Raw genomic sequence first — 56,747 nt, 5'->3', positions numbered from 1 at the left:
CACAGATTGATCGGCACGCTTTCCGGATGGCTGGGCAGATTGGCGAGCAGCATCAGCATGCCGAGCCGGTCTTCAACCTGCTCGCCCATGCCGATAATGCCGCCGCAGCAGACCTTGATGCCTGCGTCGCGCACATGCGCCAGCGTATCGATGCGGTCCTGCAAGGTGCGGGTGGTGATGATCTTGTCGTAGAACTCCGGCGAGGTATCGACATTGTGGTTGTAGAAATCGAGCCCGGCCTCGGAGAGGCGTTCGGCCTGACCAGGCGTCAGCATGCCGAGCGTGACGCAGGTCTCCATGCCCAGCCCCTTCACCGCGCTGACCATGTCGCAGACCTGATCGAGATCGCGGTCCTTGGGACTGCGCCAGGCGGCGGCCATGCAGAAGCGGCTTGCGCCGGCATCCTTGGCGCGCTGCGCGACGGCGACCACCTCATCCCGCGGCATCAGGCGGGTCGCCTTCAGGCCGGTGTCGTAATGCGCGCTCTGCGAGCAGTAGCCGCAATCTTCCGGACAGCCGCCGGTCTTGATGCTGAGCAGGCTCGCGGTTTCGACGTGGTTCGGATTGAAGTTGGCGCGGTGGACGCTTTGCGCTTGAAACATCAGGTCGGCGAACGGCAAATTGTAGAGCGCTTCGGCCTCGACGCGCTCCCAGGTCTTGCGCAGCGGGGCGCTGCTGCTTCTGTCGGTCCGTTCGATTTCCACCACATCAACCATCGGGCTTGCCTTCTCGTTTGCTATGGATCATAGATAATATGATCTGTTATCTATGATCATTGACTTAGAATGATGCTAGCCGAGGTCGAGCGGATGCGCATCCGTTTTTGTGATAGATAATCTATGGTCAGCGAAGCAGAGAACACGACCACCGCCGGGCGCATCGCCGGCGCGATCGGCGAGCGCATCATCAGCGGCGGATTGCTGCCCGACGCCCCGCTCCGGCAGGATCATGTCGCGCGGGAATTCCACTCCAGCCACGTGCCGGTGCGCGAGGCCTTCAGGCAATTGGAGGCGCAGCACCTTGTCGTTGCCGTGCCGCGTCGCGGCGTGCGGGTTGCTCCACTCGACACCAAATCGGTGAAGGAGATCGCCGAGATGCGCGCCGCGCTCGAGGTGGTCGCGTTCCGCAATGCCGCCCCGAGGTTCACGTCGGCGCATCTGGCGCGGATCGAGCTCGCCTTGATCGAAGGCGACAATGCCGAGACGGTTCAGGATTTCGAGATGGCCAATCGCGCCTTTCATCACGCGCTGGTGGCGCCGTGCGCGATGCCGCGGCTGCTCGCCAGCCTCGACGGATTGCAGCTGGCCAATTCGCGGCTCGTGTTCGCGATGGCGCGCAACGCCGGCTGGCGGCCGCGGCCCAGCCAGGATCATCGCATGATCCTGCAGGCCGTACGTGCGCGCAACATCGAGCAGGCCTGCAGCCTGCTCGCACGCCATATCCAGACGATCGAGCGTCTTGCGTTGCCGGCGGCGTGATCTGGGATTTGCAATCGCTTGCGGGTCGCAGGCGGCTAGGAGATCGCCACGATCTCCAGCTCCTGATCGCCCGACCCGACGATATCGCCCACGGCTTTGCCCATCAGCGATCTCGCCACCGGCGCGACAAAGGAAATCGAGCCGGCCTTCGGATCGGCTTCGTCCTCCCCGACAATGCGATAGGTCTGCACCCGCCCATCGGCGCGGCTGAACGTCACGGTGCTTCCGAACGCGACGGTTTCGGTCGAGCCAGGCTCAGGGACCACCTGCGCCGTGCGGAGCCGTTCCGTGAGATAGCGCGTGTCGCGCAACGGAACGGCCGACTGCCGTCGCCGTTCGTTGACGTCGTCCAGCTGCTGCGCGATCTCCAAGGCCTCGCGTGCCTCCTGGAGCTGGCGCTCCAGCGCCTTGCGTCCTGCCTCGGTCACCAGATTGGGATGCGGCGAAATCGGACGGTCCGGCAGCAGCGTCTCGGACGCGGTCTCGGCACTTTCTTCCTTGGTGAAGGCAACGCTCAATCCAGAACTCCGTCAATGAGGCAGGCAGTATAGCCCCGCCTTATCAGCCCCGCTAATGCGCGATGGGATTAGGTTGGATCTAATGCGCCGCGGGTTGCTCCGTCTTGCCCCTACGCCCGAAGCGGTTCTTGGCAGCCTCGCGCCAGCGCTGGATGGTGACGTAAAGCATCGGCACCAGGAAGATGCCGATCGAGCTCGCGGCGAGCATGCCGCCGAACACCGCCGTGCCGACTGCACGGCGGCTGATTTCCGCGGCGCCGGTCGCGACCACCAGCGGCACCAGGCCCAGGATGAAGGCGATCGAGGTCATCATGACCGCACGGAAGCGCATCTGCGCGCCCATCATCGCGGCCTCCGTGATCGGCCTGCCGGCCTCGCGCTGCTCCTTGGCGAATTCGACGATCAGAATGCCGTTCTTGGCGGCGAGCGCGATCAGCACCACGAGGCCGATCTGGCCATAGAGATCGAGGTTCAGGCCCGCAAGCTTGATGCCGAGATAGGAGCCCAGCACGCCGACCGTGACCGACAGCAGCACGGGGATCGGAATCGTCCAGCTCTCATACAGCGCCACCAGGAACAGATAGGCAAACAGCACCGCGAGCGCGAGGATGATGCCGGTCTGGCCGGAGGCCGCCTGCTCCTGATAGGCAGTGCCGGTCCATTCGTAGGAATAGCCCGCCGGCAGCGTCGTCTTCGAGAGTTCAGCCATCGCGGCGATCGCGGTGCCAGACGATACGCCGGCCGCCGGACCGCCATTCACCGTGACCGAACGATAATTGTTGTAGCGCGTGATCACCTGAGGGCCGGTGACGATCCGCAAGGATGCGATCGAGCGGATCGGCACCATCTCGCCGCCGCTGTTGCGCACATAGATCTGCCAGATGTCGGGGATGTCGGCGCGGTTGGCCGCGTCGCCCTGCACATTGACCTGCCAGGTGCGCCCAAACAGGTTGAAATTGTTGACGTAGATGCCGCCGAGCGTGGCCTGCAGCGCGGTGAACACGTCGGCCATGTTGAGGCCGAGCGCCTGCGCCTTGGCACGATCGATATCGAGGAAAATCGATGGGTTGGTCGCGGTGAAGGTCGAGAACACGCGGGTCAGCCGCGGATCGCGGTTCGCCGCGGCGATGAGCCCGCCCATCACGCTGCCGAGCGCGGCCGGGTCCTGCCCCTCGAGCGCCTCGAGCTGATATTCGAAGCCGCCGGAGGTCGAGAGCCCGATGATCGGCGGCAGGTTGAACGGCAGCACCGAGGCCGAACGGATCTGCGATCCCGCGATGAAGGTCTGCCGGATCGCGGCCTGCACGGAATCGGTGACCGCCTTGCGGTCCTCGAACGGTTTCATGCGCGCCACCATGAAGGCGGAATTGGGCTCGTTGCCGCCATCGAGCAGCGAGAAGCCTATGATCGACAGCACGTGGTCGATCGCCGGGTTCTTCTTCAACAGCGCCTCGACCTGCTTGGTGACCTCGCTGGTGCGCGCCACCGAGGCGCCGTCAGGCAGCTGCACCGCGATGAAGAACGCGCCCTGGTCTTCCTCGGGCAGGAATCCGGTCGGCGTGATCTTCGATACGCCGAACACCGCGCCGGCAAACACCAGCACCGCGACCAGCGACAACACCGCCACGCGGACCAGCCGTTGCACCACGCCGGCATAGCGGTCGCGCACCCAGTCGATGCCGCCGAGCACCCGTCCCATGATGCCGCGGCGCGGCCCGCCATGGCGCAGGAACACGGCGCACAATGCCGGCGACAATGTCAACGCGTTGAGCGCCGAGATCACCATCGCCGCACTGATCGTCACCGCGAACTGGCGGAACAGCGTGCCGGATATGCCGGGGATGAACGCAATCGGCACGAACACCGAGAGCAGCACCAGCGAGATCGCGATGATCGGCGCCGTGATCTGCGCCATCGCCTTCTTGGTGGCGTCGGCCGGCGACAGCTCCGGCTCCTCTTCCATGACGCGCTCGACGTTCTCGACCACGACGATGGCGTCGTCGACCACAATGCCGATCGCAAGCACCATCGCCAGCAGCGAGACCGTGTTGGCGGAATAGCCGAGCGCCAGCAGCACCGCGAAGGCGCCGATCAGGCTGACCGGAACCGCGACCGCCGGGATCACCGTGGCGCGCAGATTGCCGAGGAACAGGAACACCACGATCACGACGAGCACAAAGGCCTCGCCGAGCGTCTTGATCACCTCCTTGATCGTATCGGAGACGAAGGTCGTGGAGTCGTACTGCACGAGATAGCTCAGCCCTGGCGGAAACCGCTCCGACAGCCGCGCAAGCGTGGCCTGCACGGCCTTGGCGGTGGTCACGGCGTTGGCGCCGGGCGCGAGATAGATGCCCATCGGCACGCCGGGATTGCCGTCGATCCGCGATTCCGAGTCCATGTTCTGCGCGCCGATCTCGACGCGGGCGACGTCCTTGATCCGCAGCACCGATCCGTCCGGATTGGCCCGCAGCACGATGTTGCCGAACTGCGTCGAGGTGGTCAGGCGGCCCTGGGTCTGCACGTTGAACTGGAACTGCTGGTCGTTCGAGATCGGACGCGCGCCGATGCGGCCGACCGGCGCCTGCACGCTCTGGGCGCGGATCGCGGCGATCACGTCCGACGGCGCCAGATTGAGGCTGGTCAGGCGCTGGGTGTCGAACCAGATCCGCATCGAATAGTTCAGCTTGGCGAACAGCGACGCCTGGCCGACGCCGGGCGTGCGCGAGATCGCGTCCAGCACATTGATGATGGCGTAGTTGGTGATGAACAGCGGGTCCTGCTCGCCGCTCTTGCTGTACAGCACGATGAACTGCAGCACCGCCGAGGATTTCTTCTGCACAGTCAGGCCTTGCGCCTGCACCTCGGTCGGCAATTGCGCGAGGGCGCTCTGCACCCGGTTGTTGACGTTGACGGTGTTGATGTCGGGATCGGTGCCGAGCGCGAGCGAGACCGTCAGCGTATAGCTGCCGTCATTGCCGCTGGTCGACTTCATGTAGAGCATCTTGTCGACGCCGACGACCTGCGCCTCCAGCGGCTGGGCGACGCTGGATTCGACCACCTCGGCCGAAGCGCCGGGGAACACGGCCGAGACCGTGACCTGCGGCGGCACGATGTCCGGGAACTGGGCAACCGGGATCTGCATCATCGCCAGCACGCCGGCGATCGTGATCACGAAAGCGATGACGATCGCAAGCCGCGGACGATCGACGAAGACAGCGGAGATCATGGATTGTTGCCCGTCGATTTCGGCGTGCTGCTTGCGCCGCCGTCCGCCGAGACCTTCATGCTTGACTGGATCAGCGCGCTGGCGGGCCCCGGCGCGACCACCTCGCCCGGCCTGACCTTCTGCAATCCCTCGACGACGACCTTGTCGCCGAGCGCGATGCCGCTCGTCACCGCCGCAATCGTCGAGGTCGATTGGCCAAGCTGGATCCGCTTTTGCTCGGCCTTGTTGTCGGCGCCGACGACGTAGACATATTCACCCTGCTGATCCGACAGCACCGCCGAGCGCGGGATCGCCAGCACCTCGACCGGCTGCACGCCTTCCAGCAGCACGGTCACGAACTCGTTGTCGGTGAGCTCACGGACCGCACCGCCGGCAGCGACGGACGTGTACGTCGACGGGTTGGGAATGGTGCCGCGCAACGAGATGGTGTCGGTGTTCTGGGTGATTGTGTTGTTGACGAAATTCAGCTCACCAACCTGATTGTAGAGCCGGCCGTTTGTCAAACGCACGCGGATGACGACGGCCTTGAAGCCGCCGCGGGTCGCGTAGCGGTCGCGCAGATCGAGCGCCTCGCGCACCGGCACAGGGAAGGTGACATACATCGGGTCCTGGCTGACGATGGTCGTCAGGGTTCCCGAACTCGGCGTCACGACGTTGCCCTCGGTGACCGCGGTGCGCCCGATCCTGCCGTCGATCGGCGAGTGGATCTCGGTGTAGTCGAGATTGATCTGGGACAGGTCGACCTGGGCCTGCGCGGCCTGCACCTGCGCCTCGAGGCTCTGCTGGTTGGCGACCGCCGCATCGACGCTCGATTGCTGGCCGGCCGGTCCGCCGAGCAGGGACTTGGCGCGATCGGTAGTCAGCTTGGCGTTGACCAGGGTCGCCTGCAGTTGGGCGACCTGCGCCTTCTTCGATGCAAGGTCGGCCTCGAACGGGCCACGCTCGAGTTGATACAGCAGGTCGCCGGCCTTGACTTCGGAGCCTTCGACGAAGTTCCGCTTCTCCAGGAAGGCGGTCACACGTGCCACCACGTTGACGCGGTTGGGGGCCTCGATGCGTCCCAGAAATTCATTGGTTTCGGTGATCGGCCGCTTCACCGCCTCGAACACGCCGACGGCAGGAGGCCCGGGTGGGCCCGCCTGAGCATGCGCCGCCGAAATCCCGATAGCCGCCAATCCCGCCGATACCAGAAGCCCTGCCAATCCCCCAAGCATTCGTTCCGGACCACTCATGCTGTCCAACCTTTCGGCTACCAACAAGCTCTACCAGACGTCGAGTTCCCTCAGACCGGGAAGGTCAGGATGGGCAAGGTGCATTGCAGGAGATCATAACGCGCCCAATCCGACAATCCTGGAACCGGATCGCCCCGTTGCGGTGATCCCGACGACACGCCACTGTGAGAAAGCGCCGCGACGCTGCAATGACACGGCGATCACGGCCACACCGACAGGCCCGGTGCACCGTACGCTCCCGTCAACGTGATGAGGCGTTGCTACCTGGGTACGGCCAGGTGGCGCACTGGTGCCGGCAGACGATTGCTGCGGACAGTTGCCCAATGCTTGCGCATGTTCGACGGCGAATGGAAGGGCGTGGCGTCGCCCATTCCGCTCACAACGCGATGGCGTTCTTCAAACGGGAAATCTCTTGATAAGCGGGCGACTCCAGATGTTGGTACAGCCATGGCCGCGCGCGCTCGCCGCTGGCCTCGTGCACGCCGTCGAAGATGCCCATGTCGATCGCATGCGGGTGATCAGATGATGCGTAGACCGACTGCATTTCCGCGAACTTCTCGTCCCGCCCCAGTTCCACCGTGTTGCCGCCGTCGCGGCTGCCAATCTCGACGAACAGCGGACACGGGCATATCAGATAAGCCAGCTCTGCGCCTGTGTACCTGGCGCGGCTGCTGCTGAAATGGATGTAGGTCGCAAGTTCGACGCCGAGATTCTTGCTGATGACGGACGACATCAGAAGCTTCTTCTCGTCGCGCATATATCCGGAGACGACGGTCGGCCGCATCCGTCCGGTGGCGGCCTCCAGATGGAGCACGAGAAACGCGCCCCACGACACCCCATACACGCCGACGTTCAGGCCGGATGCTCCTGTCAGCTTCCGGCAGACGATTTCGCCGGCGTCGATCGATGCGCACGACACGTTGTGCGCGGAGACGCCATGGGATGCCAGCATCGCGGCGATGTTGTTCTGACTTGCCTGATCGCCGATCTGGACGATGTAAGGACACCAGACGACATAGCCGTCCCGGCACAGGCTCTTGCCGAGCGCGTTCATGTAGTCGTTGTCGGCATCATCGAAGCAGCGCTCCGGCGTGCTCGCCATGCCGTGGCCGAGCAGGATCAATCCCTTGAACTCTCCGTCGGGAATGCCAAGGCATCCGCGCACCGGTACGCCGCACTCCAGATCGAACTCGACCTTCACGACCGAGAATCCGTCCGCCGGCGCGCGCCAGAGAATCCGGATCTCGTCGCGCGACGGCCGATAGAGCCGCGGTCCCTGGAAAAGAGACCGCATCTCGCGTCGGATTTCCGGGCCGGTTGCGACCGCGCGCAGCTTGCCGCTTGTCGCGATATCGAAGAACGACCGGCAGAACTTGTCGTAGCCAAGCGTCGGCAAATCGATATTCGCGCATGATCCCCTGCAATGACTCAGCGCCAGCGTGTTGTTGCCGGCAACCGACGAGGGGCCGACCAGCGTCATCAACAATCCGGAAAGAGCCCTGCGGCTGATCATCGGCCCTCCCCGAGCCCGCTTGCGGTTCGATTGAATGAGACAAGGTGGCCCTAGCTGGCGCCACAGACCGCGCGGACACAAATTAAAGGATGTTCATCGTCGAATGATCGCGCGCGGCGTTGCAATCCCGCCACGCTGGAAGGCCGAACGCATCGACGATACACGCCGAATGCGTTTCGAGACGCTTCAGGATATTTCTGACTGTCACGCGGCTTCAATTCCGCCATACAAGGCGGAGGCTCCATCGCCGGACTTCGATTGTCGGGTCTTGATCGTCAGGTCTTGCTTGTCGGGTTTTGGGATTGACCTCAGCGACTTTCGGCCGGCCGCGGAGCGAGCCGCAGCCAAACGAGCAACGCCCGGCACATCTGCGCGAGGGTCGCAAACAAGACCGGCGAAACGCGGGGATTCACCATGATACCCTTCGACGCACCGGAATAGCCCGGACTCGTGGGCTCGGCCGAATTGCTCTACGCAATATTTCCGAGGCCGAAGGGTTTATCTATTGGTTAACAAGTTTTCCGGGATGGCCGATGACGAACGATCTGCACGAGCGTCTGATTGAACTGGCCTACGAGGCCGCCGTCCTCCCCGAGTTGTGGCCGAACGTCCTGCATCAGGTCGGCGAGATCGCGCGTGCGCGCGGTACCGTGCTGCTGACGGCGGCTCCGCATGACGTCCGATGGATCGCATCCCCCGACATGCACGACGACACGGCGGCCTATGTCGAAGGCGGCTGGCACCAGCGCAATGGGCGGTTGCCGCGCCTGCTCGCGGCCAACCATGCCGGCTTCCTGCGCGACATCGACGTGTTCGATACGCCCGAGGAGGTGCAGCAGGATTTCCAGATCCGCGAATTCTTCCGGCCGCGTGGGCTCGGCTGGGGTGCCGGCACCGCAATCCCGGTGCCGAGCGGCGACATGCTGATCTACAGCGTCGAGCGCGAATACCAGCACGGGCCGATCGAGCGCGAAGCGATCGAGCAGCTCGATGCGCTGCGCCCGCATCTGGCGCGTGCCGCATTGCTGTCAGCCCGGCTCGGGATGGAGCGCGCCAGGGCGGCAACCGAGTCGCTGGCGATGCTCGGACTGCCCGCGGCCGTGCTGCGGCGCGGCGGCCGCCTGATGGCGGCCAACACGCTGTTCGACCGCCTGGTGCTCGACGTGATGCAGGATCGCGCCGAGCGCCTGGCGCTGGCGGCGCCCACCGCCGACGCGCTGTTCGCCCAGGCGCTTGCAGCGCTGGATCACGGGCTGATCAGCGTCGAGGTCCGCTCGGTGCCGATCGCGGCACAGGACGATCGCCCACCGCTGATCGTGCATCTGATCCCGATTCACGGTTCGGCGCGTGACCTGTTCGATCGCGCGCTGGCGATCGTGATCGTGACGCCGGTGGTACCGGCCGAGGTGCCGACTGCGGAGGTGTTGCAGGGCCTGTTCGACCTGACGCCGGCGGAAGCGCGGGTCGCGCGCGGCATCGGCGAGGGACGAACCGTCGAGGCGATCGCCATCGCCTTCGGCATCTCCCGCGAAACCGTGCGCAACCAGCTCAAGGCCGTGCTGGCGAAGACCGGGCTCGGCCGGCAGGTGGAGCTGGCCGGACTGCTCGCCGGCGCCAAGGTGCCGCCGGGTCCGTCCGCGGACTAGCTCGGCCATCAGGCCTCAGGCCACGTTCAGGCGCGCCTGGAAGAAGCCGGCAACACGGTTCACTGCGTCGGCGGTCATTGGATCATTGTCCGCAAAGTCGAAACCGTGCGCCTTGCCCGGGTATCGGACGATCTCCGCCGCGGCACCGACCGACTTGCCGAGACCGACAAGCTCCTCGCCCTTGGCGAGCGGCACGTTGCGGTCGGCCTCGCCGTGCAACTCGATCATCGGCGGCAGATGCTTGACCTCTGGCACAACCTTGTCGGGCATGCCGCCATACAGCACGGCCAGCGCAGCCACCCGCTCGTCGCGGGCCGCCGCTGCCGCGGCAACGTAGCCGCCGAGCGAGAAGCCGAGCAGCCCGATCCGGCCGGAACTGTCCGCGCCCGCCAGCACCGCGGTCACTACGGACGAGACCCGCGCGGCCCAGGCGTCGAAACGCCCGGTCTCATAGGCCTCGCGGATCACGTGCGTGTGCATCGTCTCGAACGCTTGCTCGTCGGCCGGCGTGTAATAGCGAACGAAATAGGCGTCGATGCCGTCCGCGGTCAGCGCATTGGCATAGCGTTCATAGGCCCGCGGCCTGAGATCGAAGCCGCGCGAGCCGTGCAGGACAAGCACGGCCGGCCGCTTGCCGGTGCGCCCGGAAGCAAAATGGTTAAGCGCGACGCGGCCCTCACTGGCATCGACGCTCAGCGTCTCGGCCGGCACCGCCGCAAGCGAGGGCGATGCGGCCAGCAGGGCAAGGCCGCCAAGCAGGCTCCTTCGGCTGATTGCGTGCATCGAAACCTCGATTGGACTGCGCCGCCCCTCGTCAGGCCGCGCCGCTATATCATGCCGAACGGCGCGCCCGATAGCCTTGCCGGTGATGCCGGCATGGTCGCAGCAGACGGTGGCGGCATCCGCCGGCGATCGATAAAGGACCAGATGTTCAAACGGCGCCGGTTGCGCTAGTGATAGTTCCCCTCCCTCCGTGCGCCCGCCCGGCGCCTGTCCAGTCAATGAGTGCATCTGAATGGCCGAAGCCGACCTCGACGCCGTGATCCGGCAAACCGCAAGAGCGCAGACCAAAGCCGTGATGGCGGCCGCGAAGAAGCGCCAGGCCGTCTGGGTCGCGCGCGCGGCCAAGGCCAAGGACAAGGAGACCAAGGCGCGCTTCCGCCACCTCGCCAAGAGCACGATCCTGAACGCCACCGCGACCGCCAAGCGGTTGCAGAATTCGGCGGAGAATGCGGCCGACGCCTATGCCCGCGCCATGAAGAAGGCGATGGAAGAGCCGGCGCCGGCCAAGAAGCCCGAGAAGAAGCCTGAGAACAAATCTGAGGCGAAATCGGAGAAGAAGCCCGCGAAGAAGAAAGCGGCCGCCTGATAAGGAGCACGCATGCTCACCGTCCACCATCTCGGCAAGTCGCAATCGGAACGGATCGTCTGGCTGTGCGAAGAGCTGGAGATCCCCTATGAGCTGAAGTGCTACGCGCGCGATCCCGTCACGATGCTGGCGCCGGCCGACTACAAGGCGCTGCACCCGATCGGCACCGCGCCCGTCATCACCGACGGCCAGCTGGTGCTGGCCGAGTCCGGCGCGGTGGTCGAATACATCCTCGCCAAATATGGCAACGGGCGGCTGACGCTGAAGCCCAGCGATCCCGATTTCGCCCAATTCCTGTACTGGTTTCACTTCGCCAATGGCACGCTGCAGGCGCAGATGGGCCGCAGCATGATCCTGAACCGCCTCAACCTCGCGGCCGACAATCCGATGCTGGTGGCGACCAAGGCGCGGGTCGACCGCTCGTTCGATCTGATCGAGGCGCGGGTCGGCGGCGCGCGCTATCTCGCGGGCGACGAATTCACGACGGCCGACATCATGATCGGCTTCTCGCTCACGACCATGCGCTATTTCCTGCCCTACGACCTCGGCCGCCGCCCCAACATCAGGGACTATCTCGGCCGCATTGCCGCGCGCCCGGCCTATCAGCGCGCGATGCAGAAGGGCGATCCCGGCATGGCGCTGCTTTTGACGTGAGGCCGTGATGCCGCGTTACGTCGCGCTGTTGCGCGCAGTCAATGTCGGCGGCACCGGCAAGCTGCCGATGACCGAACTGAAGGCGATGTGCGTCGACGCGGGATTTGCCGACGTGCAGACCTACATCGCCAGCGGCAATGTCGTGTTCTCCTCGAAGCTCGCAGCTGCAAAGGTCAAGGCCGCGCTGGAGAAGCGGCTGCACGCCTACGCCGGCAAGCCGGTCGGCGTCGTGGTCAGGAGCGCCGACGAGATCGCCGCGGTGCTGCAGGCCAATCCGTTTCCGAACGAGCCGCCGAACCATACGGTGGCGATCTTCCTCGACGAGCCGCCGGCCAGGAACGCCCTGAAGGACGTCAAAGGCCAGCAGGACGAACAGATACGGCTCGGCAAGCGCGAGATCTACGTCACCTATGGCAGCGGCATGGGCCGCTCGAAGCTGAAGATCCCCGCAGCCGTCCAGGGCACCGCGCGGAATATCAACACGATCGCGAAGCTCGCCGAGTTGACGGCGGGGGATTAGAGAGTTTCTCGGACTATCTGTGAACCGTCATCCTGAGGAGCGCGCAGCGCGTCTCGAAGGATGCACGGCCCGGCTGGTGGCCGATTCATCCTTCGAGACGCCGCTTCGCGGCTCCTCAGGATGACGGATCAAACGCGGGTTACGTCGCTAGCTCTCCCGCACCACGAATCCTTCGGCGTTGAGCCTCGTCAGCACCTCTTCCAGATGGGCGCGGTCGCGGGTTTCGATCACGAGCTCAAGCAGCGTCGCCTTGGCCGGCAGATCGGAGAAGGTGCGCTGGTGCGAGACCTCGATGATGTTGGCGCCGGCGTCCGCCAGCAGGATCGACACCGCCGCCAGCTGACCTGGCCGATCGACGATGTCGAGCGCCAGTTGGGTCAGCCGTCCCTCGCGCGCGAGCTCGCGGGTCAAGACCGAGGCGATCAGCCTGGTGTCGATATTGCCGCCGGTCAGCACCAGGCCGACTGACTTGCCTGCGAAGCGCTTGGGCGCAGACAGCACCGCGGCGAGGCCGGCGGCGCCGGCGCCCTCGACCACCGTCTTCTCGATCGAGATCAGGGTCGCGACTGCGCGTTCGATCTGGTCCTCGCTGACCAGGATGATGTCGTCGACGAGCTCGCGGACGATTTTGGTGGTGATCTGCCCGGGCGACTTGACCGCGATGCCCTCGGCGAGCGTGTCGCCGCGCATCGGCAACTGCTCGCCTTTGACGGCATTGTACATCGATGGATAGAGCTGCGCCTGCACACCGACGATCTGCACCGACGGCTTCAGCGCCTTGGCGGCCGTCGCGATGCCCGAGATCAGCCCGCCGCCGCCGATCGGCACCACCAGGATGTCGAGCTCCGGCACCGCCGCGAGCATTTCGAGCCCGATCGTGCCCTGGCCGGCAATGATCAGGGGATCGTCATAGGGGTGGACCAGAATGAGGCCGTGCTGCGCGGCATGCGCGCTGACGAACGCAAAGCATTCTTCCAGCGTCTGTCCAGTGATGATGACCTCGGCGCCGTGCCGCCTGGTGTTCTCGATCTTCACCATCGGCGTGCCGATCGGCATCACGATGGTGGCGGGAATGCCGAGCCGTTTCGCGTGATAGGCCACGCCCTGGGCATGATTGCCGGCCGACATCGCGATCACACCGCGCTTGCGCTCCTCGGGCGATAGCGCCTGCAGGCGATTGAGCGCGCCGCGCTCCTTGAAGGTCGCGGTGAACTGCAAATTCTCGAATTTGAGGAACAGGCGGCAGCCGCAGATCTCACCCAGCGTGCGGCTCTCGTTGCACGCCGTGACCATGACCGCGCCCTTGATGATTTCGGCGGCGCGGCGCACGTCGGCAAGAGTTACGCTAGCGCCGGTCACGGCGGTGGTATCGGAAGGATGCGGCATCGGGTTTCGCTTTGGTCCGTTTCGTCAGACGGAACCTAGCGGGTTTCGGCGCCGAAAACGACCGCGCTATCGTGCGGTTAACACCTGTTCCTGCGGCTCTTGCTCCGGCCTAGCCGGCCCGGCCAGCTCGATCTCGTCGCATTTCGGGCATACCAGCGCGGTGCGGAAATGCCTGTCGAGCACGATGGTGCGCGTCCTGCCGCACCGGCAGCGCATCGGCTTGTCCATGGGAGATCGGCCCGGGTTCGAGATGCAAGGAAAGCGTGCGCTTAGCTATCTCGATCCGGTTAACCCAATATGACGTTGCCGCCGGAAAAATTCTTCGCGTTGCCTTTTTGAGCATGATCTCTTCGGAAAACCGCTTCACACTTTTCCGGATCATGCTTCAGAAAAACCCCGCGCTGAGATCGAGGCCATAGCTTGCCCTCAACGCCGCGACGAACAACACCGCAAGGACGAACAGCAGAACATGCCGGGCGATGCCGCTCCGAAGTGGATTGGCCGCAAACGCGCGAGCAATCGATTGAGCCAAAGCAGTCATTTGCGACCTCCAGAGCCACGCCCCAAGATTAGGTCGCGCGCAACGCGGCGAGGTTCAATGCGGCTCCCGGAACGGCCGGCGGCGTGGCGATACGCCCTGCTCGGGATCGCGCTGCGTTCGCATTCGATTCTTGAAGCGATGACCGACCACAATCAGCGTGCCCTCTGCACGGATTGCGCTGTCGTCCGTCGGCGCGGGCGACAGATTGTCTTGCGTCACGGCCTCCAGCGCCTGCAGGAACTCGCGTCCGGCCGATGTGATCTGCCAGCCTTCGACGTCACGCAGCACATAGAAGCTGCTGAAGATATCGAGCTCGGGAACCCGCGACGCCAGCCGCTTGATCCGCGCATGCCAATCCTCGCCGCTTGACGAGAGAATGGCGAGGTCGTGCTTGAGTGAATCGAGTGTGGCCCTGCCGCTGACGTGACTGGCCAATATTTTCAGAATCGCAACCTGGATGCTCAACTCGACGCCTCGACCGCCACGGTTCTTTTTGTTCTGCGCAGCCGATCCGGAAATTATCGCGCTGATGACTCCAAGATCCAGTCATCAGCGCCAGTTATCCAGACCCGGAGCAACGGTATCGACTTACGCTGCGCGCGATGTCGCGACGCGGCGCTCGGGCCGCTGCGACGACATCGATTCCTCTTCCATATCCTGTGGCGCGCCCCAAAATTCCCGCACCGTCGGCCCGCTCTTCAGCCTTTTGTCGCGCAGGAAGCCGAGAATTTCGTGCGGCCAGACCCGGCGTCCCATCTGCGTGTACCAGCGCATCGCATGGCGAAGTCCGGCGTCGCGGTGAAACAGCACGCGGAGCAGGGCCTTCGGGCGGCTTTGCAGCACCATCTCCGTGAACTTGAACCAGAGCAGCACGCGCCACGGCGGCATGTGCCGTGTCGCAAGCACCTGATGCTTGTAATCCCAGAGCCGGCGATCGGCCTGAATCACACGCCGCTCGGCCGCAAGACGGAAGTACGGCGTCCAGCGATGCGGCGTGACGTAGAGCATCTGGATCTGATCGGGGTCGTAGGACAGAAGCTGCCGCAGCCCGCGCCAGTGATCGCGATCGGTTTCCTCCTCGAAGCCGACCACCCAGGTTGCCATCGACAGGATGCCGTGCTGGCGCATCAGGCGGATCGCCTCGCGATCGATCGTCGTGGTCGCGCCCTTGCGGATCAGCTCCAGCGTCTTCTCGTCGGTGTTCTCCATGCCGAGCAGGAAGCGCTGCCAGCCCGCCTTCTTGTAGAGATGCAGGATGTCGGCATCGCGCACGATGTCGTCCGCGCGGGTCGAGCCGACCAGGATCAGGTCGACATTCTCCGCGATCAGGGCTTCGAGAAACGTCCGCCAGGCCTTCTTCGAGACGGTCGGATTCTCGTCGGCGAAGTTGATTACCTTGACGCCGTACTCGCGATAGAGCCGCGCCAGCTCCTTGGCGAAACGCACGGGATCGCGATGCCGCCATCGCGTCCAGAAACCGCGCTGACCGCAATAATTGCAGAGATGCGGACAGCCGCGCGAGAACTGCACGACGACGGCGCGCAGGCCGCCCCAATAGCTGTAGCTGTTATGATCGATCAATTCCCAGCCGACGCGATAGGCGTCGAGATCGCGGATCACAGGCGCAGGCGGTGTCACGCGCGGCCCATAGTCATCGCGGAATGCGATGCCGTTGATGATGCGCAGATCGCCGCCGGTCTCCAGCGCCCGCATCAGACGCCGCGCGGTCTCTTCGCCCTCGCCGCGCACGATCGCAGTGACGTAGCGCTCCTCGCGCAGGATCTCGCGCCCATGATAGGTTGGAAACACCCCGCCATAGACGATCCACACATTGGGCACGGCCTTGACGACGGCCTGCGCGACCTCGGCGATGACAGGATGGCCCGACGTCGAGCCGGAATGACCGAACAGGACGGCATCCGGCGAAAACCGCGATGCCTCCGCCACGAGGGCTTCGACCGGCATCGGCCCGAACTCGGCATCGAGAAGACGGACGTCGTGTCCGTCGTCGATCAGCGGCCCGCCGATCGATAGCAGGCCGAGCGGCGGCAGATGGTCGTCGGGAATCCGGCTGCCGATCGCAGGGTGAGGCACGTTGACAAGAAGAATGCGCATGGATGATCGCTCCCGCTTTGGTTGGCGTGATCGTTCGTCCCCGCATCTTGTGGTAGGAGAGCCCAACCCCCCGGCCGGGCTTGAGAAGAGATCAGCAGGCGCGGCTTGACGCGCTAGAGGTTCGGCACCTCCGCCGGCGCGATCGCGGTCAACCCGCCGAAGCGGCGCTCGCGGCGATGGAAGGAGGCGAGCGCGTCAGCGAGATCGTCGGCGTCGAATTCGGGCCACATCCGCTCGGTGAAATGCAGTTCGGCATAGGCACCTTCCCAAAGCAGGAAATCCGACAGCCGCTTCTCGCCCGAGGTGCGGATGATCAGGTCGACGTCGCGCAGGCCGGCCTCGCCGGTGATCAGATCGGCGAAGGTTTCGCGGCTCAACTGACCGACGTCGGCGGCGCGCGCGGCCGCGTTCAGGATCGCATCGCGCGCCGAATAGTCGATGGCGATGCGCAGATGCAGCGTGGTGCCGTCGGAGGTTGCGGCCTCGGCGCGCGTGATCGCGGTCGCGATGCCGTCGGGCAGCCGGTCACGGCGGCCGATCACGGTGAGGCGGACGCCGTTGCGCACCAGGGCCGCGATCTCGTTGGCGAGGTAGAACCGCAGCAGCCCCATCAGCGCCGTGACTTCAGCCTTCGGACGGCGCCAATTGTCGCTCGAGAATGCATAGAGCGTCAGCGTGCCGACGCCCTGGTCCGGCGCGGCCTCGACGATGCGGCGGATCGCCTCGACGCCTGCCTCATGGCCGCGCAGCCGCGACAGGCCGCGCCGCGTCGCCCAGCGGCCGTTGCCGTCCATGATGATGCCGACGTGGAGCCGCATGGCGACCTCCGGCTTGAGCGCAACGTTGCTTTGCATCACAAAGTCTCCGGACAAAAAATGGGATGATCAAACTGGCTGGATACCAAGGCGGGCAGACGCGCCTTCGTCCTTGCCGGCTGCTTTTTCAGGCTTGCCGGCGGACTTTTCAGCCGTGCCGGCGGCCTTGGCCGCATCGCGCACCAACTGCTCGAGCACGGCGAGATAATCGAGGAAGCGGCGGCGGCCGCTCTTGGTCAGGCGGCAGGTGGTGTGCGGGCGATTGCCTTCATAGCCCTTGATGACGTCGACGAGGCCGGCCTCCTGCAGCACCTGCAGATGCCGGCTGAGATTGCCGTCGGTCAGGCCGCAGAGTTGTTTCAGATCGGCAAAGGCGAGCCCTTTCGGATGCGCCATCAGCGAGGTCAACAATCCGAGCCGCGCCTTCTCGTGGATGACGCGGTCGAGGCCATCATAGGCGAATGGCGCGCTGGTCACGTCAGTCTTCGGCATCATGGCCTCCGGAAGCGAAATACAACAGTGCTGCGATCAGCAACTGGCCGATCGCGAAGGGCAGTCCCATGGTCCAGGGCGATAGCGCGTGGCTCTGGCTTGCGATCAGCAGCACCGTGAAGCCGGACAGGAAATACCAGGCGCCTCCGAACGCGATGCTGCGCGGCAGCAGGCGGACCGAGGCGAACACGCCGAGGCTGACCAGCACCTGCCACAGGCCGGGCAGCATCCACAGCGTCTCAGGCGCGAATTTCCATTGCAGGATCGCGAGCAGCACGCCGGCAATCGCTGCCGGAACGAACTGCTCGATCGCCTGCTGCACCATCGCGTCGGCGAGGCCGGAATGATGCCGCCGCGAGCGCGCCTGCATCTCGGTCCAGATCAACCCCGCGGACAGCAGCGCGGCCGCCGCCCAGCCCGCGAGGAACGCGATCGGATGCCCGGTCGGATCGTCGAGCCAGAGATATTGCGCAAGCGCCGTGACGAGCGCGATGCCGCTGGTGGCCGCAACCGTCGCCGGCCCGTAGCCGCGGAATGCGGTTCCGGCCGCAATCTGGTTGCGGATCGCGAGAATGTCGGCCAACGCCTTGTCGAGATCACGCATGATTCGCCCGGACTTTGTATTGCAAAGTATACGGGATCACCAAGTAAACGCAAGCGGCATCGCGCCGCCTGCCGATCGGCATGTTTAACGGCCGGTTACCGCACCGATTGCGGCGAATGTGCGCCGCCTCACACCTTCACGAGGTTCGCAAAGCCGCCATAGATCATCCGGTTGGCATCGAACGGCACATCGCCCTTGCCCATCGACGCCAGGCGCGGATCGGCCATCACCTTGGCGTTGATCCTGTCGCGCTGGGCGCGCGACTTGTAGGTGATCCAGGCGAACACGACAGTTTCGCCGGCCTTCAGTTTCACGCTTGCGGAAACGACGTCCATTTTCCGGGCTTGACGTCGTCGGCAACCCATTCGCGATAATCCAGCGCGCCATGTTCGCGCCAGACCTTGCCGGCCTTCTTCGAGAGCTGCGCATAGGCTTTGAGTTTCTTCTTCGGCACAGCGACGACGAAACCATCGACATAGGGCATTGGCACTTCCTGCTGTTGTTGGTGTCATTGCGAGGAGCGAAGCGACGAAGCAATCTATTTCGACGCTTGCGGCGCGATGGATTGCTTCGCTTCGCTCGCAATGACAATCAGCTATGACAGCAGGATGCCTGAACGGGCGCCGGTTGGTACTGGTCACGTAGCCGCACCCAATCCATCGGATACGGCAAGCCCTCCTCATGACGGCCGAGCGGCGTGAGGTCGAGATAGTGATAGGCCGCATTCATCATGTCGAGGCCGCGCGCGAAGGTCGAGTAGGTGTGGAACACGCTGCCGGTCTCGTCGCGGAAGAAGACGCTGATTCCCGGCAGCTCGGGTCCGTAGGGCGGGGTCGTGCCATAATTGTATTGCGCGTTCCCTGCGTCGATCTGCTGACGCGTGAACGAGACGCCATAGTCATAGTTGAAATCATTGTCGCCGGCTGAGATCCAGTCGAAGGTCCAGCCCATCCGCTCCTTGAATGCCTCGAGCTTGGCGAGCGGCGCCAGCGAGATCGCGATCATCGTGGTGTCTCGCGCGGCAAGATGCGGAACCATGCGCTCGAAGCCATCGACCCAGAACGAGCAGCTCTTGCACGCTTCGTCCCAGTCCGGCGCGAACATCACGTGCTGCACCACAAGCTGCGGCCTGCCCTTGAAGAGATCGCCGAGCGTCACCCTGCCATCGGGTCCGTCGAACACATAATCCTTGTCGACCTTGACCCAAGGCAGTTCGCGGCGCTGCCGGCTCAGCGCTTCGCGGGCTTGCGTCAGCTCCTTCTCGCGCGCCATCAGCGCCTTGCGGGCGGCAATCCATTCCTCGCGCGACACGATGTTGTGCTGTTGCATGGGGTTCTCCTTGGGATGCTCCCTGTTCAGGCGTCGACGAAGTGTTCGAGATTGCCGAGGAATTCGGTCCAGCCGCGTTGGTGGTTGTCGCGGGCGGTCTCATCGACGAACTGCGCGTGATGGAAAGTGAGCAACGTGCCGCCGGCATCCGGCCTGATCGACACCGTCACCTCGGACTCGCGCTCCGGGGTCGAATGCCAGGCCCAGCTGAACACCAGCCTTTCGTTCGGCACCACCTCGCGATAGACGCCGCCGACCTCGTGATATTCCCCGTTGGTGCCGGTGAACTTGATCCGGTAGCGCCCGCCGACGCGGACATCGAGCTCGGCCTGGGTCGTGCCGGGCTTGACCTGCCCCGGACCGAACCACCGCGCTAGGTTTTCCGGCTCGGTCCACGCGGCGTAGACTTTCTCCGGCCGCGCGCGGAGCCGCCGGGTGAGGGTGAGGCTTGGACGCGCGGCGAGGCCGGCGTCGGCGGCGAATGCGGATTTGTTGGCCGATTGATTGACCATGGGTCTTCCTCCACAAAAGCGGCAAGGCGATCGAGATTGTCGGACCAGAATTGCGCATAGCGATTGAGCCAGTTCATCGCCTGCTCCATCGGCCTGGCGGTGAGCCGGCAGGCCACCGTGCGGCCGGTCTTTTCGCGCGCGACCAAGCCTGCATCCGTGAGCACGTCGAGATGCTTCATGATCGCCGGCAATGACATCGCGAATGGCTGCGCCAGTTCGCTCACCGACAGGCTGTCCTGCTCGCCGAGCCGGGCCAGCAGCGCCCGGCGGGTGGGATCGGAAAGCGCCGCGAAGGTGCGGTCCAGCGTTTCGTCCTGATCCTTAACCATAAGGTTTAGTATAGACGCAAACGGCGCGGCGTCAAGCGGGCGTTTTCACGATCGCGTCAAGGCCGCGGCAGCATCGGGCGAGGTGGTTGGAACGATTGCAGGCTGAGAGCGGAAATTGCTCAGGCGGCTACTGCCGGTGGTGCCGATGCCGGTGCCAGCGACGGTGCGGCCGCGGTTCCGCTTGCAATTGGGGGCGAAACAGGAAGCGCGGATTTTCTCCGCAGGCGAGATAGCGTCCCGACACGCTCGCGAGGCACTGATCATAGGTCTGATAGGCGCATTCGCCGGGATAGCCGAGGCTCGGGCCCTGCGCGCACCACGGATAGTCATAGGGATCGGCGGAGGCAGGCGTGACGCTCGCCGCACCGGCAAGCGTCATCGTTGCAAGGACAAGCACTGCCAATTGCGATCTGCGCATGATCCGAATCACTCCGACTTCCCGAGATGCCGCAGTTAGTGAAGTGCGGCGTCTCGGGCAAGCGTCTGAAGGGCATCCGTTTCGCGTCAGCGCCGCAGAAGGTGCGAGGCCTACTCGACCTTGAGGCCGGCGAACTCGACCACCTTCTTCCATTTGTCGGTCTCGGCCTTGATGTCGTTGCCGAAGGCGTCCGGTGCCTGGATCAGCGAGTCGCCGCCGAGCTCGACCAGACGCTTCCGCATGTCGGGTTCGGCGAGAACGGCGTTGATCTCGCTGTTGAGCCTGGCGATCAGTTCCTTCGGCGTGTTCTTCGGCGCACCCATGCCGAACAGCGCGCTCGCCTCATAGCCCTTCACGGTGTCGGCGATCGCCGGCACGTCGGGCAGTTGCGAGGAGCGCTCGGTCGTCGTCACGCCAAGCGCGCGCAGCGAACCGGAACGGATGTGCTGGATGATCGAGGGCATGTTGTCGAAGATCACCTGCACCTGACCGCCGAGCATGTCGGTGATCGCAGGCGCGGCGCCTCGGTACGGCACGTGCTGCATCTTGCAGCCGGTCATCGACATGAACATCTCGCCGGAGAGATGCACCGAGGTGCCGTTGCCAGACGAGGCCATGTTGACCTTGCCGGGATTGGCCTTCACGTACTCGATGAACTCGGCGACGTTCTTCGCCGGCACGTCCTTGTTGACGGTCATCACGTTCGGCACGCGATTAAAGGAAGCGACCGGCGCGACGTCGCGCACGAAGTTGAACTTCAGATTGGCGTAGAGCGAGGCGTTGATGTAGTTCGCCGGATTGACCAGCAGCACGGTGTAGCCGTCTGGCTCGGCGTTGATCGCAGCCTCGGTGCCGATATTGTTGCCGGCGCCCGGCTTGTTCTCGATCACGAATTGCTGGCCGAGCTTCTCCGACAGCCGTTGCCCGACCAGCCGCGCGATGATGTCGGTGGCGCCGCCGGGCGGATAGCCCACGATCCAGCGCACCGGCCGCGCCGGATAGTCGGCGGCGGACGCGCGGCCGATCGCGAATGTCGAAATCCCCGACCCGATCAGGCCCAGCGCGGTACGGCGTGAAATCATGAAGTTTCTCCCGATCCAGCAGGGTTTGGCGCCCTGCCCGTTTCTGTTGCGTTGCGTGCGGCGCGGTTTTAACAAACAATGTCTGAAGCGGCCAGTGCGACACGTGCGCCACCGACCGCGACGAAAGGCTAAGCTTCGGCTCCGATTGCATCAGAACCGAAGCGCTGAATTCTTGTATTGAGACTCTGGACCGAAAAGGATCGCGCATGTCCGTCAAGGTGAATGGGCTCGACCATCTCGTGATCAACGTCACCGATGTCGTGCGCTCGGTTGCCTGGTACAGCAGGATCCTTGGCATGGAGGTGAAGGTGTTCGACCCCGGCAACGGCAAGACACCGCGCACCTCGCTGGTGTTCGGCAACCAGAAGATCAATGTGCGGCCGCGCGATGCCGACAAGGTGGACTGGTTCACCGCCGATCACGAAGCGGCGGGCAGCGACGATCTCTGCTTCCTGACCTCGAGCACACCGGAGGAAGTGGTCGCGCATCTGAAGGCCAATGGCGTCAAGATCGAGGAAGGCCCGGTGGCCAAGCAGGGTGCGCGCGGCACGCTGCGTTCGGTCTATTGCCGCGACCCCGACGGCAGCCTGATCGAGATCTCGTCGTATCAGGACTGACGCTTAAGGCCGTTATCCGGGGCGATGTGAAGCATCGAACCATGACGCGCAATTGCGCGCCTGAGGTTCGCGCTGTTGCGCCTCGCGGAAATATATCAGAATTTGCCCGCGGCCGCGCACGGTGGCACAAGGGCTGCCGACAAGAACAAGCAAGCAGCCGCTGAAGCGGCGCGCGGGAGGACATATGACCAATGCAAAGCCAGTGCCGGGCGTCGTGGGACCGTTTGCGGGGCTCGACGTGCCATGGCTGCTCAGGATGCGCGCCGAGGTGCGCCGCGATCATCCGTTCCTGATCTGGGCCCCGTTCGATGCGCCGGCGCGGCGCTGGAGCTACGGCGAATTCCGCGAGCGTGTTGGCGCGCTGGCCGCGGGCCTCGCCAGGCGCGGCATCAGGCAGGGCGACTATGTCCTGATCCATCTCGATAATTGCATCGAGGCGATCATGTCGTGGTTCGCCTGCGTCGAGCTCGGCGCCATTGCCGTCACCACCAACACCCGCTCGGCTGCGGCCGAGATCGAGTACTTTGCCGGCCATTGCGGCGCTGTCGCCGCGATCACCCAGCCGGCCTATGCCGAACTGATTGCCACGAACTGCAAGGGCCTGCGCTGGATCGCGGTGACCTCGCATGATGCGGGGCAAGCGCCGGCACAGGCGCCCGCGCGCGGCGACAGTTTTGAGGCGCTGTTTGCCGACAGCGCCGACCGGCCGCAGCGCCCGACCGATCCGCTCGCTCCCTGCAGCGTGCAATACACCTCCGGCACCACATCGCGGCCGAAGGCGGTGCTGTGGACCCATGCCAACGCATTGTGGGGCGCCAAGATCAATGCGGCGCATCAGGACCTGCACGCCTTTGATGTGCACCAGACCTACCTGCCGCTGTTTCACACCAACGCGCTGGCCTATTCGATGCTGGCGAGCCTGTGGGTCGGCTCGACCTGCGTGATCCAGCCGCGCTTCTCGGCGAGCCGGTTCTGGCCGGTGGCGCTCGAGCACGGCGCGACCTGGACCTCGACGATCCCGTTCTGCATGAAGGCGCTGCTCGAGCAGGAGGTCCCCAAGAATCACAAGTTCAGGCTCTGGGGCACCGCGGTGAACGAGCCGCCCGCATTCGCGGTGTTCGGCGTCAAGATCATCGGCTGGTGGGGCATGACCGAGACTATCACCCACGGCATCATCGGCGAGGTCGACCAGCCGAACACGCCGATGTCGATCGGCCGCGCTGCACCCGAATACGAAATCCGCATCACCAATGATGACGGCACGCCGACCGGCGTCGGCGAGACCGGCAATCTGCTGATCAAGGGCATTCCCGGCCTGTCGCTGTTCGCCGAATATCTGCACAGCGAGAAGGCCACACGCGAGAGCTTTGACGAGCACGGCTATTTCGTCACCGGCGACCGCGTCACGCTGCTCGAGCGCGGCTATATCAGGTTCGGCGATCGGTCCAAGGACATGCTGAAGGTCGGCGGCGAGAATGTCGCGGCCTCCGAGATCGAACAGGTGATCGCGGTGGTGCCGGGGGTGCGCGAAGCCGCCGTCGTGGCGAAGAAGCACCCGATGCTGGACGAGGTGCCGGTCGTCTTCATCATCCCGCAGGCCGGCGTCGCGGCGTCGCCCGCCGATCTGCACGATAAGGTCATGACCGCCTGCCGCGCGGCGCTTGCCGACTTCAAGGTGCCGCGGGAAATCCGCTTCGTCGACGAGATGCCGCGCTCGACGCTGGAGAAGGTCGCGAAGGCGGAGCTGAGGAAGATGCTGGAGTGACGGCGACGTCGTTCCGGGGCGATGCAAGGCATCGAACCCGGAACCTCGAGATTCCGGGTCTGGTCCTTCGGACCATCCCGGAATGACGGTGGAAGATCTCAATTCACCTCGAACCGGATCGGCAGCTTCTTCGGGCCGTTGACAAAATAGGCCTGCGTCATCTTCACCTCGCCGTCGAGCGACAGCGATTTCAGATGCGGCAGCAACTCCTCGAACAGGATACGCATCTCGAGCTTGGCGAGATACTGGCCGAGACAGAGATGCGCGCCGTAGCCGAACGCGACATGGCGGTTGGGCTTGCGGTCGCTGCGGAAGCGATAGGGTTCCTCGAACACCTCCTCGTCGCGATTGCCCGAGGCGTAGCACAGCATCAGCCAGTCGCCTTTTGCGATCTCGCGGCCGCCGAGCTCGGTGTCGGCGGTGGCCGAGCGCATGAAGTGCTTGACTGGGGTCATCCAGCGGATCGCCTCGTCGACCAGGCCCGGGATCAGTTCCGGATTGGCCTTCACCCTGGCGAATTCCGCGGGGTCGTTCGCCAGCGCCCAGATCGCGCCCGCGGTCGAGGATGAGGTGGTGTCGTGGCCCGCGGTTGCGACGATCATGTAATAGCTGGTCTGATCGTGCTCGGGCATATAGTCGCCGCCGATCTTCGCGTTGGCGATGACGGTGGCGAGATCCTCGCGCGGGTTCTGGCGGCGATTTTCGGTGATCGTGCGGAAGTAAGCGGAAAAGTCGGCGATGATCGCCTGCAACATCACGGAGACTTGTTCCGCGCTCAGCGCGTCGCGGACGCGCGCGGTGTCGGGATCCTGTGGACCGAACAGCTCCTGCGTCAGCTTGAGCATGCGCGGCTCGTCCGCCTCCGGCACGCCGAGGATCTCCATGATGACGTGCAGCGGATAGCCGAGCGCGACGTCCTCGACGAAATCGCAGGCGCCGCCGCGGTCGAGCATGCGCTGCACCGTGGCCCGCGCGATCTCGCGGACGCGGCCTTCGAACTTGCCGAGATTGGCCGGCATGAACCAGCCCTGCGTCAGCGCGCGGTATTTCGGATGGTCGGGCGCATCCATCTGCACCAGCGAACGCACCAGATTGGGCCCGCCGGTGATCTTGCGAACGCGTTCCTCGAGCGCCTGGTTGGTCAGCGTGGTCGGCCGGTCGGCGTTGTGGAACAGGTCGTTCTGGCGGCTGATCGCCTGGATATGCGCGTGCTTGGTCACCACCCAGAACGGATCAAATTTCTCCGGCCGGGCGATGCCGAGCGGGTTGTTGGCGCGCAGCCAGCGATAGGCGTCGTGGATGCGATCGTCGGCATAGGCGACCGGATCAACGAGGGTTGCCGCGATGTCTGCGGGGATGTCGAGATCCCCGGTCGTTGCCGTGTCCATGATCGTCCTCAACCGCCAAAGCATCGGTCGCGCCGATGATCACCGGAATCTAGGCGGAGGTAAGGACGCGGACTTGCGTTGATTGGCTAAACACTTCACCTCCGCGTCATTGCGAGGAGCGAAGCGACGAAGCAATGACGCGGAGGCCGTTGCGGCTCAATAATGCCCGAACGCCACCGGGCGGAATGCCTGCAGCAATTGCTGGTCGAGCTTGCCGCCCATCTCCTCCATCATGGAGAACGCCTTGGCGTGGGTGAACTGCAGCCGGTAGGCGCGCTTCTCGACCAGGGCGGCATAGACATCGACGATCGTGGTGACGCGGACGATGTCGCTGATCTGGTTGCCGCTGAGGCCGTTGGGATAGCCGGTGCCGTCGAGGAACTCGTGATGGTGCAGGATCACGTCGAGCATTTCCGGCGGGAAGCCGCCCTGCGCGGACAGCGCCTCATAGCCGCGGCGCGGATGCTCGCGCATCTCGGCCATTTCCTCGACCGTCAGCGCGCTGGGCTTGTCGAGCAGCGCAACCGGAACGAAGGCCTTGCCAACATCGTGCAGCAGCGCGGCCCGGGCGAGCCGGCGCTGGTCGTCCTCGCGCATGCCGAGATGCTGCGAGAACGCCACCGCGAAGCCGGTCACGAACAGGCAATGGCGATAGGTCTCCTGGTGATGGCAGCCGACCGTGGTCAGCCATTCGCGCAGTGAATTGTGCTTGATCGCCTTGAGGATCTTGTTCTCGGCGGCGACGATGTCCTCGAACTTGAGCGGCTCGCCGGCGCGCATCCGCTCGAACATCTTGACCATCACGCCGTGCGCGGCCTCGACGCCGCGGTTGAGCGCCTTGCCGCGGTCGGTCTCGTCATAGCCGCTGTTGTCGGGGAATGCGGCGCGGATGCGCTGCAGGATGCCGCGCGCATCGAACGGCCGCGAGATCGTGTCGGTGGCGCCGAGCGCCCAGGCCTGCATCGAGGCGTGATGCAGCGCATCCGCCAGCACGAACAGCCGCGGCATCTCGCGATAGGCGTCGGCCTGCAGCTTGGCGCGAACCAGCTGCACGGCTTCGGGCGAGCGCAGGTTGATGTCGACGACGATGCCGGAGAGATCGCGGGCCGGCTGCTCGGGAATATCCGAGGTCGGAATGGTATCGACCTCGCCCACCGAGCGCAGGATGCTGGCGAGTTCGTTGCTTTGATCGCTTCGATCTGACGCCAGCAGGAGACGGCGCTTCGAAGTCTGGTTATTGGCCAAGGCAGTCATGACATCCCCGTCGCGGTAACGACCGACGCCGGACGCTACCTGACGATGCGTTCCCTCCGACTTAATGGGGATGCTGAACGGCGGTTAAGCGCAATGGATACAATTTGAGCGACCGCAAAATCCGCCAGCAGAATCAGGTCCGCCGAAACTGCAGCGAGCCGGCGGCAGCAGCGGCGGATCATGAATTTTGCGGCGCCGGTCAAGAAAAAACGCCGGAGAGCTGTCGCGCTCTCCGGCGTCTTCATTCGTTCAGGCCATCAAGCCTTCTTCATCGCAGACTTCACGGCCTCCGCGGTGATCGGCAGACCGCGGACGCGGGCGCCGACCGCGTTGAAGACGGCGTTGCCGATCGCCGGCGCCACCACCGTCACCGCAGGCTCGCCGACGCCGGTCGCCTTCTCGCCATTGGCGATGACGTTGACCGCGACTTCCGGCAGCTGGCTCATCCGCAGCGGCGTGTACGTGTCGAAGTTGGTCTGCTCGATGCCGCCGTCCTTCAACGTCGCCTTCTCGAACAGCGCAAGCGACATGCCCCACAGCGCCGCGCCCTCGACCTGGGCCCGGATGCCATCGGGATTCACCTGCGTACCGACGTCGGTCGCCACCGTCAGCTTCTTCACCGTCACCTCGCCCGATGGCGCAACCGCAACATGGGCGACGCAGGCGGTCCAGCTCGCCGTGGCGCGCTCCTGCGACGACACGCAGGCCACGCCCATGCCTTCGCCCTTGGGCAGTTGCTTGGTGCCATAGCCGGCGAGGCCCATCGCAGCGAGCAGAGTGTTGCGGAGACGCTGCGCGCCGCCGTCATTCTTGCCCTTGCCGTCGAGCAACGAGATGCGCAGCTGCGCCGGGTCCTTGCCGGTCGCATGCGCGATCTCGTCGATCATGCTTTCGACCGCCCAGAACGTCCAGCCCGGCGCCACCGAACGGAGCTGACCCGACGGGGTGGCGTTGTGCGCCATCTCGTTCTTGATCGCCCGCACGTAGTGGTTGGGCACGGTGTAGAAGAAGTCCGCCCCGTTCACGGTGAACGAGTCGAGCGGGCCCTTCTTGTCGACCGATGGCGTGAGGAAATCAGGGATTCCCCAACGCTGGGTCGGCCAGGCCGAGACCACGTCATGGCTCAGCGCGACGATCTTGCCGTCGCCGTCCATGCCGGCTTTCACCTTCTGCAAGGTCAACGGACGCGAGAAGTCCATCGTCATGTCGTTCTCGCGCGAGTAGATGACCTTGACCGGCTTGCCGACGGCTTTGGCCGCCTGCACCGCCGGCACCATCATGTCGGCGTCGAGACGCCGGCCGAAGCCGCCGCCCAGCCACATCTGGTGCATCACCACGAACTTCGGATCGATCCCGGCGGCGCCGGCTGCGATCGCACCGGAGCGCGTCGCGAACTGGTTGCCGGAATAGATATGCAGGATGTCGCCCTTGAACTCCGCGGTGGCGTTCATCGGCTCCATCGGCGCGTGGATATTGATGTTGGTGGTGTATTCCGCCTCCAGCACCTTGGCCGCCGTGCCGAACGCCGCGTTCGGATCGCCGTCCTTGACGAAGAACTCGCCGGAATCGCTCAGCCCCTGCAGCCGCTTGGCCTCGGTGAACAGCGATTCGCTCGACAGTTTTGCGTTCGGGCCGCTGTCATAGCTGATCTTCAGCGCCTCGGCCGCCTTCTTCGCCTGCGCGAAGGTATTGGCGACCGCGACGACCCAACCGGTCGTGGTTGCGGTCTTGTCGTCGAGGGTGACGGCCTTGATGAAGCCCGGCAGCTTCTTGGCCGCGCTATCGTCGACCGACTTCACGGTGGCGCCGTAACGCACCGGCGGAGTGACCAGCGCGCCGTAGACCATGCCCGGCACCATCACGTCGATGCCGTATTTGGCCGTGCCGTTGACCTTCAACGGAATGTCGATCTGCGGCACTGAGACGCCGATCATGGTGTACTGATCGGGCGTCTTCAGCTTCAGCGCCTTCAGGTCATCCGCCGTGAAGGTCTTGGTCGCCTTGCCGCTCTTCACCACGTCGGCAAACGACATCGACTTCTTCGACTTCGGATGGCTGATCGTCGATGCGCGTACCACCAGCTCACCGGCCGGCACGCCCATCGCGGCCGCCGCCGCCTCGGTCAATGCGATCCGGCCGGCAGCGCCGGCGCGGCTCATGGCGTCGAAGTTCATCATCGTCGACCAGCTGCCGCCGGTGATCTGCGCGCCCAGCACGGGATCGTTGAACTTCGGATCGTTGGAGGCGAGCTGGACCCGCATGTCCTTCCAGTTCGCGCCGAGCTCTTCGGCCACGATCTGCGCCATGGTCGAGGCGACGTGCTGACCCATATCGGCCTTGCCGCAGGTCACGGTGACGAGACCGTCGGGCGCGATCGAGTACCAGACGCTCGGCTCGAAAGTGGCGGGTGCGGGCGCCGCGAGCGCCTGGTCGATGCCGGGCACGGCGGCGTAGCCGAGCACGAGGCCGGTTGCAGCGGTGCCGACCAGGAAGGAGCGGCGGCTGAGATCGGTCGTCTCGGGAGCGAGGCTTTTCACGTGCTTGTTCATGTGGCCCTCCGCTCGGATCCGGTGGCCGATGCAGTGCGCATGTCGGACGCAGCACGCATGATCGCCTTCTGGATTCGTGAATAGGTCATGCAACGGCAGAGATTGCCGTCCATATGCGCGACCACTTCCTCTTTCGTCGGGTTGGTGTTCTTCGACAGCAGCGCCGCCGCTTGCATGATCTGCCCGGACTGGCAGTAGCCGCATTGCGGCACCTGCTCGGCGACCCAGGCCTTCTGCAAGGGATGATCGCCCTTGGCGGAGAGTCCTTCGATGGTGGTGATCTTCTTGCCGACGGCGTCGGCGACGGAGGTCTGGCAGGACCGCACCGCTTCGCCGTTGACGTGAACCGTGCAGGCGCCACAGAGACCGGCGCCGCAACCGAATTTGGTGCCCGTCATCTGCAATTGCTCGCGGATGACCCAAAGCAGCGGCGTGTCATTGGCCGCTTCGACGGACATATTCCGTCCGTTGATATTGAGATTTGGCATCTCTCTCCCCTTCCGGTGTCGGAAGCCGCTTACGGCGGCTACTCACTGTTGGGTCACGCCTGGCGCCCACCGGGTAAGCGACAGTTGCCGAAACAATGATCCGGTTCCCGGCTGGAGGCAATCCAATTTGGAATTGATCGAAAAGAATAAATATCGAAAACTGCCTGTTGTGCGATGCGGCAACGGCATGAAGCTTTTGAAATGCCAGTATTGATGCCGTATCGATGCCCTACCAAGGTCGGTAGCGCTGCCGGACCTGAGATCGACAACAGAAGGAGCCCGTCAATGGCCAAACTCAACCGCAGCGGCGTCGATATCTATTACGAGATCCACGGTAGCGGCCCGCCCCTGATCCTCACCCACGGCCATTCGTCGACCTCGGCAATGTGGCAGGGCCAGATCGAGGCGCTGTCGAAACGGCACAAGCTCATATTGTGGGACATGCGCGGGCACGGGCTATCAGACTATCCCGACAATCCGGATGCCTACAGCGAAGCGGCGACGGTCGGCGATATCGCCGCCCTGCTCGACGCCGCCGGCGCCGACAAGGCAATCGTCGGCGGCCTGTCGCTCGGCGGCTACATGTCGCTGGCCTTTCATCGCGCCCATCCGGAGCGGGTGCGCGCGCTATTGATCATCGACACCGGCCCGGGCTTCAAGAAGGACGACGCCCGCGAGGTCTGGAACCAGCGCGCCCGCGACACCGGCGACCGGTTCGATCGCGAAGGGCTCGAGGTGCTGAAATCGCTGAGCGCCGAGCGCGCCTCGGTCACGCATCGCAACGCCCGGGGCCTCGCGCTCGCCGCGCGCGGCATGCTGGCGCAGCGCGACGCGCGGGTGATCGAATCATTGCCCGAGATCAAGGTGCCTTCGCTGGTCGTGGTTGGCGCCGACGACACGCCGTTCCTGGCCGCCTCCGACTACATGGCGGCGAAAATCCCGGGCGCGCAGAAGGCCGTGATTCCGAATGCCGGCCACGCGGTCAACATCGACCAGCCGCAGGCCTTCATCGCCGCGGTGCTGCCGTTCCTCGATGGCCTTGAGGCCGGCGTGCCAGGAAAGGCCAAGTGAAGAACCCGTGAAGGACAAGCCATGAAATCGATCGCCATCGCCCTGCTGCTCGTGGCGGCCGCAACAGACGCGAGCGCCGAGAAGCTGCCGCCGTTCGGCGGCCCGGCCACGCCGACCTTCACCGCGACGCTGTCGAACACCACACCGCTGGTGTTCGGGATGGGCGTCGCGGACGCGCAACGCGCGCTCGGCACCCCCTTCACCTATGTCCGCGGACGGCCCGGCAACGAGATTTTCCTGACGTTCCGCGATATCGGCGGCAGCGGACTGTTTCCACACCGCGACCGTCTCTATCTGCAATTCCGCAAGGGCCGGCTCGCCGGCTGGAAAGGCGACTGGGGCGAGAACTGGATGTGGCGATAGAGCTTCGAACGCGTCACCAAGACCTTCATGCAACCCCCAACATGACAAGGATGGACCATGGGACAAGATATCAAACTGAAAGCATCCGACGGATTTGAACTCGGCGCCTATCGCGCCGATCCGGCCGGCGCGCCGAAGGGCGCGATCGTCGTGATCCAGGAGATTTTTGGCGTCAATCACCACATCCGCTCGGTCTGCGACCGGCTGGCGAAGGAAGGCTATGTCGCGGTTGCGCCGTCGATCTTCGACCGCATCACGCCGAACTTCCAGAGCGGCTATTCCCCCGATGAGGTCGCCGAAGCGCGCAAATTCGTCGCCAACCCGGACTTTGCCGCGATGCTGCGCGACAGCCAGGCGGCGATCGATGCGGTGAAACCGGTCGGGCCGGTCGGCATCATCGGCTTCTGTCTCGGCGGCAGCATCGCCTATGCCGCCGCCACCAAGCTGACCGGCCTCTCGGCCGCGATCGGCTATTACGGCGGCGCGGTCGTGCGCTTCGCCGACGACAAGCCGACGGTGCCGACGCAGCTGCATTTCGGCGAGAAGGATGCCGGCATTCCCTTGAGCGATGTCGAGACCATCAAGTCGAAGCGCCCCGAGGTCGAAATCTTCATCTATCCGGGCGCGCAGCACGGCTTCCATTGCGACGAACGCGCGAGCTACGACAAGGCGAGCGCCGACATCGCCTGGCCGCGCAGCATGGAATTTTTCGCGAAGCATCTGAAGAAGTAGCGTCAGTCATTGCCGGGCGTAGCCGTCCAAAGGACGGCGTCGCTTCCGCTCGCCTATGACCCGGCAATCCATCGTCTTCGAAAAACTTTTCCGAGATGGATGCGCGGGTCAAGCCCGCGCATGACGAGCGGTGATCAGAACCAGCGTTCGCCGACGAACACCGTGTCGCCCGGGCCCATCGGCGTGCCCAGCGGCACCACGAAGCGGCCGGAGCCGGACGCATCCGTATGCGTCAGCGTCACGCTGTCGCGGCGGGCGCGCGGCGAGAAGCCGCCGGCAATCGCGACCGCGCTTTCGACGGTCATGTTCGGCACATAGGGATACTGGCCGGGCGCTGCGACTTCGCCGAGGATGAAGAACGGCCGATAGGACTCGATCTCGACCGCCACCGACGGCTCGCGGATGAAGCCGTTGCGCAACCGCGCCGAGATCTCACCGGCGAGACCGGCGGGCGTGCGGCCGCGCGCCGGCACCGAGCCGATCAGCGGCATGGTGATCGCGCCCGCGGCGCCGATCGCATAGGAGTTGGTCAGGCCTTCCTGGCCATAGACCACGACGCGGAGCTTGTCGCCCGGGCCGAGATGATAGCCATTGTCGTAACCGGCGGGCTCACCCGGTGCGGCGGCCAAGACGATCGGGGCGGCGACCGGCGCGGCATATCCATAAGCAGGGGGAGCGCTGGCGAAGGCCGAGCGCAATGCGCTGATCGCCCCGCCGCCGCCTGCATCGGCAACCGGAGCGGGTGCGTAGGCCGGGCCATAGCTGACGGCATCGACACCTTGCGGGCCGACCGCCGGTCCGGACGTGCTCATGCAGCCAGACAACGCGAGCGCAGCCATAACGGCAGTGATCGGCAATCGTAACGCGCGTGCAACCGGCACCGGACTTATCCCTCAACGGCGAGACAAGCCTAGTCTTGCACCACTTATGGTTAATAAAGGGTTTTCGAGGATCGAGCGGGAAGCCGGAAAACCCGGCCTCCCATCGATTTGCAGCATCAGGACCGCGTTCAGGCGGCGCTGACGCCGACGCCGATCGGGCAGGACACGCCGGTGCCGCCGAGCCCGCAATAGCCCGCCGGATTCTTGGCGAGATACTGCTGGTGATAGTCCTCGGCGAAGTAGAATTCGCCGGCCGGCGCGATTTCGGTGGTGATCGCGCCGAGGCCCTTGGCGGCAAGCGCCTTCTGATACATAGCCTGCGACTCGTCAGCCGCTTTGCGCTGCGCGTCGCTGAACGTGTAGATCGCGGAGCGATACTGCGTGCCGATGTCGTTGCCCTGGCGCATGCCCTGCGTCGGGTTGTGGTTCTCCCAGAACGTCTTCAACAGCTTCGCGTAGGAGATCTTGTTCGGGTCGAACACCACCAGCACCCCTTCGGTGTGGCCGGTGCGCCCCGAGCACACCTCCTCATAGGTCGGGTTCGGCGTGTGACCGCCGGCATAGCCGACCGCGGTGGTGTAGATGCCGTCGCCGAGTTCCCAGAACTTGCGCTCCGCGCCCCAGAAGCAGCCGAGCCCGAACACCGCCTGTTCGAGGCCTTGCGGATAGGGCGGCGTCAACTTGCTGCCATTGACGAAATGGGTGGTCGCAGTCGGGATCGGCGTCGCGCGGCCCGGCAGCGCCTCGGTGGCGCTCGGCAACGCGGTGGTCTTGCGCATGAACAACATGGATACCTCCGGGCGGGACATCGGCCGACGCGGCAACGGCCTGCGGGCCGGCTGTCACCTATATATGTCCTTACGCAGATGATGGCAGCCCCGTTACTGAGGGCTGCGGCCAAGAGGGGCTGCAGCCAGGTCAGTCCCGGGCGTAGCCGATCAGGGGCTTGCGCGGCCGGAACAGGATCATCAGCAGGATGCCGGCAATGCCGAGCACCGCGAACACCGGCTGCTCCAGAAGCAGGCGGATGACGTCGTTCCAGATCCAGGGTCCGAAGCGATCCACCCAGGCATGAAACGCCTGCTGGCTCGACTGATGGATATCGTTCCAGAACTGGCCGAACTGGGTGAACCGCAGGCTCTGGTCGGCGACGTAGCGCGCCCCGTCATAGACCATGAAGATGAAGCTGCCAGCCAGCAGCAATAGGCCGATCAGACGGAAAAAACCGCGGATCATGCGTCACCCTAACTCCCTGTCGCGCCCGGCGCGCCGTCAGGCCTTACCGGGCGCTCCCCGGAAATTCAACCTCTTCAGCGGCTTATCCGCCCCCCGCAGGCCCGATTTCCGGCCCTTTTTGGGCTCCGAAAGCGTTGACGCTTGAGCCTGCGCCATCTATAAGACCGGCCGATGGCGGCGGGCGCAATCCTGCCGCCGCTGTTCTTTGGACAGTGCCGCATGCGGGGGCAGCATTATGCGCCTTGGCATGGCCGCCTCAAGGACACCTTGGACAAATACATCAGAGTTGAGATTTGAACCGGCCGGTGCGCGCAAGCCCGACCACGAGCGATCACCGCCGAAGGACAGTTAGAGAACCATGGCCAACACCACTTCCGCCAAGAAGGCGACCCGCAAGATTGCCCGCCGCACCATCGTCAACAAGTCGCGTCGCACGCAGATGCGTGGCGCGGTGCGCACCGTCGAGGAAGCGATCAAGAGCGGCGACCGCGAAGCGGCACTGAAGGCGATGAGCAAGGCCGAGCCCGAACTGATGAAGGCAGCGCAGCGCAACATCATTCACAAGAACCTCGCGAGCCGTAAGGTGTCGCGTCTCACGCAGAGCATCGCCAAGCTCGCCAAGTGAGCTGACGAGTGAGACGACCAGCGAGCTGACGAAGCAAGCTGACTGAAGAACACATTTGTCACGAAGCCCGGCTCACGCCGGGCTTTTTGTTTTTGTCTCGACTTTTGTCGTGGAAGTTTCATAGCGCGAGAACAATGCGCATTGCTGCGCAACGAACTGCGTGTCATGTTTCGTCGTGTCCGTAGTTCTACCGGCTCGGTATGCTTAACGCATCGCACTCGCGCAGATTGTTCGACGCTAAGCGCGATAAATGGAATAGCGCGCCGCATCGCGCGTTGAAAATGCGAGCGGGGTTACCCTGCAAAAGTAATCGAGAAAAATGACGTCTCGCGAGTTACTTATGCACATAGCGCTGAGCAGCGATTGGAAAAATGACCGGCGCGAGACCAAATGTAAATTTTCTATGAAAAATTTTTGGTATTGCACCGTCATTTGTGACGCGCGCGATTCTGTACGCTGATTCAAAACCTTGCTTTCGCAACTCTGCATCCGCAACGCCTCAACAGTCGCGAAGAGTCACGATCCCCGTCGAATCCACGGATTGTCAGAAAATGCGCTTGGTGTATTTATTTGTTGTTCGCGACGCCCACGGCTCTCCAGATCAGCGCGGTTTGAGACCCAAGGGCGGACGTGCAAATCGGCGGCGGTGTGCGCGTTAGCGACGCTTTCCAAGCGAAGCTAGATTGACAACTCATAGCGATATGAGGACGGTTGGCCTGTGTCAAAATTTCTCCCGCGATGTCCCCGGCAATTTGGGGGATCGAACAAGAGAGACCAGGACAGTCGTCGGAATCCGGCAGCGGGAACGCGGAGCAAGTGAACGGATTGACGGCGACACGCGGCGGCGAAGCGCCGGGCATTTTTAGTGTTCGGTAGCGGCAGTTCGAAACTAAGACACTAGCAAGCTGACAACTTGCCGCGATACGTCGCGGCAGGAGGGGGAGGACTTATGCCTTACGGTATCATCACTGCAGTCGAACCAACGACAGCCGAAGCGCAGATCTCCAGTGGTGCCGTAATCAACCCCTCGGACGCCAGCTCTCACCCCAAGAGACCGTCGAGTACGCGCTGACCTCGCGGGACGCATCTTCTCCAAACAGCTGATCTGTCCGGTGGCGCATGGTCGCCACACGGGAGAGCTTTGTCCGGAGCAGACCGCGCCCGCTGGAGGTCGCGTCGTGGCAGGAAACCTGCACGGCGTTTTCGCAACAATTTTCTCTCAGACTTGGAAGCACGAAGGCTATGACGAATACGGAACAGGATCGCTGGTCGCGGGTGAAGGGACGTCTGCGGACGAGCGTTGGCGAGGACGTGTACACGAGCTGGTTCGCACGGATGGATCTGGAGAGCGTGCACGACGAGAGCGTGCACCTGTCGGTTCCGACCCGGTTCCTCAAGAGCTGGATCCAGGCGCATTACGCCGATCGCGTGCTCTCGTGCTGGCAGGCAGAGATGCCGGAAGTGCACAAGATCGACCTCACCGTGCGCTCCGCTATCCGTGCGATGGCCCCGGCGAAGGAGCCGGTTGCGCCCGTCGAAGCGCGCCGTGTCGAACGAACCGACGGCCGTCCGGCGCCTGAACTGCGCTCGTTCGCGACCGCGCCGGTGTCCGCAAGCCATGACGCGCTCGGCGGCTCGCCGCTCGATCCGCGCCTGACCTTTGCAAGCTTCGTCGTCGGCCGGTCCAACACGCTGGCCCACGCGGCTGCGCGCCAGGTGGCGGAAGGACGCCGCGGCGATCCGGTGATGTTCAACCCGCTCTACATTCATGCCGGCGTCGGCCTCGGCAAGACGCATCTGCTGCAGGCAGTGACCTGGGCCGGTAATTCCGGCGGCGAGCGCAAGGTGCTGTATCTTACCGCCGAGAAGTTCATGTACGGCTTCGTCGCGGCGCTGAAGACGCAGACGGCGCTGGCGTTCAAGGAAGCGCTGCGCGGCATCGACGTGCTGGTGATCGACGATCTGCAGTTCCTGCAGGGCAAGTCGACGCAGGCCGAGTTCTGCCACACGCTGAACGCGCTGATCGACGCCGGCCGCCAGGTCGTGATCGCGGCCGACCGTCCGCCGTCGGATCTGGAAAGCCTCGACGACCGCGTGCGCTCGCGGCTCGCCGGCGGTCTGGTGGTCGAGATGGCTTCGCTCGGCGAGGAACTGCGGCTCGGCATCCTCAAGTCGCGCGTCGCCGCGGCCCGCGTCCACCACGCAAGCTTCGAGGTGCCGGAGGAAGTGCTGGACTATCTGGCGCGCACCATCACCCACAACGGCCGCGACCTCGAAGGCGCGATCAATCGCCTGCTGGCGCACTCCAAGCTCAACAACCAGCCGGTGACGCTGGAGATGGCCGAGCGCGAGGTGCGCGACCTGATCCGCCCGCAGGAGCCGAAGCGGATCAAGATCGAGGACATCCAGCGCGTGGTCGCCCGGCAGTACAATGTCAGCCGCTCCGACCTCTTGTCGTCCCGCCGTACCGCCAATGTGGTGCGCCCGCGCCAGGTTGCGATGTATCTGGCGAAGACGCTGACGTTGCGCTCGCTGCCGGAGATCGGCCGGCGCTTCGGCGGCCGCGACCACACCACGGTGCTGCACGCCGTGCGCAAGATTGAGGCACTGGTCGCCAAGGACACGACGCTGTCGGAGGAAGTCGAATCGCTGAAGCGTCAGCTGCAGGAATAAGGCCGTCGCGTCAGGCTGAAGCCTTTTCGAGCGAAGTGGGTGCCGGCTCGCGTCAAGAAGACGCGTTAAAACCAGAATCAAGAGCCCCGTTCCGATTCAATCGGAACGGAGAAGGCTTTAGATCGTTCCATGGCCCTCCCCTTTTCAAGGGGGAGGGCTAAACTTTTTTCCGGCCCAAAACGTGGGGAACGGGGACCGTTTTGCGCCCGTTTCCCTTGCACCGGCCGCCCATCCGCGCCACCTTGCGGTCCCCCCGTGGGTTTGATCAAATCCGGTATTGATCCGGCTTTTCGGGTTTCCAATGCCGCGGTGCTGCCCTGAACGGCCGCCCGGCTTTTCCATCTGAGGGATCTGGCGGGTATTGCAATGAAGGTCACCGTCGAGCGCGCGCAACTGCTGAAGTCGCTGGGTCACGTTCACCGCGTGGTCGAGCGTCGCAACACCATCCCGATCCTCGGCAACGTGTTGATCCGCGCCGAGGGCGCCAAATTGTCGCTGAAGGCGACCGACCTCGACCTCGAGGTAACGGAGACGCTGGCCGCCGAGACCGGAACCGCCGGCTCGACCACGGTGCCGGCGCACATGTTCTACGACATCGTGCGCAAGCTGCCCGACGGCTCGCAGATCGTGCTGGAAGCCGACGGCGACCGCTCGGTGCTCGCGGTGAAGGCCGGGCGCTCGCGCTTCACGCTGCAGACGCTGCCCGAGAGCGACTTCCCCGGCCTTGCCGCCGGCGACATGACGCACTCGTTCTCGCTGCCGGCCTCCGACATCAAGCGCCTGATCGACCGCACGCAGTTTGCGATCTCGACCGAGGAGACCCGCTACTACCTCAACGGCATCTATCTGCATGCCGCCGGCAGCGCCAAGGCGGCAACCCTGCGCGGGGTTGCGACCGACGGCCATCGCCTGGCCCAGATCGACCTCGCGCTGCCCAAGGGCGCGACCGGCATGCCGGGCGTGATCGTCCCGCGCAAGACGGTCGGCGAGGTGCAGCGGCTGATCGAGGGCGACGACGCCGAGATCTCGATCGAGCTGTCGGACGGTAAGATCCGCTTCACGCTCGGCAATGTGGTGCTGACCTCGAAGCTGATCGACGGCACCTTCCCGGACTATGGCCGCGTCATTCCGCAGAACAACGACAAGGAACTGGTCGTCGACAAGAAGGATTTCGAGGCCGCAGTCGACCGCGTCTCGACCATCTCCAGCGAACGCGGCCGCGCCGTGAAGCTCGCTTTGTCCGCCGGCAAGCTGGTGCTCTCGGTGACCAATCCGGATTCCGGAAGCGCGACCGAAGAGCTCGAGGTCGAATACGCCTCCGACGCGCTCGATATCGGCTTCAACTCGCGCTACCTGCTCGACATCGCGGCCCAGATCGAGGGCGAAGTCGCGGTGCTCAAGCTCGCCGATCCCGGCTCGCCGACCCTGGTGCAGGACAAGGACAGCAAGGGCGCACTCTACGTGCTGATGCCGATGCGGGTGTGAAATTCACTCTCGTCATGGCCGGGCTTGACCCGGCCATCCATCAAACAAAATGATTTATTGGGTGTACATCCTCGCCAGCAAGCCCGGCGGAACCCTGTACGTCGGCGTGACCAACGATCTGGTCCGGCGCGTCTACGAGCATCGCGAGGGGCTGGCAGAGAGCTTTACGAAACGGTACGGGATCAAGACGCTGGTCTACTTTGAGGCGCATGAGACCATCGCAGCGGCGCTCCAGCGCGAGAAAAACATCAAGCACTGGTCGCGCGAGTGGAAAATTGATCTGATCGTCGCCGGCAATCCCGATTGGCGAGATTTATATGATGAAATTGTCCGCTGACGCGGACGATGGATTGCCGGGTCAAGCCCGGCAATGACAAGGTAACATGACCCCGTCCCGCATTCATCGCCTGTCGCTGACGCATTTCCGCAATTACCGGACGGCGACGCTGCAGGTCGCGGGCGACATGGTGGTGCTGGTCGGGCCGAACGGCGCCGGCAAGACCAATTGCATGGAAGCGATCTCGTTCCTGTCGCCGGGCCGCGGCCTGCGCCGCGCGACGCTGGAGGACATCGCCGACAATCAGGGCGACGGCTCCTGGGCAGTCTCGGCCGAGGTCGAGGGCGCGCTCGGGCTCGCCACGCTCGGCACCGGCATCGATCCGCCGACCGCCGAGGCGGGCAACACACGGCGCTGCCGGATCGATCGCGAACCGGTGGGTTCCGCAACCGCGTTCGGCGACCATCTGCGCATGGTGTGGCTGACGCCCGCGATGGACGGCCTGTTCATGGGCGCCGCCTCGGAACGGCGGCGCTTCTTCGACCGCCTGGTGCTGGCGATCGATTCCGAGCATTCCAGCCGCGTCTCGGCGCTGGAGCGTTCGCTGCGCTCGCGCAACCGCCTGCTCGAGGTGCGCAACTACGACGACCATTGGTGTGACGCGATCGAGCGCGAGACCGCGGAGCTTGCGGTTGCGGTCGCCGCATCGCGCGGCCAGACCGCCGCCAAGCTCGCCGTGATGCTGCGCGAGCGCGGCGCGGCCTCGGCATTCCCGTCCGCCGAGATCATGCTCGACGGCTGGATGGAGAATGCGCTGCTTCAGGAGCCTGCGACCGCAGTGGAGGACCGCTACCGCGAGATCCTGCGCGCCAGCCGGTCGCGCGACGCCGCCGCCGGACGCACGCTCGACGGCCCGCATCTGACCGATCTGCAGGTGGTCTACGCGCCGAAGAACATGCCGGCCCGCGACGCCTCGACTGGCGAGCAGAAGGCGCTGCTGATCGGGCTGGTGCTGGCGCATGCCACGATGGTCGCGGAGATGACCGGCATCGTGCCGCTGCTCTTGCTCGACGAGGTCGTCGCCCATCTCGATCCCAACAGGCGCAAGGCATTGTTCGACGAACTCGCCAAGCTCGGTGCGCAGGTCTGGATGACCGGCGCGGATCCCGCTGCCTTCGCCGACATCGGCCCGCGAGGTGAGATTTTCGACGTCGAATCCGGTCGCGCCACACGGCGCGGCTGAGGCGCCGACTCAGCCTCCGCGAGGGGCTCGAATCCACCTCCGAATCGGGCTTTTCAGAGCCTCCGGAATCGGCCTTTGAAGACCTTGAAAAAGGCCTAAAAAATCCCATCTATTCAATAGTTTGTGGACAGAGACTTTGCGCTAGGCGCAACTCCTCTTTCATGGCACAAATAGCATGATCAGCGCCCCATATTGCGCCGCTGATTCGGGACATCCTCGAAGGCCTCACATGACAGAACCTGCCCGGCAGACCCCTGCCGAATCTGAGCATCCCATTCCGGCCGAATACGGCGCGGAATCGATCCGGGTGCTGAAGGGCCTCGACGCCGTCCGCAAGCGGCCCGGCATGTATATCGGCGATACCGACGACGGGTCCGGCCTGCACCACATGGTCTACGAGGTCGTCGACAACGCGATCGACGAAGCACTCGCGGGCCATGCCAGCCGCGTCCTGGTCACTCTCAACGCCGACAATTCCGTCACCGTATTCGACGACGGCCGCGGCATTCCGGTCGACATCCACAAGGGCGAGGGCGTCTCGGCGGCCGAGGTCATCATGACCCAGCTCCACGCCGGCGGCAAATTCGACCAGAATTCCTACAAGGTGTCCGGCGGACTGCACGGCGTCGGCGTCTCCGTCGTCAACGCGCTCTCCAGCAAGCTCGGCTTGCGGATCTGGCGCGACGACAAGGAGCACTACATCGAATTCGCGCACGGTGATGCCGTGGCGCCGCTCAAGGTGGTCGGCGATGCCCCGGGCAAACGCGGCACCGAGGTCACCTTCCTCGCCTCGCCCGAGACCTTCAAGAACATCGAATATGATTTCGCGACGCTCGAGCACCGGCTGCGCGAGCTCGCCTTCCTCAATTCCGGCGTCAACATCGTGCTCTCCGACATGCGCCATGCGGTCGAGAAGCGCGAGGAGATGCACTATTCCGGCGGCGTCGAGGAATTCGTCAAATATCTCGACCGCAACAAGAAGGCGATCGTGCCGGCGCCGATCATGGTGCGCGCAGAAGCCAACGGCATCGGCGTCGAAGCCGCGCTGTGGTGGAACGACAGCTACCACGAGAACGTGCTGTGCTTCACCAACAACATCCCGCAGCGTGACGGCGGCACCCATCTGGCCGGCTTCCGCGGCGCGCTGACGCGCCAGGTCAACGGCTATGCCGAGGCCAATGCAAAGAAGGAAAAGATCGCGCTGACCGGCGATGATTGCCGCGAAGGCCTCACCGCGGTGCTGTCGGTGAAGGTGCCCGATCCGAAATTCTCGTCGCAGACCAAGGACAAGCTGGTGTCCTCGGAGGTTCGACCGGTGGTCGAGAACGTCCTGAACGAGGCGCTCGCGGCCTGGTTCGAGGAGAATCCGAAGGAAGCCAAGGAAATCGTCGGCAAGGTGATCCAGGCCGCCGCGGCACGCGAAGCTGCGCGAAAAGCCCGCGAGCTGACGCGCAAGAGCCCGCTCAGCGTCTCCTCGCTGCCCGGCAAGCTCGCCGACTGCCAGGAGAAGGATCCGGCCAAATCCGAGTTGTTCATCGTCGAGGGTGACTCGGCAGGCGGCAGCGCCAAGCAGGGCCGCAACCGCGAATTCCAGGCGGTGCTGCCACTGCGCGGCAAGATCCTCAATGTCGAGCGCGTGCGTCCCGACAAGATGCTGTCGTCCGAGCAGATCGGCACGCTGATCACCGCGCTCGGCACCGGCATCAGCGACGATTTCTCGGTCGAGAAGCTGCGCTATCACAAGATCATCGTGATGACCGACGCCGACGTCGACGGCGCCCATATCCGCACGCTGCTCTTGACCTTCTTCTATCGCCAGATGCGCTCGATCATCGATGGCGGCTATCTCTATATCGCCCAGCCGCCGCTCTATAAGGTCTCGCGCGGCAAGTCCGAGCAATATCTGAAGGATGAGCGCGCGCTGGAGGATTATCTGATCGCGACCGGGCTCGACGAATGCGTGTTCAAGCCGGCCTCCGGCGACGACCGCTCGGGCCGCGATTTGCGGTCGCTGGTCGAGGACGCAAGGGTGATCCGCTCGGTGCTGCGCAACCTGCACAGCCGCTACAATCGCGCGGTGATCGAGCAGGCCGCGATCGCGGGCGTGCTGACCCCGAGGATCACCGGCGATATCGAGACCGCCAACTCCGCGGCTGATTACATCGCCAAGCGGCTGGACGCGGTGGCCGACGAAGTGGAGCGCGGCTGGGTCGGCACCTTCACCGAAGGCCAGGGCTTCCAGTTCGAGCGCACCGTGCGCGGCGTCAAGGAAGTGGCAGTGATCGACGACGCCTTTCTCGGCTCGGCGGATGCACGCAAGCTCGACGAATATGCGACCAGGCTGCAAGAGATTTACGTGCGGGCGGGCAAGCTCCGGCGCAAGGATATCGAGCAAATCATCCACGGCCCGATCGACCTGTTCGAGGCCGTGACCGATGCCGCCCGCAAGGGTGTCTCGCTGCAGCGCTACAAAGGTCTCGGCGAGATGAACCCGGACCAGCTTTGGGAGACCACGCTGGACAAAGATGCGCGCTCGCTGCTGCAGGTGAAGATCAAGGAGGTCGACGAGGCCGACGACATCTTCACCAAGCTGATGGGCGACGTGGTCGAACCGCGCCGCGAGTTCATCCAGGACAATTCGCTCAGCGCCACCATCGACATCTAACGGCCTGCGCCCCGGCCAAATGACGCATCCGTGACGGCGCGATCGGCGCTGTCGCACTGCTACCTTTCGGGTGGATGCTGCATCGGAAACTGTGTTACGGTGCCGAACTGCCATTGATTCCGTTGTAGAATTTTGAATGGCCGAGTCCGAATTCAAGTCTGCATGATGCGTTAGGGGACATTCCGCGTGCCGCCGATCCAATACATCGTCGAAGGCGGCCGCCGCCTTTCGGGCACCATTGAGCCGTCGGGCAACAAGAATTCCGCGCTGCCGATCATCGCCGCGGCGCTGTTGACCGAGCACCCGGTCACGCTGACCAACGTGCCGCGCATTCGCGATACCGAAACGCTGGTCGAGCTGTGCCGTTCGGTCGGCGCCGCCGCCGAATGGACCGAGCGCAACACGCTGCAGATCCACGCCAAGGAGATCCGCGCCGCCGATCTCGACCCGGCGCTGTGCGCGCGCATCCGCGCCTCGATCCTGCTCGCGGGTCCGCTGCTCGCCCGTTGCGGCGAGGTCGCGCTGCCGCCGCCCGGCGGCGACGTGATCGGCCGCCGCCGGCTCGACACGCACTTTTTGGCCTTCGAGCAGCTCGGTGCCACCGTGACCGCGACGCACCGACTCGAATTCCGCGCCTCGCGACTGAAGGGCGCCGACGTGTTCCTCGACGAGCCCAGCGTCACCGCGACGGAGAACGCGCTGGTCGCCGCCGTTGCCGCCCGCGGCACCACCTATCTGCGCAACGCGGCCTCCGAGCCGCATGTGCAGGACCTCGCGAATTTCCTGGTCGCGCTCGGCGCCAAGATCGAAGGCATCGGCACCAACACCATCACCGTGCACGGGTCGGCGACGCTCGGCGGCGCGACCTACGCGATCCAGCCCGACCATATCGAGGTCGGCTCGCTGATCGGGCTTGCCGCGGTGACCCGCTCGCCGCTGCGCATCGCGCGCGCCGGCGTCGAGCATCTGCGCTCGATCCGGATGGGCTTTGAGCGGCTCGGCATCGTCTGCGGCGTCGAGGGCGACGACCTCGTCGTGCCGTCGAACCAGACCATGAAGATCCAGGACGATTTCGGCGGCCATGTGCCGAAGCTCGAGGACCAGCCCTGGCCGGCGTTCCCGGCCGACCTGATGTCGATCGCGATCGTCACTGCGACGCAGTGCGACGGCGTCATCCTGATGCACGAGAAGATGTTCGAGTCGCGGATGTTCTTCGTCGACAACCTGATCGCGATGGGCGGCCGCATCGTATTGTGCGACCCGCATCGCGCGATCGTCGCCGGCCCCAGCCGGCTGCGCGGCGCGCCGATGAGTTCGCCCGACATCCGCGCCGGCATGGCGATGCTGCTTGCCGCGGTTTGTGCCGAGGGCACCTCCACCATCAACAACGCCGACCAGATCGAGCGCGGCTATGAGCGGATCGAGGAGCGGCTCAACGCGCTCGGCGCCAGGATCAAGCGGATTCCAGCGCGATCGTGATCCGGGCATGATCCGGAAAAGTGCGAAGCGGTTTTCCCGCCGGATCATGCTCAACCAATAACTCAGGGCACGACGACCTCTGCGTGAGATCGTCGCGTCTGGGCAGCTTGGCCATCCTTCTGGCCGGTTTGCCGTGCTAAGCGTGCCATCATGACCTGCATCGACAAGATCGACCCGGCCGCGTCGCGCGCGGCCGTCGTCCCCTCTCGCAAGCTGCTCACGGCCGAGCTCGCGGAAACGCTGAAGCTCGCGGTGCCGCTTGCGCTGACGCAACTCGGGCAGATCGCGATGATGACGACCGATCTCGCCTTCATCGGCCGGCTCGGCAGCGAGAACGTCGCCGCCGCGGCGCTGGCGCATACCGTGTACTTCGTCAGCTTCACCATCGGCATGGGCATGATGTCGGCGGTCTCGCCGCTGGCGGCGCAGGCGTTCGGCGCGCGCAACCCGCGCGTGATGCGGCGCGCGCTGCGGGTCGGGCTGTGGGCCGCCTTCTTCATGGTGCTGCCGCTGATGGCGTTGCCGTTCCAGGGCGAGCGCATCCTGCTCGCGCTCGGCCAGAGCCCGGCCACCGCGCATCTGGCGCAACAATATCTGTTCGGGCTGGCCTGGGGCATCCTGCCGGCGCTGTGGTTCATCGCGCTCCGCGGCTTCATGAGCGCGGTGAACCGGCCCGAGCCGGTGCTGTGGATCACGCTCGCCGCGATTCCAGCCAACGCGCTGATGGTCTACCTTTTGCTCTATGGCAAATGGGGCATGCCCGAGCTCGGCATGTTCGGCGCCGGACTTGCGACCACGATCGTCAATCTCGCCACCTTCGTCGCCGGCGTCTGGTTCGCGGCGCGCCGCCGCCCGTTCCGCAAGTACCACGTCTTCAGCCGCGTCTGGCGCATCGACTGGCCGCTGATGGGAAAGCTCGTCGCGGTCGGCGCGCCGATCTCAATCGCCTTCCTGCTGGAGTACGGCCTGTTTGGCGCGGCCGCCCTGTTGATGGGGCTGATCAGCACCACGGCGCTGGCCGCACATCAGATCGCGCTGCAGATCGCGGCGATCCTGTTCATGGTGCCGTTCGGCGTCAGCATGGCCGCCACGGTACGGGTCGGCCAGGCCGTCGGCCGCCGCGACACCGAGGCGGTGCAGCGCGCCGGCTTTGTCGCGGTCGCGCTTGCCGGCGTGTTCATGAGCGTCATGACGCTGGCGGTGATCCTGGCCCGCTTCGAGATCGCAGCGCTGTTCCTCGGCGAGGCCTCCGACGCCACCGCGCAGCTCACCGCGGCGCTGCTCCTGATCGGCGCCACCTTCTTCATTGCCGACGGCGTGCAGACCACCACCGCCGGCGCGCTGCGCGGCATGAACGACACCCAGGTGCCGCTGCTGTTCGCCGTCATCAGCTACTGGCTGGTGGGATTCGCATCGGCGTCCGCGCTTGCCTTCTGGGCGAAGCTCGACGCCGCCGGTGTCTGGATCGGGCTGTCGCTCGGGACTGCTGTTTATGCGACGCTCCTCATCTTGCGTTTCCGCCTGCTGGCACGCAGACTGGTTGGATGAAGGTTGCCCGATGAAGGTTGACGAGGTCACGCCGAACGTGGATCCCGCCGCGCTGCTCGCCGGCGCGCAGTTTGTCGATGCGTTCAAGATCGCGACCACGCATCCCGATCTCGATGCCCGGCACGCCGCAGAGGCCATGGTGGCGCGGCAACCGCGCTGGATCGAATGGCTGGTCGCCTTGCGCAATCTCCTGGTCGCGCCGCTCGGCCTGAAGACCTCGGGCGCAGCCGACGGCGTAGTGCGCGACATGATCGGGATATTCCCGGTGGTCAGCGAAACGCCGGAGCGGCTGGTCGCGGGCTTCAACGACAAGCATCTCGACTTCCGGCTCGTCGTCGACGTCGCGCCCGAAGGACCCGCGCGCAGCATCACCGCGACCACGCTGGTGCTCACCCACAACAGGCTCGGGCGCGCCTATCTCGCGGTGATCCTGCCGTTCCACCGCCTGATCGTGCCAGCGATGCTGCGCAAGGCCGGAGGCTAGCGCATGCCCCTGTCGGTCGACCTGTTCTTCTCGTTTCGCAGCCCGTACAGCTATCTGGCGCTGCCGAAGACGCTGGAGATGGTCACCGACTATGACGTCGCGGTGAATTTGCGGCCGGTCTATCCGCTCGCGGTGCGGGTGCCCGGCTTCTTCAAGAAGACCGATCCGCGCTTCGCCCGCTATGTCGTGCTGGATTCCAGCCGGGTCGCCAAGCACGAGAACATCCCGTTCCGCTTTCCGCGCCCGGACCCGATCGTGCAGGACATGACGACGTTCGACGTCGCCGAACACCAGCCCTACATCCACCGCCTGACCCGGCTCGGCGCCGCCGCCCAGCTCGAGGGGCGCTCGCTTGCCTTCACTGCCGCGATCAGCCGGGTGCTGTGGGGCGGCTCGGTGAAGGGCTGGAACGAGGGCGATCACCTGGCTGTGGCCGCGACCGCCGCCGGCTTCGATCTCGCCGCGATGGACGCGGCCATCGTGGCCGATCCCGATCGCTATGAAGGGGTCATCAAGGGCAACGAGGACGCGCACGCGGCGTCCGGCCATTGGGGCGTGCCGACCTTTGTATTCGAGAACGAACCGTTCTTCGGTCAGGACCGTATCGACCTCCTGATCTGGCGCATGGAGAGCAAGGGCCTGACGCGCCGCACAGCGTAGTCCGCGATCATGCCGCGCTCTTCTCCGGTGTATCAGCGACGATCTTCTCGGAAGCCTCCTCGCTCGTGCACCAATTGCCGTGACAGCGCTTGAGATCGTTGAGATTCTGCCGCATCTGCTCGAGCGAGAAGCCGAGCGCGTAGAAGCGTTCGGCGGCATCGACCGGCAGGCCGCGGATCAGGCCATCCCTGCGGACCGCGCCAACCTCCTCGGTGTAGGCGTGCAGCGCGTCGTCGACCGGCGCCATGTCGGCCGGGCCGCTGCCGGCACGCAAGGCGGTCGCGACCGCCACCATATAGCTGACGATCGCCTTGCTGACGTCGGCGAGCGGCCGCGCCAGCCTGGCCTGGATATCGGCCGGCAGCGGCACCACACAGGCCCGCCCGATCATCACGACATCATGCCGCAACCGCTGGATCGTGCGCAGCAGCGGCCCGGTATCCGGCCCCGACGACAGATGCATGGAGCGCTCGCGCTCGGCCTCGAGGCCGGTCGCATGCAAATTGGTAATCGCGGTGCCGATGCCGTCCTGGATCCGGTGCAGCGCGTCGTTGTCGAGACCGCGGGTCAGGCCGGCGAGCAATTCGGCGAATGCCGCGGATAGCAGTTCCAGCAGCTTTGAAGCATTGACCCTGATCCGGCTGACCGCGCGCGACGGCAGCACCAGGAACGAGATCGCAAGCCCGGTGAGCGCGCCGACCGTGACCTCGAGGACGCGGTCGATCGCCGAATCCAGCGGGTTGGAGTGATGCATCGTCGGCAGCAGCAGCACGATCACCGCCGTCACCGTCGCCGAGTTCAGGCTGGGATTGAGCGCGGCGATGAAGGCGAGCGGCACGATCGCCAGCACCAAGAGCGCCAGCAGGCTGCCTTCGCCGGAATGCGGGATCAGAACTGCGATCGCGCCGCCATAGATCGCGCCGCCGATGGTGCCGAGCATGTAGTCGCGGGTCGCCTTCAGCGAGCGGCCGACGCTCATTTGCGTGACGATCAGCGAGGTCAGCACCGCCCATAGCGGCAGCATCAGGTTCAGCGCCAGCGCGATGGTATAGGCCGCGACGCCCGCGGACGCGATCCGGACCGCCAGCGCCAGCTGCGTCTTGCGGGTCCAAAGCTGGTCGTACATGCGTTTTGCGAAGGTCCTCATGCACCCTGATCCGCAATCAATGGAAAGGCCCGTGTTACATGATTTGAAGCCAAGCGAGTTGGAGCATGGCTGCTGCCCGCGGCGGCAAGGTGGCTTGAAAGGCCAAACCCGCCCGCCTACCCTGCGCCGCAAAATTGAGGAAACACGATGGCCCACGAAACCGCAACGCTCGCCGCCTACGTCGCCGACCTGAAATATGGCGACATCCCGCCGGAGGTGCTGGAGCGCGCCAAGGTTTTGACGCTGGATTTCCTCGGCAGCACGATCCGCGCCCGCCGCGATGCCGAATCGACGCCCTCGCTGATGAAGATGCTGGAGGCGCTGGCGCTCGACGGCAAGGGCGAGGCCACCGTGTTCGGCGACACCAAGACCTGGACGCCGGCGGTCGCGGCGCTGCTCAACGGCGCGCTCGGCCATTCGCTCGACTTCGACGACACCCACGCCGATTCCTCGCTGCATCCGAGCGCGCCGGTGGTGCCCGCCGCGTTCGCGGTCGGCGAGATGGTCGGCGCCTCCGGCCGCGACGTGCTGACCGCGATCGTCGCCGGCTATGAAGTGTGCTGCCGGCTCGGCAATGCGCTCGACCCGACCTCGCATTACGCCCGCGGCTTCCACCCGACCGCGACCGCCGGCACCTATGGCGCCGCGGCGGCGGCGGCAAAACTGTTCGCCCTGTCGAAGGAACAGATCATCTCCGCCTTCGGCGTCTCCGGCAGCCAGGCGGCGGGCTCGCTGCAATTCCTCGTCAATGGGGCCTGGAACAAGCGCTACCAGGTCGGCGCCGCCGCGATGAACGGCGTGATCGCCGCGACCCTTGCGCGCAACGACTTCGTCGGCTCGAGCGAGGCGGTCGAGGGCAAGCACGGCCTGCTGGTCGGTTACAGCGACGACGCGCATCCGGACAAGGCGGTGGCGGGCCTGGGCCATACCTACGAGACGCTGAAGATCGGCGTAAAACCCTATCCGAGCTGCCGCTACACCCACGCCGCGATCGACGCGCTGATCGCAATGCGGCGCGAGCACAATCTGACGCCGGACCAGATCAAGAAGGTCGAGATCGGCCTGCACCGCAACGGCATCACGCTGACCGGCGACGCCGCCACCAAGCGCCATCCGACCTCGGTGGTCGGCGGCCAGTTCTCGATGTTCTTCACCGGCGCGATCGCGCTCGACCAGGGCCATTTCGGCTGGGACGATTACGGCCGGCTTGGCGATAAGGCAATCGACGCGCTCGCCGACAAGTTCGACGTGGTGCAGGACGACCGCCTCGAGGTCGGCCGCACCCACCCGTTCGGCGCCCGCGTCTCGATCACCACCGACGACGGCGTGCATGAGCGCCTCTACGCCGATCCCTCGGGTGAGCCGGGCTCGTTCCCCGATGCGCAGGCGATGCAGCAGAAGTTTTTGACGCTGGCCCGCCCGGTGCTCGACAAGCGCGCCGACCAGCTCGCCGACGCGATCCTGACGCTGGAGCGGTTCGATCGCGTCGAGAAGGCGACGCAGCTGGGGCGGCAGTAGGGGCTGCGCTCGCGCCATCCAGGCGGTGTCATCACCCGCGCATGCGGGTGATCCAGTATTCCAGAGACGCCGGTGCTTGAGCCGAGAGGCCGCGGCGTACTGGATCGCCCGGTCGAGCCGGGCGATGACAGTGTGGGTGGGGACATAGCTTCGCATTCTCGCGACATGATTTGTCCGAGCTTTGCTCTTCGTTCCGCCCTCTCTTCAAGCAGAGGGCGCAGGGAAAGCCGGGTGCCGATCGCACCCATGGGCCCCGAGCAAAAGGTAGAAAGCTCGGGGGTAGGACCACACGTGTAACCGGAGGGGGAGGGAGCGTGAGTAGTGTACTCACGTCACCAAGAGTGCGCGCCTCGCCTACTCCGCGCCATCAATGATCACAAAATCCCCGTCCGAATATTTCTGCCGGATTGCTTTCGCGGCCTGGTATTCGGGGCAGGTGTAGCATTCCATCGCGGTGGCGCAATCCTCGAACTCGATGACGAAGTTGCGCTGGCGGGTCGCGCCTTCCATCACCTCATAGGGACCGTTGCGCACGATGAAGTTGGCGCCGTATTTCGCGAACACCGGCATCGCGGCGGCGAGGTATTCGGGATAACGGGCTTCGTCGTGAACCGTGACGTGCACGATCCAGTAGGCTTTCGGCATGATGGTCTCCGGCTGAGGCGTTTCCTAAGGGAATTGCGGCGCATCTGGTGCGAGATGCGCCGCGGCATCAGAAAATTCCTGCGGCCGAGATTCAATTCACGATGTCGCGCGTGTGTGTGACGTGCAGGTCAATTGCCGCCCGCGAGCCGCGCGCCGGTGGAGGTCGCTGTGACGACGTCACGGACCAGATCGAACACGCCGTCCGCCTCGGCCGGCATGTTCGGCGAACGGCCGAGCCGGACGATAACGAGCCGCTGCGACGGCACGATCACGACATACTGCCCGATCGTGCCCTTGGCGAAGAAGGCGTCGCGCGGCATGCCGTGCGCGACACGATAATTGGCGCCGAAGCTGTCGCCGAGATTGGTCCAGAAGCCCGCGCCGATGCCGACCCAGGCATTCGCCGTCGGCGATGCCGAATACTTTGCCCAGCCCTCGGGCAGGATGCGTTTTCCCCCGACGACACCGTCATTGAGGTAGAGCTGGCCGAGACGCGCCCAGTCGCGTGCGCTCGCCATCATCGCGCCCGATCCTTCCGGCGTGCCCGCAGCATCGAACTGCATCACGACATTGCGCATGCCGAGCGGACCGAACAATTCAGCCCGCGCGAACCGTATCACATCGGCGGCGTGGCCACCGGCCGCGTTGCGGATCAGATGCGAGAGGATGATGAAATTGCCGTCGTGATAATTCCACACCTTGCCCGGCGCCGTCTCGAGCGGAATGCTCTCGGCGTACGCGGCCATGTCCGGCTCCATAAACTTCATCCGGTTGACCGGCTCGAGTGCTGAGGCCAGCGAGGCCTGCAGCGAGCTGCCGAGCGCGAGGCCCGCGGTGTGGCGCAGGAGCTGATCGACCGTGATCGCGTGGCGCGGATCCTTCGGATCCTGCCAGGCGGCGACCGGCACCGGCTGGTCGACCGCAAGCTTGCCGTCGCGCACCAGAATTCCGATCAAGGCCGAGATCACCGATTTGGTCGCGGAGAAGCCGAGCAGCGGCGTGTCGGTGCCGATGCCGTCGGCATAGCGCTCGGCGACGATGCGGCCATCCTTCATGACGACGACCGCGCGGGTGCGGCGGAACGGCGGCTCGGCCGGCTCCGCGAAGGCGCGATCAAGCGCGGCCGCGAGCTGCGGGGTCTGTGGTGCAACGATCGCGGGACCGGCGATCTCGGGCAGCAACGCGGCCTGCGGCCTCGAGGGCGGCAGCGGGCCATCGGCGAGCACCGCGCCGTGGTCGAGCGTGCAGCCGAGCCCCTCGCGATAGACTGCGTGGCTGCGGCCAAGCCCGAACAGCGTCACGGTGACGTCCTTGCGATCAAGGTCGACCTCGGTGTCCATCGCCCAGGTGATCAGGCTGGTTCCCGGCATCGCGTCCGTGGTCTCGACCAGATTTCGCTTCGGGTTGAGCCCGCTGACGAAGGTCTCCGAGCAGACGACATTCGCAACAAAACCGGTCGCGACCTTGGGCACGTCGCGGGCACGGGCGGCGGACAGCGCCAGCGCACCGAAAGCGGTGCTGGCAGCGAGAATGAAGACGAGCTTTCGACGGGTCACGGGATCCTCCGGCATGGCGCGATGGTGCGCGGCCGGGATCAGGCCGCAGGGGGCGCCAGAGCGCTCGCCGGATTTGGAATCGGGCTGGCCGAGAACAGTGGGCGGCTTACCGATTCTGGAATTGTCTTGCGATTACATCAGTTTGGATCGCGAGCTTGTGAGGCGAGCATGCTGGTCAGGCTCCCTCCCCCCTGGCGGGGGAGGGTTGGGGAGAGGGGTGCGCCCCGGGGCGAGATCGTCGTTGGGAACATCGTCGTCACAGCTCACTTCCCCCTCACCGAGAAAAAGTTTGAGAGCGCGTCGTATGGCTACCCCTCTCCCTAACCCTCCTCCGCAAGGGGGGAGGGAACCCCGCCACTGCGCGTCCCTCACGTTAGCGCAAGAAGCTAAGTCCGATCCCGCGTACTCGGTATCGCTCACGATCCGCAAGCGGGAGAGGGAGAACCTCACACCGCGCTCGCTTTCAACCTCCGGTACTCCGTCGGGGTCACGCCGGTGGTCGCCTTGAAGGCGCGGTTGAAGGGGCCGAGCGACTGGAAGCCGGCGTCCATCGCGATAGTGATGACGGGGACTTCGGCCTGCGAGGGATCGCCTAGCGCCGCCTTGGCCTCCTCGATGCGGTGGTTGTTGAGGAAGACGTTGAAATTGCGGTAGCCGAGCCGCTGGTTGATCAGCCGCCGGAGACGATATTCGGGGATCTTCAGCCGGGTTGCCAGCGTGCCGATCGTGACGTTGTCGTGGCGATAGACCCGCTCGTCCGCCATCAGCCGCATCAGTGCATCGACCAGTCTCTGGTCCGCCGCCTCCTCGACCGCGGCCGGCTTCGTCAGCAATCCGGCCTCCGCCGGCACCGTGAACAGGTCGGCGCCGTCGACGCGCATCATCGCCCAGGTGATTGCGGCCACGATGGCGGTGAGCACGGCCGCGTTCAGCAAATTGGCCCATTCCACGGTCACGCGGCTGCCGGCATAGGCGATCTGAAGCAGCGCGTTCATGCCGCCGTACAGCGCAGATGCGGCGACGATGAAGACGCGGACACGGCGGCGACGCTCGACCAGATCTGCCGACCACGATCCGATGGTTTGCGCCACCGCGAGCGCAACGAAGACGAGCGTGAGCGAATTGACCATGATGATCGCGATCCGCGCGTGACCGGCGGGTGCAATCCACATGCAATTGACGAAGCTGTAGGCCACGACCGCGGCCCAGATCAGGCCCTGCCACCAGCGCAGCCGAAACGCGTCATCGAACAGCGCGCGCGTGAACAGCCAGAACACCACGATATCGCCGGTCGAGAGCGCGATCAGTGGCGCATGCCAGTCCGAGACCGGCGGCCCGGCACCAATCGACGCGGTCACTGCATGCGCGGCCGAACCCAACGCGAAGGCGGCCGCGAGGCGCCCGGACAGCGCCTTGCGAAAATCAGTGAGCAGCAAGGCGGCAAGCACCAGCAGCAGCGCCACGCTGGCGCTGCGCAGGCAGAGTTCAAGTGCGGCCGATGTCATCGCCGAACAATCGTCGGTCGGACAAGGTTTTTCAAGATGGCTCGTGCTGCCAGCGCTGACGTGTCGTCACCCAGATATCGACGACATCGCCCTCGAGCCTGCCCGGACCCTCGTTCACCGCACCGAGCCGCCGCGCCACGGCCTGCGAGGCGACGTTGGCCGGATCTATGCAATGGATGATGCGGTCGACGGTGAAGTTCGCGAACACAAAGTCGATCGCGGCGCGCGCGGCTTCCACCGCATAGCCCTTGCCGCGATGTGCCTTGGCAATGCCCCAGCCGACCTCGAAGCCCGGCCATTCCGGCGGATAATATGGGCCGACCCGGCCGATATAGCGGCTTGAGGATTTCTCCTCGACCGCGAACATGCCGAAGCCATGCAGCGTCCAATGGCCCGAGATGACGGCGGCATTGCGCCAGCCCTTCAGCTCCGAGGTGACCGGCTGGTGATCCGGCGTGATGAAGCGCGCCGTCTCCGGATCGGACAGCATCGCCGTGTTGTCCGCGATGTCGGACGCGCGCCACGGCCGCAGCAACAGCCGCTCCGTCTCGATCACGGGTCCGTCGACCTGCAACAGCTTTGCGCCCGGCCTGATCAGAGAAACCATCGCCTCCTCCAGTTTCCAAGTTTACGCTGTTATCACGTGCGTACACCCGTCAGACGTATGTCGTCGTCCCGGCGAAAGCCGGGACCCATAACCACCGATGCGCGTTGCTCGCGAAAGCTGGGGCCCCAGCTTTTGCGTACCAACTTTCGTCCGTAGTTATGGGTCCCGGCTCGCGCGGAGCCTGTCAACGGGCGGCGCTTCGCGCCGACCCGTTGGCTTGGCCGGGACGGCAGATAGAGAGTATGATCGCGGCAAAAGAGAAGGAGACTTTCCATGAGCTGGCAGCCCTCGACCGATCCCGAACTCGGCGATCCCCAGACCTGCGACGCGCTGGATCTGATCATCGTGCCGCGCACCCGCGATCTCGGCGACGGCTTTGCGGTGCGCCGCGCGCTGCCGCACGGCAAGCGGCAGATGGTCGGGCCCTTCATCTTCTTCGACCATTTCGGCCCGGTGCAATATCTCGCCGGCAAGGGCATGGACGTGCGGCCGCATCCGCATATCGGGCTCGCCACCGTCACCTATCTGTTCGACGGCAGCATCATGCATCGCGACAGTGAGGGCAACATCCAGGAGATCCAGCCCGGCGCGATGAACCTGATGACCGCGGGCCGCGGCATCGCGCATTCCGAGCGCACCCCCGACGTGCAGCGCCAAGACGGCCAGAAGATGCTCGGCCTGCAAAGCTGGATCGCGCTGCCGGCGGGCAAGGAAGAGATCGCGCCGTCGTTCCAGCATTATGGCGCGGGCGATCTGCCGATGATCTCCGAGCGCGACTTCACCGCGCGCGTGATCGCGGGCTCTGCCTTCGGCATCACTTCGCCGGTCAGCATGGTCTCGCCGTGGTTCTATACCGAGGTAACCGCGCAGGCCGGCACCTCGGTGCCGCTCGACCCCGATCACGAGGAGCGCGCGATCTATCTCGTCGACGGCGAGGTCGAGATCGCCGGCGACCGCCATGAGGGGCCGCGACTCCTGATCTTCCGGCCCGGCGACCGCATCACCGTGAAGACGCTGCGGCCGACCCGCATGATGTTTTTGGGCGGCGACGCCCTGGAAGGGCCGCGCCACATCTGGTGGAATTTCGTTTCGTCGTCCAAGGAGCGGATCGAGCAGGCCAAACAGGACTGGAAAACCGGGCGTTTCGCGCAGGTTCCACACGAACACGAGTTCATTCCGCTGCCGGAGTGAGCTATTTCCTGCGATAGTCTCTGGCGCCCGCACGCCTCGTGCGGGCGCACGTCTTTGCAAGCGACCTAGAAAGACCAAGCCGATGTCTGCGATGCTCTCAAGCGATTTGCCCCTGCCCCGGATCGGCCGCGGCAAGGTGCGCGATATCTACGCCGTCGGCGACGACCGGGTGCTGCTGCTCACCACCGACCGCATCTCGGCGTTCGACGTCGTGATGGCGGAAACCATTCCGATGAAGGGCGCGGTGCTGACCCAGATCAGCGCCTGGTGGTTCCGGCAGCTCGAAGGCACCGTGCCGCATCACATGATCAGCGCCGATGCCGACGAGATCATCCGCGCGGTGCCTGAGCTCAAGAACCATCGCGCCGACATCCTGGGGCGCGCGATGCTGTGCAAGCGCACCACCGTGTTCCCGATCGAATGCGTGATCCGCGGCTACATCTCGGGCTCGGCCTGGAAGGAATATGCGGCCGACGGCACGCTTGCCGGCGAGAAGCTGCCGGCCGGCCTGGTCGAGAGCCAGAAGCTGGAGCCTTCGATCTTCAGCCCGGCGACCAAGGCCGAGGCCGGCCATGACGAGAACATCACGGTGGCGCGGGTGCGCGAGATCGTAGGCGCCGACGTTGCCGCGACGCTCGAGAAGATGGCGCGCGACGTCTACGGCTATGGCGAACAGACCAGCCGCGCCCGCGGCATCATCATCGCGGATACGAAATTCGAGTTCGGGCGCGACAAAGACGGCCGCATCATCCTGATCGACGAGGTGATGACGCCGGATTCGTCGCGCTTCTGGGCGGTCGATGCCTACAAGCCGGGCCAGCCGCAACCGAGCTTCGACAAGCAGCCGCTGCGCGACTATCTCGATGTCGAGCGCCACGCCGGCCGCTGGAACGGCGACGCGCCCGCCCCGCCGCTGCCGGCCAGCGTGGTGGATGCGACCAGCAAGCGCTACCTTGAAGCATATCGTCGCGTGACTGGAAGCGAGCTGAAGGTCTAGAGCATTTTCCGATCACGTTGCGTCGTAACCAGCCGCGACGAGATAATTTTGGCATTCCTCGGGTGAGAAGCGCTTGAGAGCGTTGGCGATTGCTTGCCAGAGATCGGGCATGGTGCGCGCTGCGGCGGCCCGCAACAGGGCTTTCAGTTTAGAGAAGGCCATTTCGATCGGGTTGAAGTCTGGACTGTAGGGCGGAAGATAGAGCAGGCTTGCTCCGACCGCCCGGATGGCCTCTCGAACGCCATGGACCTTGTGAGCGGGCAAGTTGTCCATGATAACGGTATCGCCCGGCCGCAGCGATGGGGCGAGCAATTGCTCG

At 64.9% G+C, this 56,747-nt stretch carries 53 protein-coding genes and 2 pseudogenes (1 of these 55 running past the window's edge); 23 read left to right on the top strand and 32 right to left on the bottom strand.

The features are described 5' to 3' along the window. Positions 1-716, bottom strand: the 5' portion of a protein-coding gene (gene bioB, locus K359_RS0111320) for a biotin synthase BioB (RefSeq protein WP_029079449.1). It extends 280 nt beyond the left edge of the window; only the first 716 of its 996 coding nucleotides appear in the window; the start codon lies at positions 714-716; its stop codon lies beyond the left edge, outside the window. A gap of 123 nt (positions 717-839) precedes the next feature. On the opposite strand from bioB, the gene K359_RS0111315 reads away from it, so the two are divergent. Then, positions 840-1,478 (top strand): GntR family transcriptional regulator, encoded by a 639-nt coding sequence (locus K359_RS0111315; protein WP_029079448.1) that lies wholly within the window; start codon positions 840-842, stop codon positions 1,476-1,478. Positions 1,479-1,513: 35 nt separating this feature from the next. On the opposite strand, the gene greA is transcribed toward K359_RS0111315, so the two are convergent. From greA to K359_RS0111295, 4 genes are all read right to left on the bottom strand, one after another. Next, entirely contained in the window at positions 1,514-1,996 is a 483-nt protein-coding gene (greA, locus tag K359_RS0111310; protein ID WP_029079447.1) for a transcription elongation factor GreA, read from the bottom strand. Between the two features lie 79 nt (positions 1,997-2,075). Next, positions 2,076-5,222, bottom strand: a complete 3,147-nt coding sequence (locus tag K359_RS0111305) for an efflux RND transporter permease subunit (RefSeq protein ID WP_029079446.1) — start codon at positions 5,220-5,222, stop codon at positions 2,076-2,078. Next, positions 5,219-6,454, bottom strand: coding sequence for an efflux RND transporter periplasmic adaptor subunit (locus K359_RS51695; protein WP_035976495.1), 1,236 nt, complete (start codon positions 6,452-6,454; stop codon positions 5,219-5,221). The genes K359_RS0111305 and K359_RS51695 overlap by 4 nt, the downstream gene beginning before the upstream one ends. Positions 6,455-6,830: 376 nt before the next feature. Next, a complete protein-coding gene (locus K359_RS0111295) occupies positions 6,831-7,967 on the bottom strand; it encodes a hypothetical protein (protein ID WP_156928450.1) in 1,137 nt (378 codons plus the stop codon). A 533-nt stretch (positions 7,968-8,500) separates the two neighbouring features. On the opposite strand from K359_RS0111295, the gene K359_RS51690 reads away from it, so the two are divergent. Beyond that, the gene (locus tag K359_RS51690; RefSeq protein ID WP_035976467.1) at positions 8,501-9,613 is read left to right on the top strand and encodes a helix-turn-helix transcriptional regulator; all 1,113 of its coding nucleotides are present in this window, start codon (positions 8,501-8,503) and stop codon (positions 9,611-9,613) included. 15 nt (positions 9,614-9,628) lie between these two features. Here the strand turns inward: K359_RS51690 and K359_RS0111285 are convergent, their stop codons facing one another. After that, complete coding sequence (locus K359_RS0111285; RefSeq protein WP_035976466.1) at positions 9,629-10,396, bottom strand: dienelactone hydrolase family protein; 768 nt, start codon at positions 10,394-10,396, stop codon at positions 9,629-9,631. Positions 10,397-10,628: 232 nt separating this feature from the next. Here K359_RS0111285 and K359_RS0111275 point away from each other — a divergent pair, with 232 nt between their 5' ends. Genes K359_RS0111275 through K359_RS0111265 form a run of 3 tightly spaced genes read left to right on the top strand, consistent with a single transcriptional unit; the run spans position 10,629 to position 12,156 of the window. Further along, the gene (locus tag K359_RS0111275; RefSeq protein WP_029079443.1) at positions 10,629-10,982 is read left to right on the top strand and encodes a hypothetical protein; all 354 of its coding nucleotides are present in this window, start codon (positions 10,629-10,631) and stop codon (positions 10,980-10,982) included. A gap of 12 nt (positions 10,983-10,994) precedes the next feature. Then, positions 10,995-11,636: a glutathione S-transferase family protein gene (locus K359_RS0111270; RefSeq protein ID WP_029079442.1), complete on the top strand. Its 642-nt coding sequence runs from the start codon at positions 10,995-10,997 to the stop codon at positions 11,634-11,636. 7 nt (positions 11,637-11,643) lie between these two features. Then, a complete protein-coding gene (locus tag K359_RS0111265; RefSeq protein ID WP_029079441.1) occupies positions 11,644-12,156 on the top strand; it encodes a DUF1697 domain-containing protein in 513 nt (170 codons plus the stop codon). Between the two features lie 147 nt (positions 12,157-12,303). On the opposite strand, the gene K359_RS0111260 is transcribed toward K359_RS0111265, so the two are convergent. From K359_RS0111260 to K359_RS0111195, 13 genes and pseudogenes are all read right to left on the bottom strand, one after another. Continuing rightward, entirely contained in the window at positions 12,304-13,542 is a 1,239-nt protein-coding gene (locus K359_RS0111260; protein WP_029079440.1) for a threonine ammonia-lyase, read from the bottom strand. 385 nt (positions 13,543-13,927) lie between these two features. Beyond that, positions 13,928-14,083, bottom strand: a complete 156-nt coding sequence (locus K359_RS0111250) for a response regulator (protein WP_165126960.1) — start codon at positions 14,081-14,083, stop codon at positions 13,928-13,930. A gap of 54 nt (positions 14,084-14,137) precedes the next feature. Then, positions 14,138-14,548: an aminoacyl-tRNA deacylase gene (locus K359_RS0111245; RefSeq protein WP_245284575.1), complete on the bottom strand. Its 411-nt coding sequence runs from the start codon at positions 14,546-14,548 to the stop codon at positions 14,138-14,140. Between the two features lie 123 nt (positions 14,549-14,671). Continuing rightward, positions 14,672-16,198, bottom strand: coding sequence for a magnesium-protoporphyrin IX monomethyl ester anaerobic oxidative cyclase (gene bchE, locus K359_RS0111240; protein WP_029079437.1), 1,527 nt, complete (start codon positions 16,196-16,198; stop codon positions 14,672-14,674). A 113-nt stretch (positions 16,199-16,311) separates the two neighbouring features. Next, a complete protein-coding gene (locus K359_RS0111235; protein WP_029079436.1) occupies positions 16,312-17,052 on the bottom strand; it encodes a di-trans,poly-cis-decaprenylcistransferase in 741 nt (246 codons plus the stop codon). A 30-nt stretch (positions 17,053-17,082) separates the two neighbouring features. Further along, positions 17,083-17,505 carry a transcriptional regulator gene (locus K359_RS0111230; protein ID WP_035976494.1) on the bottom strand — a complete coding sequence of 141 codons (423 nt, stop codon included), beginning with the start codon at positions 17,503-17,505 and terminating at the stop codon, positions 17,083-17,085. Next, positions 17,492-18,109: a hypothetical protein gene (locus K359_RS0111225; protein ID WP_029079434.1), complete on the bottom strand. Its 618-nt coding sequence runs from the start codon at positions 18,107-18,109 to the stop codon at positions 17,492-17,494. The genes K359_RS0111230 and K359_RS0111225 overlap by 14 nt, the downstream gene beginning before the upstream one ends. A gap of 128 nt (positions 18,110-18,237) precedes the next feature. Continuing rightward, positions 18,238-18,593: pseudogene (locus K359_RS51685) on the bottom strand (DUF1428 domain-containing protein). Positions 18,594-18,700: 107 nt separating this feature from the next. After that, positions 18,701-19,438 (bottom strand): thioredoxin family protein, encoded by a 738-nt coding sequence (locus K359_RS0111215; protein ID WP_029079433.1) that lies wholly within the window; start codon positions 19,436-19,438, stop codon positions 18,701-18,703. Between the two features lie 26 nt (positions 19,439-19,464). Further along, entirely contained in the window at positions 19,465-19,950 is a 486-nt protein-coding gene (locus K359_RS0111210) for an SRPBCC domain-containing protein (protein ID WP_029079432.1), read from the bottom strand. Positions 19,951-20,087: 137 nt separating this feature from the next. After that, positions 20,088-20,279: pseudogene (locus tag K359_RS64340) on the bottom strand (ArsR/SmtB family transcription factor); the annotation flags it as partial. A 127-nt stretch (positions 20,280-20,406) separates the two neighbouring features. Continuing rightward, positions 20,407-20,697, bottom strand: coding sequence for a DUF3551 domain-containing protein (locus tag K359_RS0111200; protein WP_029079430.1), 291 nt, complete (start codon positions 20,695-20,697; stop codon positions 20,407-20,409). Positions 20,698-20,807: 110 nt separating this feature from the next. Next, positions 20,808-21,779 carry a tripartite tricarboxylate transporter substrate binding protein gene (locus K359_RS0111195; RefSeq protein ID WP_029079429.1) on the bottom strand — a complete coding sequence of 324 codons (972 nt, stop codon included), beginning with the start codon at positions 21,777-21,779 and terminating at the stop codon, positions 20,808-20,810. A 206-nt stretch (positions 21,780-21,985) separates the two neighbouring features. Here K359_RS0111195 and K359_RS0111190 point away from each other — a divergent pair, with 206 nt between their 5' ends. Both K359_RS0111190 and K359_RS0111185 read left to right on the top strand, forming a co-directional pair. Then, positions 21,986-22,396: a VOC family protein gene (locus K359_RS0111190; RefSeq protein ID WP_029079428.1), complete on the top strand. Its 411-nt coding sequence runs from the start codon at positions 21,986-21,988 to the stop codon at positions 22,394-22,396. Positions 22,397-22,580: 184 nt separating this feature from the next. Further along, positions 22,581-24,161, top strand: coding sequence for an AMP-binding protein (locus K359_RS0111185; RefSeq protein WP_029079427.1), 1,581 nt, complete (start codon positions 22,581-22,583; stop codon positions 24,159-24,161). Between the two features lie 98 nt (positions 24,162-24,259). Here K359_RS0111185 and K359_RS0111180 read toward each other — a convergent pair whose 3' ends face one another. The 4 genes from K359_RS0111180 to K359_RS0111165 all read right to left on the bottom strand — a co-directional run bounded on the left by K359_RS0111180 (position 24,260) and on the right by K359_RS0111165 (position 29,840). Next, positions 24,260-25,549, bottom strand: a complete 1,290-nt coding sequence (locus K359_RS0111180) for a cytochrome P450 (protein ID WP_029079426.1) — start codon at positions 25,547-25,549, stop codon at positions 24,260-24,262. 156 nt (positions 25,550-25,705) lie between these two features. Continuing rightward, the gene (locus K359_RS0111175; RefSeq protein WP_029079425.1) at positions 25,706-26,803 is read right to left on the bottom strand and encodes an HD-GYP domain-containing protein; all 1,098 of its coding nucleotides are present in this window, start codon (positions 26,801-26,803) and stop codon (positions 25,706-25,708) included. A gap of 257 nt (positions 26,804-27,060) precedes the next feature. Beyond that, positions 27,061-29,352 carry a molybdopterin cofactor-binding domain-containing protein gene (locus tag K359_RS0111170; RefSeq protein WP_029079424.1) on the bottom strand — a complete coding sequence of 764 codons (2,292 nt, stop codon included), beginning with the start codon at positions 29,350-29,352 and terminating at the stop codon, positions 27,061-27,063. Then, positions 29,349-29,840: a (2Fe-2S)-binding protein gene (locus tag K359_RS0111165; protein ID WP_026192016.1), complete on the bottom strand. Its 492-nt coding sequence runs from the start codon at positions 29,838-29,840 to the stop codon at positions 29,349-29,351. The genes K359_RS0111170 and K359_RS0111165 overlap by 4 nt, the downstream gene beginning before the upstream one ends. A gap of 285 nt (positions 29,841-30,125) precedes the next feature. Here K359_RS0111165 and K359_RS0111160 point away from each other — a divergent pair, with 285 nt between their 5' ends. The 3 genes from K359_RS0111160 to K359_RS0111150 are packed head-to-tail and all read left to right on the top strand — an operon-like array spanning position 30,126 to position 32,006. Then, complete coding sequence (locus K359_RS0111160; RefSeq protein ID WP_029079423.1) at positions 30,126-30,911, top strand: alpha/beta fold hydrolase; 786 nt, start codon at positions 30,126-30,128, stop codon at positions 30,909-30,911. A 21-nt stretch (positions 30,912-30,932) separates the two neighbouring features. Continuing rightward, positions 30,933-31,274 (top strand): hypothetical protein, encoded by a 342-nt coding sequence (locus tag K359_RS0111155; protein WP_029079422.1) that lies wholly within the window; start codon positions 30,933-30,935, stop codon positions 31,272-31,274. A 57-nt stretch (positions 31,275-31,331) separates the two neighbouring features. Next, entirely contained in the window at positions 31,332-32,006 is a 675-nt protein-coding gene (locus tag K359_RS0111150; RefSeq protein WP_029079421.1) for a dienelactone hydrolase family protein, read from the top strand. A gap of 134 nt (positions 32,007-32,140) precedes the next feature. Here the strand turns inward: K359_RS0111150 and K359_RS0111145 are convergent, their stop codons facing one another. From K359_RS0111145 to K359_RS0111135, 3 genes are all read right to left on the bottom strand, one after another. Then, the gene (locus tag K359_RS0111145) at positions 32,141-32,845 is read right to left on the bottom strand and encodes a polysaccharide biosynthesis/export family protein (protein ID WP_198031144.1); all 705 of its coding nucleotides are present in this window, start codon (positions 32,843-32,845) and stop codon (positions 32,141-32,143) included. Positions 32,846-33,015: 170 nt separating this feature from the next. After that, positions 33,016-33,675, bottom strand: coding sequence for a peptide-methionine (S)-S-oxide reductase MsrA (gene msrA / locus K359_RS0111140; RefSeq protein ID WP_029079419.1), 660 nt, complete (start codon positions 33,673-33,675; stop codon positions 33,016-33,018). Positions 33,676-33,805: 130 nt separating this feature from the next. Then, positions 33,806-34,123 carry a hypothetical protein gene (locus tag K359_RS0111135; protein ID WP_029079418.1) on the bottom strand — a complete coding sequence of 106 codons (318 nt, stop codon included), beginning with the start codon at positions 34,121-34,123 and terminating at the stop codon, positions 33,806-33,808. Positions 34,124-34,481: 358 nt separating this feature from the next. On the opposite strand from K359_RS0111135, the gene rpsT reads away from it, so the two are divergent. From rpsT to K359_RS0111080, 10 genes are all read left to right on the top strand, one after another. Continuing rightward, complete coding sequence (rpsT, locus tag K359_RS0111125; protein ID WP_029079417.1) at positions 34,482-34,748, top strand: 30S ribosomal protein S20; 267 nt, start codon at positions 34,482-34,484, stop codon at positions 34,746-34,748. 1,242 nt (positions 34,749-35,990) lie between these two features. Beyond that, positions 35,991-37,421 carry a chromosomal replication initiator protein DnaA gene (gene dnaA / locus K359_RS0111120; protein ID WP_029079416.1) on the top strand — a complete coding sequence of 477 codons (1,431 nt, stop codon included), beginning with the start codon at positions 35,991-35,993 and terminating at the stop codon, positions 37,419-37,421. 366 nt (positions 37,422-37,787) lie between these two features. After that, positions 37,788-38,906, top strand: a complete 1,119-nt coding sequence (dnaN, locus tag K359_RS0111115; protein ID WP_029079415.1) for a DNA polymerase III subunit beta — start codon at positions 37,788-37,790, stop codon at positions 38,904-38,906. Positions 38,907-38,955: 49 nt separating this feature from the next. Further along, entirely contained in the window at positions 38,956-39,243 is a 288-nt protein-coding gene (locus K359_RS0111110) for a GIY-YIG nuclease family protein (protein ID WP_029079414.1), read from the top strand. A 46-nt stretch (positions 39,244-39,289) separates the two neighbouring features. Beyond that, positions 39,290-40,426 carry a DNA replication/repair protein RecF gene (recF, locus tag K359_RS0111105; protein ID WP_029079413.1) on the top strand — a complete coding sequence of 379 codons (1,137 nt, stop codon included), beginning with the start codon at positions 39,290-39,292 and terminating at the stop codon, positions 40,424-40,426. Positions 40,427-40,655: 229 nt separating this feature from the next. Continuing rightward, a complete protein-coding gene (gene gyrB, locus K359_RS0111100) occupies positions 40,656-43,091 on the top strand; it encodes a DNA topoisomerase (ATP-hydrolyzing) subunit B (RefSeq protein ID WP_029079412.1) in 2,436 nt (811 codons plus the stop codon). Positions 43,092-43,277: 186 nt separating this feature from the next. Next, entirely contained in the window at positions 43,278-44,570 is a 1,293-nt protein-coding gene (gene murA, locus K359_RS0111095; protein ID WP_029079411.1) for a UDP-N-acetylglucosamine 1-carboxyvinyltransferase, read from the top strand. 150 nt (positions 44,571-44,720) lie between these two features. Continuing rightward, a complete protein-coding gene (locus K359_RS0111090; RefSeq protein ID WP_029079410.1) occupies positions 44,721-46,118 on the top strand; it encodes an MATE family efflux transporter in 1,398 nt (465 codons plus the stop codon). A gap of 10 nt (positions 46,119-46,128) precedes the next feature. After that, positions 46,129-46,602 carry a DUF2867 domain-containing protein gene (locus K359_RS0111085; RefSeq protein WP_029079409.1) on the top strand — a complete coding sequence of 158 codons (474 nt, stop codon included), beginning with the start codon at positions 46,129-46,131 and terminating at the stop codon, positions 46,600-46,602. A gap of 3 nt (positions 46,603-46,605) precedes the next feature. After that, positions 46,606-47,262, top strand: a complete 657-nt coding sequence (locus tag K359_RS0111080; protein WP_029079408.1) for a 2-hydroxychromene-2-carboxylate isomerase — start codon at positions 46,606-46,608, stop codon at positions 47,260-47,262. Positions 47,263-47,269: 7 nt separating this feature from the next. On the opposite strand, the gene K359_RS0111075 is transcribed toward K359_RS0111080, so the two are convergent. After that, positions 47,270-48,409 carry an aromatic acid exporter family protein gene (locus K359_RS0111075; RefSeq protein WP_029079407.1) on the bottom strand — a complete coding sequence of 380 codons (1,140 nt, stop codon included), beginning with the start codon at positions 48,407-48,409 and terminating at the stop codon, positions 47,270-47,272. Between the two features lie 147 nt (positions 48,410-48,556). On the opposite strand from K359_RS0111075, the gene K359_RS0111070 reads away from it, so the two are divergent. After that, positions 48,557-49,927, top strand: a complete 1,371-nt coding sequence (locus K359_RS0111070) for an MmgE/PrpD family protein (RefSeq protein WP_029079406.1) — start codon at positions 48,557-48,559, stop codon at positions 49,925-49,927. A gap of 354 nt (positions 49,928-50,281) precedes the next feature. Here K359_RS0111070 and K359_RS0111065 read toward each other — a convergent pair whose 3' ends face one another. From K359_RS0111065 to K359_RS0111045, 4 genes are all read right to left on the bottom strand, one after another. Beyond that, on the bottom strand, positions 50,282-50,572 hold the full coding sequence (locus K359_RS0111065) for a DUF1330 domain-containing protein (RefSeq protein ID WP_029079405.1): 291 nt from the start codon (positions 50,570-50,572) through the stop codon (positions 50,282-50,284). A 128-nt stretch (positions 50,573-50,700) separates the two neighbouring features. After that, positions 50,701-52,128, bottom strand: a complete 1,428-nt coding sequence (locus tag K359_RS0111060; protein WP_029079404.1) for a serine hydrolase — start codon at positions 52,126-52,128, stop codon at positions 50,701-50,703. Between the two features lie 446 nt (positions 52,129-52,574). Continuing rightward, on the bottom strand, positions 52,575-53,633 hold the full coding sequence (locus tag K359_RS0111050) for a helix-turn-helix domain-containing protein (protein WP_029079402.1): 1,059 nt from the start codon (positions 53,631-53,633) through the stop codon (positions 52,575-52,577). A 31-nt stretch (positions 53,634-53,664) separates the two neighbouring features. Beyond that, positions 53,665-54,240: a GNAT family N-acetyltransferase gene (locus K359_RS0111045; protein WP_029079401.1), complete on the bottom strand. Its 576-nt coding sequence runs from the start codon at positions 54,238-54,240 to the stop codon at positions 53,665-53,667. Between the two features lie 273 nt (positions 54,241-54,513). On the opposite strand from K359_RS0111045, the gene K359_RS0111040 reads away from it, so the two are divergent. Further along, a complete protein-coding gene (locus K359_RS0111040; RefSeq protein WP_029079400.1) occupies positions 54,514-55,431 on the top strand; it encodes a pirin family protein in 918 nt (305 codons plus the stop codon). A gap of 82 nt (positions 55,432-55,513) precedes the next feature. Then, positions 55,514-56,428: a phosphoribosylaminoimidazolesuccinocarboxamide synthase gene (locus tag K359_RS0111035; protein ID WP_029079399.1), complete on the top strand. Its 915-nt coding sequence runs from the start codon at positions 55,514-55,516 to the stop codon at positions 56,426-56,428. A gap of 12 nt (positions 56,429-56,440) precedes the next feature. On the opposite strand, the gene K359_RS0111030 is transcribed toward K359_RS0111035, so the two are convergent. Continuing rightward, positions 56,441-56,747, bottom strand: a 307-nt coding sequence (locus tag K359_RS0111030; protein ID WP_029079398.1) for a transposase, incomplete at its 5' end; no start/stop codon positions are given.

The sequence above is a fragment of the Bradyrhizobium sp. th-b2 genome, assembly GCF_000426785.1.
GTDB lineage: Bacteria > Pseudomonadota > Alphaproteobacteria > Rhizobiales > Xanthobacteraceae > Bradyrhizobium > Bradyrhizobium septentrionale.
The sequence above is the reverse complement of the archived record's forward strand: the minus strand, read 5'-3'. Positions and strand labels throughout refer to the sequence as shown.

Coding starts and splice junctions, on each gene's coding strand:
- K359_RS0111190 (WP_029079428.1), top strand. CDS start 21,986: ATGTCCGTCAAGGTGAATGGGCTCGACCATCTCGTGATCAACGTCACC.
- K359_RS0111170 (WP_029079424.1), bottom strand. CDS start 29,352: ATGAACAAGCACGTGAAAAGCCTCGCTCCCGAGACGACCGATCTCAGC.
- K359_RS0111085 (WP_029079409.1), top strand. CDS start 46,129: ATGAAGGTTGACGAGGTCACGCCGAACGTGGATCCCGCCGCGCTGCTC.
- K359_RS0111080 (WP_029079408.1), top strand. CDS start 46,606: ATGCCCCTGTCGGTCGACCTGTTCTTCTCGTTTCGCAGCCCGTACAGC.
- K359_RS0111215 (WP_029079433.1), bottom strand. CDS start 19,438: ATGCAACAGCACAACATCGTGTCGCGCGAGGAATGGATTGCCGCCCGC.
- gyrB (WP_029079412.1), top strand. CDS start 40,656: ATGACAGAACCTGCCCGGCAGACCCCTGCCGAATCTGAGCATCCCATT.
- K359_RS0111045 (WP_029079401.1), bottom strand. CDS start 54,240: ATGGTTTCTCTGATCAGGCCGGGCGCAAAGCTGTTGCAGGTCGACGGA.
- K359_RS0111230 (WP_035976494.1), bottom strand. CDS start 17,505: ATGCCGAAGACTGACGTGACCAGCGCGCCATTCGCCTATGATGGCCTC.
- K359_RS51695 (WP_035976495.1), bottom strand. CDS start 6,454: ATGAGTGGTCCGGAACGAATGCTTGGGGGATTGGCAGGGCTTCTGGTA.
- dnaN (WP_029079415.1), top strand. CDS start 37,788: ATGAAGGTCACCGTCGAGCGCGCGCAACTGCTGAAGTCGCTGGGTCAC.
- K359_RS0111275 (WP_029079443.1), top strand. CDS start 10,629: ATGGCCGAAGCCGACCTCGACGCCGTGATCCGGCAAACCGCAAGAGCG.
- bchE (WP_029079437.1), bottom strand. CDS start 16,198: ATGCGCATTCTTCTTGTCAACGTGCCTCACCCTGCGATCGGCAGCCGG.
- K359_RS0111315 (WP_029079448.1), top strand. CDS start 840: ATGGTCAGCGAAGCAGAGAACACGACCACCGCCGGGCGCATCGCCGGC.
- K359_RS0111235 (WP_029079436.1), bottom strand. CDS start 17,052: ATGCAAAGCAACGTTGCGCTCAAGCCGGAGGTCGCCATGCGGCTCCAC.
- K359_RS0111305 (WP_029079446.1), bottom strand. CDS start 5,222: ATGATCTCCGCTGTCTTCGTCGATCGTCCGCGGCTTGCGATCGTCATC.
- K359_RS0111070 (WP_029079406.1), top strand. CDS start 48,557: ATGGCCCACGAAACCGCAACGCTCGCCGCCTACGTCGCCGACCTGAAA.
- rpsT (WP_029079417.1), top strand. CDS start 34,482: ATGGCCAACACCACTTCCGCCAAGAAGGCGACCCGCAAGATTGCCCGC.
- msrA (WP_029079419.1), bottom strand. CDS start 33,675: ATGTTGTTCATGCGCAAGACCACCGCGTTGCCGAGCGCCACCGAGGCG.
- K359_RS0111155 (WP_029079422.1), top strand. CDS start 30,933: ATGAAATCGATCGCCATCGCCCTGCTGCTCGTGGCGGCCGCAACAGAC.
- K359_RS0111225 (WP_029079434.1), bottom strand. CDS start 18,109: ATGCGTGATCTCGACAAGGCGTTGGCCGACATTCTCGCGATCCGCAAC.
- K359_RS0111050 (WP_029079402.1), bottom strand. CDS start 53,633: ATGACATCGGCCGCACTTGAACTCTGCCTGCGCAGCGCCAGCGTGGCG.
- K359_RS0111200 (WP_029079430.1), bottom strand. CDS start 20,697: ATGCGCAGATCGCAATTGGCAGTGCTTGTCCTTGCAACGATGACGCTT.
- K359_RS0111065 (WP_029079405.1), bottom strand. CDS start 50,572: ATGCCGAAAGCCTACTGGATCGTGCACGTCACGGTTCACGACGAAGCC.
- K359_RS0111160 (WP_029079423.1), top strand. CDS start 30,126: ATGGCCAAACTCAACCGCAGCGGCGTCGATATCTATTACGAGATCCAC.
- K359_RS0111210 (WP_029079432.1), bottom strand. CDS start 19,950: ATGGTCAATCAATCGGCCAACAAATCCGCATTCGCCGCCGACGCCGGC.
- K359_RS0111135 (WP_029079418.1), bottom strand. CDS start 34,123: ATGATCCGCGGTTTTTTCCGTCTGATCGGCCTATTGCTGCTGGCTGGC.
- K359_RS0111185 (WP_029079427.1), top strand. CDS start 22,581: ATGACCAATGCAAAGCCAGTGCCGGGCGTCGTGGGACCGTTTGCGGGG.
- K359_RS0111285 (WP_035976466.1), bottom strand. CDS start 10,396: ATGCACGCAATCAGCCGAAGGAGCCTGCTTGGCGGCCTTGCCCTGCTG.
- K359_RS0111090 (WP_029079410.1), top strand. CDS start 44,721: ATGACCTGCATCGACAAGATCGACCCGGCCGCGTCGCGCGCGGCCGTC.
- K359_RS0111180 (WP_029079426.1), bottom strand. CDS start 25,549: ATGGACACGGCAACGACCGGGGATCTCGACATCCCCGCAGACATCGCG.
- K359_RS0111145 (WP_198031144.1), bottom strand. CDS start 32,845: ATGGCTGCGCTCGCGTTGTCTGGCTGCATGAGCACGTCCGGACCGGCG.
- K359_RS0111295 (WP_156928450.1), bottom strand. CDS start 7,967: ATGATCAGCCGCAGGGCTCTTTCCGGATTGTTGATGACGCTGGTCGGC.
- K359_RS0111250 (WP_165126960.1), bottom strand. CDS start 14,083: ATGACTGCTTTGGCTCAATCGATTGCTCGCGCGTTTGCGGCCAATCCA.
- K359_RS0111075 (WP_029079407.1), bottom strand. CDS start 48,409: ATGAGGACCTTCGCAAAACGCATGTACGACCAGCTTTGGACCCGCAAG.
- K359_RS0111110 (WP_029079414.1), top strand. CDS start 38,956: ATGATTTATTGGGTGTACATCCTCGCCAGCAAGCCCGGCGGAACCCTG.
- K359_RS0111260 (WP_029079440.1), bottom strand. CDS start 13,542: ATGCCGCATCCTTCCGATACCACCGCCGTGACCGGCGCTAGCGTAACT.
- K359_RS0111035 (WP_029079399.1), top strand. CDS start 55,514: ATGTCTGCGATGCTCTCAAGCGATTTGCCCCTGCCCCGGATCGGCCGC.
- dnaA (WP_029079416.1), top strand. CDS start 35,991: ATGACGAATACGGAACAGGATCGCTGGTCGCGGGTGAAGGGACGTCTG.
- recF (WP_029079413.1), top strand. CDS start 39,290: ATGACCCCGTCCCGCATTCATCGCCTGTCGCTGACGCATTTCCGCAAT.
- K359_RS0111175 (WP_029079425.1), bottom strand. CDS start 26,803: ATGACTGCCTTGGCCAATAACCAGACTTCGAAGCGCCGTCTCCTGCTG.
- K359_RS0111150 (WP_029079421.1), top strand. CDS start 31,332: ATGGGACAAGATATCAAACTGAAAGCATCCGACGGATTTGAACTCGGC.
- K359_RS0111165 (WP_026192016.1), bottom strand. CDS start 29,840: ATGCCAAATCTCAATATCAACGGACGGAATATGTCCGTCGAAGCGGCC.
- K359_RS0111040 (WP_029079400.1), top strand. CDS start 54,514: ATGAGCTGGCAGCCCTCGACCGATCCCGAACTCGGCGATCCCCAGACC.
- K359_RS0111270 (WP_029079442.1), top strand. CDS start 10,995: ATGCTCACCGTCCACCATCTCGGCAAGTCGCAATCGGAACGGATCGTC.
- K359_RS0111265 (WP_029079441.1), top strand. CDS start 11,644: ATGCCGCGTTACGTCGCGCTGTTGCGCGCAGTCAATGTCGGCGGCACC.
- K359_RS0111195 (WP_029079429.1), bottom strand. CDS start 21,779: ATGATTTCACGCCGTACCGCGCTGGGCCTGATCGGGTCGGGGATTTCG.
- K359_RS51690 (WP_035976467.1), top strand. CDS start 8,501: ATGACGAACGATCTGCACGAGCGTCTGATTGAACTGGCCTACGAGGCC.